Annotated in this window: 57 protein-coding genes, 3 tRNA genes and 1 pseudogene (1 of these 61 running past the window's edge); 14 read left to right on the top strand and 47 right to left on the bottom strand. The window is 30.9% G+C overall.

Features of this window, described 5'->3' with window-relative positions; translation table 11 throughout:
• On the top strand, positions 1-1,185 hold the 3' portion of the coding sequence (pepF, locus tag ACZYT4_RS09185; RefSeq protein WP_463784916.1) for an oligoendopeptidase F. It extends 591 nt beyond the left edge of the window; 1,185 of the gene's 1,776 nt are visible here — the last part of the coding sequence; the start codon falls outside the window, past its left edge; the stop codon is at positions 1,183-1,185.
• Positions 1,186-1,311: 126 nt separating this feature from the next.
• Positions 1,312-1,917, top strand: a complete 606-nt coding sequence (locus ACZYT4_RS09180) for a helix-turn-helix domain-containing protein (protein WP_463784915.1) — start codon at positions 1,312-1,314, stop codon at positions 1,915-1,917.
• Between the two features lie 160 nt (positions 1,918-2,077).
• Here ACZYT4_RS09180 and ACZYT4_RS09175 read toward each other — a convergent pair whose 3' ends face one another.
• On the bottom strand, positions 2,078-2,578 hold the full coding sequence (locus ACZYT4_RS09175; protein WP_463784911.1) for a DUF6512 family protein: 501 nt from the start codon (positions 2,576-2,578) through the stop codon (positions 2,078-2,080).
• A gap of 173 nt (positions 2,579-2,751) precedes the next feature.
• On the opposite strand from ACZYT4_RS09175, the gene ispG reads away from it, so the two are divergent.
• Positions 2,752-3,813, top strand: coding sequence for a flavodoxin-dependent (E)-4-hydroxy-3-methylbut-2-enyl-diphosphate synthase (gene ispG / locus ACZYT4_RS09170; protein ID WP_463784907.1), 1,062 nt, complete (start codon positions 2,752-2,754; stop codon positions 3,811-3,813).
• A gap of 502 nt (positions 3,814-4,315) precedes the next feature.
• Here ispG and ACZYT4_RS09165 read toward each other — a convergent pair.
• From ACZYT4_RS09165 to tig, 7 genes are all read right to left on the bottom strand, one after another.
• Positions 4,316-5,707: a 6-phospho-beta-glucosidase gene (locus tag ACZYT4_RS09165; protein ID WP_463784905.1), complete on the bottom strand. Its 1,392-nt coding sequence runs from the start codon at positions 5,705-5,707 to the stop codon at positions 4,316-4,318.
• Positions 5,708-5,709: 2 nt separating this feature from the next.
• Complete coding sequence (locus ACZYT4_RS09160) at positions 5,710-7,020, bottom strand: PTS sugar transporter subunit IIC (RefSeq protein WP_463784901.1); 1,311 nt, start codon at positions 7,018-7,020, stop codon at positions 5,710-5,712.
• Positions 7,004-7,330, bottom strand: a complete 327-nt coding sequence (locus tag ACZYT4_RS09155; RefSeq protein WP_227213896.1) for a PTS sugar transporter subunit IIB — start codon at positions 7,328-7,330, stop codon at positions 7,004-7,006. Before ACZYT4_RS09155 ends, ACZYT4_RS09160 begins: the two co-directional genes overlap by 17 nt.
• A complete protein-coding gene (locus tag ACZYT4_RS09150; protein WP_227213897.1) occupies positions 7,327-7,659 on the bottom strand; it encodes a PTS lactose/cellobiose transporter subunit IIA in 333 nt (110 codons plus the stop codon). Before ACZYT4_RS09150 ends, ACZYT4_RS09155 begins: the two co-directional genes overlap by 4 nt.
• Before the next feature lie 3 nt (positions 7,660-7,662).
• Complete coding sequence (locus ACZYT4_RS09145; RefSeq protein WP_463784896.1) at positions 7,663-9,255, bottom strand: BglG family transcription antiterminator; 1,593 nt, start codon at positions 9,253-9,255, stop codon at positions 7,663-7,665.
• Positions 9,256-9,302: 47 nt separating this feature from the next.
• Positions 9,303-9,551 (bottom strand): HTH domain-containing protein, encoded by a 249-nt coding sequence (locus tag ACZYT4_RS09140; protein WP_463784894.1) that lies wholly within the window; start codon positions 9,549-9,551, stop codon positions 9,303-9,305.
• Between the two features lie 289 nt (positions 9,552-9,840).
• Positions 9,841-10,794 carry a trigger factor gene (tig, locus tag ACZYT4_RS09135; protein WP_463784892.1) on the bottom strand — a complete coding sequence of 318 codons (954 nt, stop codon included), beginning with the start codon at positions 10,792-10,794 and terminating at the stop codon, positions 9,841-9,843.
• A 126-nt stretch (positions 10,795-10,920) separates the two neighbouring features.
• On the opposite strand from tig, the gene ACZYT4_RS09130 reads away from it, so the two are divergent.
• Complete coding sequence (locus ACZYT4_RS09130; protein ID WP_463784890.1) at positions 10,921-11,181, top strand: hypothetical protein; 261 nt, start codon at positions 10,921-10,923, stop codon at positions 11,179-11,181.
• On the opposite strand, the gene ACZYT4_RS09125 is transcribed toward ACZYT4_RS09130, so the two are convergent.
• The gene (locus tag ACZYT4_RS09125; protein ID WP_463784969.1) at positions 11,154-12,017 is read right to left on the bottom strand and encodes a deoxyribonuclease IV; all 864 of its coding nucleotides are present in this window, start codon (positions 12,015-12,017) and stop codon (positions 11,154-11,156) included. The two genes, ACZYT4_RS09130 and ACZYT4_RS09125, sit on opposite strands and share 28 nt — an antisense overlap.
• A gap of 2 nt (positions 12,018-12,019) precedes the next feature.
• Positions 12,020-13,390, bottom strand: a complete 1,371-nt coding sequence (locus ACZYT4_RS09120; protein ID WP_463784887.1) for a DEAD/DEAH box helicase — start codon at positions 13,388-13,390, stop codon at positions 12,020-12,022.
• Positions 13,391-13,688: 298 nt separating this feature from the next.
• Between ACZYT4_RS09120 and ACZYT4_RS09115 the strand changes: the two genes are divergently transcribed.
• Positions 13,689-14,312, top strand: coding sequence for a helix-turn-helix domain-containing protein (locus ACZYT4_RS09115; protein WP_463784885.1), 624 nt, complete (start codon positions 13,689-13,691; stop codon positions 14,310-14,312).
• A gap of 113 nt (positions 14,313-14,425) precedes the next feature.
• On the top strand, positions 14,426-14,779 hold the full coding sequence (locus tag ACZYT4_RS09110; protein ID WP_463784883.1) for a hypothetical protein: 354 nt from the start codon (positions 14,426-14,428) through the stop codon (positions 14,777-14,779).
• Here ACZYT4_RS09110 and ACZYT4_RS09105 read toward each other — a convergent pair.
• The 3 genes from ACZYT4_RS09105 to ACZYT4_RS09095 all read right to left on the bottom strand — a co-directional run bounded on the left by ACZYT4_RS09105 (position 14,772) and on the right by ACZYT4_RS09095 (position 16,956).
• Entirely contained in the window at positions 14,772-16,340 is a 1,569-nt protein-coding gene (locus ACZYT4_RS09105) for a MutS-related protein (RefSeq protein WP_463784881.1), read from the bottom strand. The two genes, ACZYT4_RS09110 and ACZYT4_RS09105, sit on opposite strands and share 8 nt — an antisense overlap.
• 230 nt (positions 16,341-16,570) lie before the next feature.
• Positions 16,571-16,831 carry a MerR family transcriptional regulator gene (locus ACZYT4_RS09100; protein WP_463784966.1) on the bottom strand — a complete coding sequence of 87 codons (261 nt, stop codon included), beginning with the start codon at positions 16,829-16,831 and terminating at the stop codon, positions 16,571-16,573.
• On the bottom strand, positions 16,810-16,956 hold the full coding sequence (locus tag ACZYT4_RS09095) for a hypothetical protein (RefSeq protein ID WP_463784878.1): 147 nt from the start codon (positions 16,954-16,956) through the stop codon (positions 16,810-16,812). The genes ACZYT4_RS09100 and ACZYT4_RS09095 overlap by 22 nt, the downstream gene beginning before the upstream one ends.
• 81 nt (positions 16,957-17,037) lie before the next feature.
• Between ACZYT4_RS09095 and ACZYT4_RS09090 the strand changes: the two genes are divergently transcribed.
• The gene (locus ACZYT4_RS09090) at positions 17,038-17,949 is read left to right on the top strand and encodes a 4-hydroxy-3-methylbut-2-enyl diphosphate reductase (RefSeq protein ID WP_463784875.1); all 912 of its coding nucleotides are present in this window, start codon (positions 17,038-17,040) and stop codon (positions 17,947-17,949) included.
• A 14-nt stretch (positions 17,950-17,963) separates the two neighbouring features.
• On the opposite strand, the gene ACZYT4_RS09085 is transcribed toward ACZYT4_RS09090, so the two are convergent.
• Entirely contained in the window at positions 17,964-19,319 is a 1,356-nt protein-coding gene (locus ACZYT4_RS09085) for an MATE family efflux transporter (protein ID WP_463784871.1), read from the bottom strand.
• Between the two features lie 223 nt (positions 19,320-19,542).
• On the opposite strand from ACZYT4_RS09085, the gene ACZYT4_RS09080 reads away from it, so the two are divergent.
• Positions 19,543-20,112, top strand: a complete 570-nt coding sequence (locus tag ACZYT4_RS09080) for a hypothetical protein (RefSeq protein WP_463784869.1) — start codon at positions 19,543-19,545, stop codon at positions 20,110-20,112.
• 34 nt (positions 20,113-20,146) lie between these two features.
• On the opposite strand, the gene ACZYT4_RS09075 is transcribed toward ACZYT4_RS09080, so the two are convergent.
• The 21 genes and pseudogenes from ACZYT4_RS09075 to ACZYT4_RS08975 form a co-directional block, all read right to left on the bottom strand.
• Positions 20,147-20,602, bottom strand: coding sequence for an NUDIX hydrolase (locus ACZYT4_RS09075; RefSeq protein ID WP_463784866.1), 456 nt, complete (start codon positions 20,600-20,602; stop codon positions 20,147-20,149).
• 16 nt (positions 20,603-20,618) lie between these two features.
• The gene (locus tag ACZYT4_RS09070; RefSeq protein WP_463784864.1) at positions 20,619-21,362 is read right to left on the bottom strand and encodes a Nif3-like dinuclear metal center hexameric protein; all 744 of its coding nucleotides are present in this window, start codon (positions 21,360-21,362) and stop codon (positions 20,619-20,621) included.
• Entirely contained in the window at positions 21,352-22,035 is a 684-nt protein-coding gene (locus ACZYT4_RS09065; RefSeq protein WP_463784861.1) for a tRNA (adenine(22)-N(1))-methyltransferase, read from the bottom strand. Before ACZYT4_RS09065 ends, ACZYT4_RS09070 begins: the two co-directional genes overlap by 11 nt.
• Before the next feature lies 1 nt (position 22,036).
• Positions 22,037-23,317, bottom strand: coding sequence for an RNA polymerase sigma factor RpoD (gene rpoD, locus ACZYT4_RS09060; RefSeq protein WP_463784859.1), 1,281 nt, complete (start codon positions 23,315-23,317; stop codon positions 22,037-22,039).
• A gap of 7 nt (positions 23,318-23,324) precedes the next feature.
• Complete coding sequence (dnaG, locus tag ACZYT4_RS09055) at positions 23,325-25,067, bottom strand: DNA primase (RefSeq protein WP_463784857.1); 1,743 nt, start codon at positions 25,065-25,067, stop codon at positions 23,325-23,327.
• Between the two features lie 15 nt (positions 25,068-25,082).
• Complete coding sequence (locus ACZYT4_RS09050) at positions 25,083-26,453, bottom strand: glycine--tRNA ligase (protein ID WP_463784855.1); 1,371 nt, start codon at positions 26,451-26,453, stop codon at positions 25,083-25,085.
• 135 nt (positions 26,454-26,588) lie between these two features.
• A complete protein-coding gene (locus tag ACZYT4_RS09045; RefSeq protein WP_463784853.1) occupies positions 26,589-27,503 on the bottom strand; it encodes an alpha/beta fold hydrolase in 915 nt (304 codons plus the stop codon).
• Position 27,504: 1 nt separating this feature from the next.
• A complete protein-coding gene (locus ACZYT4_RS09040; RefSeq protein ID WP_463784851.1) occupies positions 27,505-29,319 on the bottom strand; it encodes a YgiQ family radical SAM protein in 1,815 nt (604 codons plus the stop codon).
• A gap of 70 nt (positions 29,320-29,389) precedes the next feature.
• The gene (gene recO / locus ACZYT4_RS09035) at positions 29,390-30,130 is read right to left on the bottom strand and encodes a DNA repair protein RecO (RefSeq protein ID WP_463784850.1); all 741 of its coding nucleotides are present in this window, start codon (positions 30,128-30,130) and stop codon (positions 29,390-29,392) included.
• Entirely contained in the window at positions 30,108-31,004 is an 897-nt protein-coding gene (gene era, locus ACZYT4_RS09030; RefSeq protein WP_463784848.1) for a GTPase Era, read from the bottom strand. Before era ends, recO begins: the two co-directional genes overlap by 23 nt.
• Positions 31,001-31,396, bottom strand: a complete 396-nt coding sequence (gene cdd / locus ACZYT4_RS09025) for a cytidine deaminase (RefSeq protein WP_463784847.1) — start codon at positions 31,394-31,396, stop codon at positions 31,001-31,003. The genes era and cdd overlap by 4 nt, the downstream gene beginning before the upstream one ends.
• A gap of 4 nt (positions 31,397-31,400) precedes the next feature.
• Positions 31,401-31,862 (bottom strand): rRNA maturation RNase YbeY, encoded by a 462-nt coding sequence (gene ybeY / locus ACZYT4_RS09020; RefSeq protein ID WP_463784845.1) that lies wholly within the window; start codon positions 31,860-31,862, stop codon positions 31,401-31,403.
• Between the two features lie 4 nt (positions 31,863-31,866).
• The gene (locus tag ACZYT4_RS09015) at positions 31,867-33,900 is read right to left on the bottom strand and encodes a peptidase domain-containing ABC transporter (RefSeq protein WP_463784841.1); all 2,034 of its coding nucleotides are present in this window, start codon (positions 33,898-33,900) and stop codon (positions 31,867-31,869) included.
• A gap of 55 nt (positions 33,901-33,955) precedes the next feature.
• Positions 33,956-35,140, bottom strand: coding sequence for an aspartate aminotransferase family protein (locus ACZYT4_RS09010; RefSeq protein ID WP_463784840.1), 1,185 nt, complete (start codon positions 35,138-35,140; stop codon positions 33,956-33,958).
• A 3-nt stretch (positions 35,141-35,143) separates the two neighbouring features.
• Positions 35,144-36,265: a M20 metallopeptidase family protein gene (locus tag ACZYT4_RS09005; protein ID WP_463784838.1), complete on the bottom strand. Its 1,122-nt coding sequence runs from the start codon at positions 36,263-36,265 to the stop codon at positions 35,144-35,146.
• Positions 36,266-36,275: 10 nt separating this feature from the next.
• Positions 36,276-36,980, bottom strand: a complete 705-nt coding sequence (gene dapD / locus ACZYT4_RS09000) for a 2,3,4,5-tetrahydropyridine-2,6-dicarboxylate N-acetyltransferase (protein ID WP_463784836.1) — start codon at positions 36,978-36,980, stop codon at positions 36,276-36,278.
• Complete coding sequence (gene dapF, locus ACZYT4_RS08995; RefSeq protein ID WP_463784835.1) at positions 36,973-37,815, bottom strand: diaminopimelate epimerase; 843 nt, start codon at positions 37,813-37,815, stop codon at positions 36,973-36,975. Before dapF ends, dapD begins: the two co-directional genes overlap by 8 nt.
• A 209-nt stretch (positions 37,816-38,024) precedes the next feature.
• Entirely contained in the window at positions 38,025-38,837 is an 813-nt protein-coding gene (locus ACZYT4_RS08990; RefSeq protein WP_463784832.1) for an LppM family (lipo)protein, read from the bottom strand.
• A 109-nt stretch (positions 38,838-38,946) separates the two neighbouring features.
• Positions 38,947-39,822, bottom strand: a pseudogene (locus ACZYT4_RS08985) (KamA family radical SAM protein); the annotation flags it as partial.
• A gap of 18 nt (positions 39,823-39,840) precedes the next feature.
• Positions 39,841-40,056, bottom strand: coding sequence for a hypothetical protein (locus tag ACZYT4_RS08980; RefSeq protein ID WP_463784830.1), 216 nt, complete (start codon positions 40,054-40,056; stop codon positions 39,841-39,843).
• An 89-nt stretch (positions 40,057-40,145) separates the two neighbouring features.
• Positions 40,146-40,436, bottom strand: coding sequence for a hypothetical protein (locus tag ACZYT4_RS08975; RefSeq protein WP_463784828.1), 291 nt, complete (start codon positions 40,434-40,436; stop codon positions 40,146-40,148).
• 193 nt (positions 40,437-40,629) lie between these two features.
• Here ACZYT4_RS08975 and ACZYT4_RS08970 point away from each other — a divergent pair.
• Positions 40,630-40,706 (top strand) — tRNA-His (locus ACZYT4_RS08970).
• A gap of 6 nt (positions 40,707-40,712) precedes the next feature.
• A tRNA-Gly gene (locus tag ACZYT4_RS08965) sits at positions 40,713-40,786 on the top strand.
• 179 nt (positions 40,787-40,965) lie between these two features.
• Here ACZYT4_RS08965 and ACZYT4_RS08960 read toward each other — a convergent pair.
• The 5 genes from ACZYT4_RS08960 to ACZYT4_RS08940 all read right to left on the bottom strand — a co-directional run bounded on the left by ACZYT4_RS08960 (position 40,966) and on the right by ACZYT4_RS08940 (position 45,352).
• Positions 40,966-41,238, bottom strand: a complete 273-nt coding sequence (locus ACZYT4_RS08960) for a DUF6809 family protein (protein ID WP_463784826.1) — start codon at positions 41,236-41,238, stop codon at positions 40,966-40,968.
• A 37-nt stretch (positions 41,239-41,275) separates the two neighbouring features.
• On the bottom strand, positions 41,276-42,607 hold the full coding sequence (locus ACZYT4_RS08955) for a tyrosine-type recombinase/integrase (RefSeq protein ID WP_463784825.1): 1,332 nt from the start codon (positions 42,605-42,607) through the stop codon (positions 41,276-41,278).
• 1 nt (position 42,608) lies between these two features.
• Positions 42,609-43,856, bottom strand: a complete 1,248-nt coding sequence (gene mobV / locus ACZYT4_RS08950; protein WP_463784824.1) for a MobV family relaxase — start codon at positions 43,854-43,856, stop codon at positions 42,609-42,611.
• Positions 43,857-44,050: 194 nt separating this feature from the next.
• Positions 44,051-45,010, bottom strand: a complete 960-nt coding sequence (locus tag ACZYT4_RS08945) for an AAA family ATPase (RefSeq protein WP_463784823.1) — start codon at positions 45,008-45,010, stop codon at positions 44,051-44,053.
• 111 nt (positions 45,011-45,121) lie between these two features.
• A complete protein-coding gene (locus ACZYT4_RS08940; RefSeq protein WP_087358165.1) occupies positions 45,122-45,352 on the bottom strand; it encodes a hypothetical protein in 231 nt (76 codons plus the stop codon).
• Positions 45,353-45,551: 199 nt separating this feature from the next.
• Here ACZYT4_RS08940 and ACZYT4_RS08935 point away from each other — a divergent pair, with 199 nt between their 5' ends.
• Complete coding sequence (locus ACZYT4_RS08935; protein ID WP_463784820.1) at positions 45,552-46,205, top strand: helix-turn-helix domain-containing protein; 654 nt, start codon at positions 45,552-45,554, stop codon at positions 46,203-46,205.
• Between the two features lie 95 nt (positions 46,206-46,300).
• Here ACZYT4_RS08935 and ACZYT4_RS08930 read toward each other — a convergent pair whose 3' ends face one another.
• Positions 46,301-47,197, bottom strand: a complete 897-nt coding sequence (locus ACZYT4_RS08930) for a hypothetical protein (protein ID WP_463784817.1) — start codon at positions 47,195-47,197, stop codon at positions 46,301-46,303.
• Positions 47,198-47,341: 144 nt separating this feature from the next.
• On the opposite strand from ACZYT4_RS08930, the gene ACZYT4_RS08925 reads away from it, so the two are divergent.
• Positions 47,342-47,551 (top strand): hypothetical protein, encoded by a 210-nt coding sequence (locus ACZYT4_RS08925; protein ID WP_463784813.1) that lies wholly within the window; start codon positions 47,342-47,344, stop codon positions 47,549-47,551.
• A gap of 621 nt (positions 47,552-48,172) precedes the next feature.
• The gene (locus ACZYT4_RS08920) at positions 48,173-48,505 is read left to right on the top strand and encodes a hypothetical protein (RefSeq protein WP_463784811.1); all 333 of its coding nucleotides are present in this window, start codon (positions 48,173-48,175) and stop codon (positions 48,503-48,505) included.
• A gap of 200 nt (positions 48,506-48,705) precedes the next feature.
• Here ACZYT4_RS08920 and ACZYT4_RS08915 read toward each other — a convergent pair whose 3' ends face one another.
• Together ACZYT4_RS08915 and ACZYT4_RS08910 are read right to left on the bottom strand one after the other, a co-directional pair.
• Positions 48,706-49,461, bottom strand: a complete 756-nt coding sequence (locus ACZYT4_RS08915) for a hypothetical protein (RefSeq protein ID WP_463784809.1) — start codon at positions 49,459-49,461, stop codon at positions 48,706-48,708.
• Between the two features lie 12 nt (positions 49,462-49,473).
• Entirely contained in the window at positions 49,474-49,914 is a 441-nt protein-coding gene (locus ACZYT4_RS08910) for a hypothetical protein (protein ID WP_463784807.1), read from the bottom strand.
• 770 nt (positions 49,915-50,684) lie between these two features.
• Between ACZYT4_RS08910 and ACZYT4_RS08905 the strand changes: the two genes are divergently transcribed.
• Positions 50,685-50,758: transfer RNA gene (locus tag ACZYT4_RS08905), tRNA-Gly, on the top strand.
• Between the two features lie 344 nt (positions 50,759-51,102).
• Here ACZYT4_RS08905 and ACZYT4_RS08900 read toward each other — a convergent pair.
• The 4 genes from ACZYT4_RS08900 to ACZYT4_RS08885 form a co-directional block, all read right to left on the bottom strand.
• Positions 51,103-52,839, bottom strand: coding sequence for an ABC transporter ATP-binding protein/permease (locus ACZYT4_RS08900; protein WP_463784805.1), 1,737 nt, complete (start codon positions 52,837-52,839; stop codon positions 51,103-51,105).
• Positions 52,826-54,940: an ATP-binding cassette domain-containing protein gene (locus ACZYT4_RS08895; RefSeq protein ID WP_463784803.1), complete on the bottom strand. Its 2,115-nt coding sequence runs from the start codon at positions 54,938-54,940 to the stop codon at positions 52,826-52,828. The genes ACZYT4_RS08900 and ACZYT4_RS08895 overlap by 14 nt, the downstream gene beginning before the upstream one ends.
• 1,395 nt (positions 54,941-56,335) lie before the next feature.
• Entirely contained in the window at positions 56,336-56,692 is a 357-nt protein-coding gene (locus tag ACZYT4_RS08890; protein ID WP_463784800.1) for a hypothetical protein, read from the bottom strand.
• A 472-nt stretch (positions 56,693-57,164) separates the two neighbouring features.
• A partial coding sequence (locus ACZYT4_RS08885) for a hypothetical protein (RefSeq protein WP_463784796.1) occupies positions 57,165-57,671 on the bottom strand: 507 nt, incomplete at its 5' end.

Raw genomic sequence — 57,671 nt, 5'->3', positions numbered from 1 at the left:
ACAGATCCTCAAGTCAGAAAAGAAGCCTATCACAACTTTTTTAAAGAATATAAGAAATTTGAAAATGTTTATGCCGCAACATTATCAGGAGTTATGAAAAAAGATGCTTTCTATGCTGATGTCAAAAACTTTGAAGGACCATTAGAAGCTAGTCTTTTTGATGATAATGTCCCAACATCTTTATTCTTCAAAATTCTAGAAAAAGCCAATCAACAATATCGACCATTATTTCATCGTTATAATGCTTTAAAGAAAAAGATTTTAAATCTTGATACAATGTATAATTATGATTTAAATATTCCTTTAGTCAAATATCAAACCAAAAAATATACAATAGAAGAATGTTTTGATATTATTTTAGATGTTGTACAAATTTTTGGTGATGAATATGTTGATATTATCAAAAAAGCCAAAGATGAAAGATGGATTGATTATTATCCTCATGCTGGTAAACGTATTGGTGCTTATTCAAGTGGATGTTATGATACAAATCCATATATTTTAATGAACTTCATCGGTGATTATAATTCACTTTCTACAATGATTCATGAACTCGGACATAGTGCACACACATACTTATCTTGTCATTATCAATCACCAGTGAATTGTGATTATCGTATCTTTGTGGCTGAGGTCGCTTCAACAGTAAATGAAACATTACTCATTAATTACATGTTAGAACATGCTACCAGCAAAAAGGAAAAAGCCTATTTCTTATATGAGCTTTTAGAAAATTGTATTGGTCTTATTTTTAGACAACCTATGTATGCTGATTTTGAACATATTTTACACACATGGGCTCAAGAAGGAAAACCAATGTCATCACAAATGATTACAGATCTCTATTATACAAAAAATGCTGAATATTATGGTCCAGATATTACTATGGATAAATATGTTGGATATTCTTGTTATTATATTCCACATTTCTACTATAACTATTATGTTTATAAATACACTCTAGGAATGACTGTTGCATTAGCCATTGTTTCACGATTACTTAAAGGTGATGCAAAACAAAAAGAAGCTTATCTCAACTTCTTAAAATCAGGTGGCAGCAAAGATCCTGTTGACCTCTTAAAAGATGCTTTAGTCAATCCTTTAGAAGATCAATTATATGATGATGCTTTCCATTATTTTGAAACAATCTTAAATGAATTTGAAGACATCATCAAAGACATTTAAAGCACTTCAAGACGAAGTGCTTTTTGTTTCAAAGAATATTTCATGACAGGGAAACCAATAGTTGACAAGGGGTTGGTAGCTTCTTTTCTACAATTTGATATAATAAAATCAAAGGAGGACTACAATATGTCATTAGGCGAAAATATTAAAAATGAAAGACAGAAACTGAAACTATTACAAGAGTATATTGCTGAAAAACTTGGTGTAAGTAGACAGGCAGTTTCAAAATGGGAAAGAAATCAAAGTGAACCAACAACGAAGAATCTTATTGAACTAGCTGATTTATTTCAAATCAGTTTATCCGAATTAACTCATACAAAAGAAACGATTTCTAAGACTATTCCGATTACTAATCAGCATATCAAATGTAGTTATTGTGGACAAAAAGCTCAATATTTTCTAGATCAAACACAGTCAAAGGCTTATTGTTCTTTAAAATGTCAATTATCTCATGATATGGCTTTAGAAAAAATTCAAAAACAATTAAAATGGTTTTATCTTGGAATAGCTTTATCTGTTATCCTTTTATTTGTCAGCGCTTTTCCCAATTTACCATTTCAAAAAAACTATTTGACAGGAGCAGGAATGTTATGCCTAGGTATGACAATGATTTTATTTCCATTCTGTACACCAGAAACATATCAAAAACTAGGATATCTCAAAAGTAAGAAACTTGCTCGTGTTTTAGGTTATCTTATTGAAATCTATGCTCTTTTTATATTATTTTTTTGATAAATATCAAATCTTATTGATTCTATTTTTCAATTTTCAAGAAACATGAGTACTCCTCAACAATGATGATGAATATCCCTCAAATCGTAAAACAAAACTCATCTATTTTGAGATGACAGTCCTTCTGTTATCTCACTATTTTTATATAGTTTTCAAAATGTTATTGAAACAACCTCACTGTCACTTTTTCTTCTTGAAACAATGGAACTTGAGGAGGATATAATGTTCCAATGATCATAATCATCACAATCATGATAAGACATATCGTTTCTAATATAGGAAAAGATGATTTACTATAACAATAGAAATGTAAAGATATAGAATTTCCTATAAACAATGCCATCCATAACAAAACAATATCAAAAATCAAACTTTCTATACCTAGACCATAACGGACAAAATAATAGATAAACAATAAACTTAACAAACCACTGACAATTCCCCATAACATAGCTTGTCTATATTTTCTTATCTCTTTCTTTTTAATAAGATAAATGACAAGATATCCTATAAGCATAGGATAAACCAATAATTTTAAATGCTCAAAAACACTTTCATTTGTAGATGCAAAAAGAGATATGATGGGATAAGGGAAAAGATCATAAAGAAAATGTAAAGCTGTTCCCAGTAAAAATTCTAAACTGGATATAATCAATATCATACATATCACCATTTATATATATGACAATATGACGATTCTTATTCAATGACTAGGTGATTATAAATCTCTATATTGAATAGCATTTCTTTAATAGAATGATTTTTCTTTAGTATAGAATGGATTTCTTTTTTGAATGACTTCGTGTATAATGAAAACAGAAACGAGGTTATATTATGTTAAGAACACAAACAAGATCTTTCAAAATTGGAAATTTAACAATGGGTGGCAATAATCATGTCATCATTCAATCTATGTGTAATACCAAAACAAAAGATGTAAAAGCAACTGTGCAACAGATTCATGAATTGGAAAAAGCAGGTTGTGAAATGGTGAGAGTTGCTGTCTTTGATAAAGAAGATGCTTTTGCGATTGCAGATATCAAAAAGCAAATTCATATTCCTTTAATTGCTGATATTCATTTTGATTATCGCTTAGCTTTATTAGCTATTGAAAATGGTATTGATAAAATTCGTATTAATCCTGGAAACATTGGTTCTATGGATAAAGTCAAAGCTGTTGTAAAAGCATGTCAAGATAAACATATTCCCATTCGTATTGGTGTGAATGGTGGTTCATTAGAAAAAGATATCTTAGAAAAGTATGGGAAACCAACAGCCCAAGGTATGATAGAAAGCGCACAAAAACATGTTGATATTTTAGAATCTTTAGATTTTCATGATTATGCCATTTCATTAAAATCTTCTAATACATTATTAACAATTGAAGCCTATACTCTTGCCAGTCAGACTTTTGATTGCCCTTTACATATTGGTGTAACTGAAGCAGGAACAAAACTTGGTGGAACAATCAAATCAAGTTTAGGTATTGGTACATTATTATATCAGGGAATTGGGAATACAATTCGTGTCTCTTTAAGTGCTGATCCTGTTGAAGAAATCAAGGTTGCGAAAACATTATTAAAAGAATTGGAACTGATTGATGATGTCCCAACATTGGTCTCTTGTCCAACTTGTGGGCGTATTCAATATGATTTAATTCCTGTTGCTAGTGAAATCGAAGACTTCCTCAATACAATCCATGCCGATATTACAGTAGCCATTATGGGGTGTGCTGTTAATGGTCCTGGTGAAGCTAAACATGCTGACATTGGTATTGCTGGTGGTGTTAAAGAAGGTTTATTGATTAAAAAAGGTGAAGTCATTAAAAAGGTGAAACAGGAAGATATGGTTCAGGTTTTAAAAGAAGAAATATTAAAAATGGTTGAAAAGCAATGATCAAAAGTCATTGCTTTTTATAATATTATCACTTCTTTGAATGTGTAACTAATTTTTATCTTAAATCGCAAACAATATAACCTCTAATAACAAAAGTTTATATAAAAAATCTAGTATATCTATTTAGCCAATATTGCTTTCATATACAGAAATATTGATATTCTTCTAAAAAAAACATCTTATAAACAATACTATTTTTAATTAACTTATTATTTTCATCAAGATTATATTTATAAATTTTTCTCAGCAACTTATATGAAACATTTCCCACAATAGATAAATCCTTTATATGTTTTATTTATCTTTTCAAATACAAAAAATTAATATATTTCATTATATATCAATATAACCAATATCAAAGAGCAGTACTAATTTGTATTATTAATAGCACTGCTCTTTTTAAAATATATTATGTTTTATTGTAACTTCTACTCAATTAAAATGTTTATATTAAAACAACAACATATGGGTATATTACTTTGTATATATTTATTCATTTATATTATAAATTATTTTTCATTAAATCAACTACAACTGGATCTTTAGGATAAACACCTTGTGCTTTTAACTCTTGGATTTTATCTTTAAATTGTGGGAGATATTTTTCATGAGCAACTAACATTTCATCCAACATTTGTTTTGCATTATGACCACTAATGATGCATGGGTTCATCATAAAAGCTTGTAAAGCCATACCATAATTACCAGTTATTGCTGCCTCTATTGTACATTCTTCCATGGCTTTCATAAGTTGTAACCAACCTCTCTCAGCTGATTGAAATTCTCCCCAAGCTATAGGTTGAGCTCCCTGCCCAGTGATATAAGCTGATACTTCTACAATACTATCATTAGCTAAGCAACTTATTGCTCCATCATTTTGAGTAGAAACTACCATCATATGACGTTTATCATTGTATATTGCACTAACACACTCACATGCTGCATTTGAATAATTCTTTCCACCTCTTTTCTCCAGTAATTTTGGTTTTTCTTTTAAATTTGGATCTTTATATAATTCAAATAATTCATCCTCTGTTTTCTTTACCATCTCTGCTCTAGTTTCATTTCTCAAATATTCTTCATATCCATGTTGATATAAAACATCATAATTATAATAATAACGATGATAACCACAAGGTATACAGTCCATCACTTCTTGTTGCTCTCTTTCTGGTGGAATATCCAAAATATTAACTGGCACACCCATATCAACACCTTCATATGTTTTCTGGACTATTTTGTCTTTCAAATTATTTCCATATTTATCTGTAACTCTATGCCAATGAAAATGATTAAGCCCAGCAAAACGATAAATGCAATCTTCTTGAGACATTCCCAATGCTTCTGGTTCTCTTATCATTAAGTTAACTCCAACATTACAAAGACCAATACATTTCTTCCATTTCCCATGTTTAATTATAGCTTCAGTAACCATTCCAGATGGATTAGTAAAATTGATTAACCATGCATTCGGACACAGTTCTTTCATATCGTTAACAATGTCTAATATAACAGGTATAGTTCTAAAAGCTTTAAAAATACCTCCAGCACCATTTGTTTCTTGTCCTAACATTCCATAAGAAAATGGAATTCTTTCATCTTTAATACGTGCATATAATCTTCCAACTCTAAATTGCGTTGTTACAAAATCAGCATCTTTTAATGCTTCTCTTCGATCCAATGTCAAATGAACCTTTACTGGATAACCAGCAGCATCCCACATACGTTGTGCAAGATTTCCTACGATTTCCATTTTTTCTTTTCCTTCCTCAATATCCACCAACCAAATTTCTTTAATAGGAAGTTCATGATATCTTTTAATAAATCCCTCCATTAATTCAGGTGTATAACTGCTTCCTCCTCCAATTGTAACAATTTTTAACTTATCTCTCATAACTATTCTCCTTTCTTTTCTTTTTCATATAATTTATTTGAAATAAGTACAAATGGTAAATAAATCAAAAATGCAATAACAAAAACCATTAAACATATCCAAATAACATTTAAACTTTGGTAACCAACAAATGGTCGAATGAAAATTGGTAGACCAAATGGTTGATCAACTGTACTACATGCAAGTAAACCAAAGTAATGAACAGCATATCCAAACAAGCCAGTAACGATAGGCGCTAAAACAAATGGAATTAATAGAATTGGATCTAAAATAATTGGTAGACCAAACATAGCTGGTTCACTAATACTAAACAATGCAGGAATAAGGCATGCTTTAGAAATTTGTTTATGCTCATCTCTTTTCGAAAACAAAATCAAACAAACGAGTAACGAAATAACAATACCGCTTCCTCCAGCAGCTAAAAAGGTAACATTAAAAGCTTTTGTAAACCAATGTGTAGCAACCGCTCCACTATTAACCGCTTCAATGTTGGCTGCTAAACCTGCTATCATTAACCCTTCTGTCACTGAGCTCATTACCATACCACCATGTATTCCAAACCACCATAAAATTTGTGTCATAAATACAATAATAATAAGGCCAAGTGGTGTTTCAGTAATTGAATGAAATGGTGCTTGTAAAACATTATAGAACCATTCATTGATATAATAACCCGTTCCTGATTTAAACATTCCTCCTATAATAGCCATTAAAAATAATACAATTGCCGCAGGAATAATAGCATTAAATGAAGATGAAATACCTTCAGGAACCTCTTTAGGCATTTTAATTTTTATTTTTTCAAATTTCATTAAGAAACTAAATAGCTCTACAGAAATAATAGCTACAAAAATCGCTAAAAACAACCCTTGAGCATTTAAACTCGAAGCTGATAAAGTATTAGACACAATTGCTGATGCCTCATCAATTGTTGCTTGAACTTCTTGAGGGATTAACGAGATATAACAACAAAATGCAATTCCTGCTGCAGTATACGATTTCATCCCATTTTTCTTTCCTAATAATCCACCTAAAATGGCTACAATAATTAATGACATACATGATATCGTAGCAAAATTCAAAGCATTAAAGGCTGGTTGTAATAATGTTAACCATGAGAATATATCAATAGCTGCTAATCCAATCGTATCTGAACACAATAAACTAGAAAACAAACTTGCAAATGAACCAACCATAATAAATGGCATATAAAGCACAAATGTATCTCTAATAGTTGTTATATATTTATTTGTATTCATGAATTTAGCGAACGGCATTAATAATTTAGATATTTTGTCAACGAGCGCATTCATTTTCTTTCTCCTTTTCTAATAATTTTTCTGCGAATTTTACTACCGCCTCACCATTGCATCTTCCATAATCAATGGATGGAATAATTTCTACTGGCACACTATCCCCTACCATTTTTTTTACATCATCTTTTATAAAAGATACTTGTGGTCCTAATAATAAAACATCAAAATTTCCCAACTCTGATGATATGGCTGTTTGATCAACTGCCCATATCTGATAATCTTTATGTGCTGCTTGACAAGCTTCTCGCATAGATTTAACAAGTAAGCTTGTTGACATTCCTGCACAACACGCCAATAAAATTTTCATATCATATTACCTCTTTCCAATATTTGAATTTTTTTGTAAAGTTCCATAAACTCTAGACTATTTTCTTTTGCTAGCATAGCATTATTTATATGATCTTGTGCATGAATAAGAATTAAGTTTAAGCTAACTCCTTCTCCATTACATTCATTTTGAATTAATTCTGTTTGAATCTGATGAGCTATGGTCAATTCATTCATAGCTTCCTCCATATACTTTTTTGCCTGTTCAAAGTTATAATTTCTTGATTCTATATTTGCTTTCATGCACAAAGATTTTGCATTTCCTGCATGTAATATAATATTAAATGATATTTGTATATTTTGATTCATGATTTACTCCTCCAATAATTGTTCAATGAAAATAGAATATTGACGATGATTGATTATTGTTTTTATTTTTTTACGATTCATAAGTAAATCTGCTGTTTTTTCATAAAAATTTTGAATGATAGATTTATCAATTGGTTCTCTTCCTAATACAAGCATATAAATTAATTGTACTTTTTCTTCATTCCAGACAATTGGCTTATTTAAAATACCGATAGCCACAAACGTGACATCTGTGCACGGATGACAAGGATGAGGAAAAGCAACACCTTTACCAAATTCAGTAACAGATAGTTTTTCACGTTGCATGATTTCATCATATAAACACGAATCTACCTTTCTTACTTTTGATATATTGTCAATCATTTCCTTTATAACTGCTTCTTTATTTTCACTAGAAATATACGAAAAAAATAATTGTGAACTATAAAACATACATATATCTATTGATGAATAATTTAAAGTTTTCTGAATAGTTTTAATCTCTTCATCATTTAAAAACATATGAATATAAATCACTGGAACATCTAAATGTTGTAATATAGGTACTGTTGAAAAAATATAATGATATTGTTTTAAGTCTACATATTTAATTTGTGAAGAATTACATACATCCGCTTTTTCAATATAATCAGAGAACTTATTTACAAATTGATATTTTAAAAATTCTGAACTACCCAATCCTGTTGAACAAACCAAAAGAATATTTTTCTTTTTAATTTCTTTTTTTTCTAATGCCAAATTAAAATGTAATGCAATATATGCTATCTCATCATCATTGAGATGTCTCTTGAGGTGCTTAAAAATAACATGATCACTTGATAAAGCAATAATATATGCCAATTGACATTCATTTTTTATATTTTTTAACATTGGATTTTGTTGAAATAAATTATACTTTAAACGAACATTCAACGTTACAAAATGCAAACAAAGTGCTACATATAAATCAAAATTGTGACGAAAATCTATTTGATAAGTTTGATAAACATTATCCAAAATTTCTGTAACAAGATTATGTATTTCAGATGAAATAACAATATCATCTTTACTGTCAAGCATATTTTTTTCCAAAAGTCTTTTAGCTGCTAGATGTATTGTTACATAACAAATTTCTGTCTCTGTAACATCGACTGAGAACTCTTGGGAAATATCTTTCATTATTTTATCAGCATAAATATATTCAGGATATTCCTTTATTTTAGAAATCTCATTAATACTCAAGGGAGAAATATAAGTGTTTTGTTTCATACGTTGCAAAGCAACAAATAAATGGACTAATAAATTTTGAAAACAGAAATCGGATATTTGATATTTTTCGTTAATAATGCTGTTAACAATATTTCCTAATTTTTTTATTGTATCATTATGATTATCTAAAAAAGTATCATCCTTTTTTATGAGACTATTAACAAGACATAATCTGAAATTCATTTCTTCGCCTACAATTTTAATTCCATCTCTTGAAGAGCAATATTCTAATTGATAATCTGATAAAATGCCTTTTATGTCATCCAATAAGTTAATCAAAGTTGTGCGCGAAACATATATAAAGTCCGCTAAAAATTCCAAATGTGTATAATGATCATTATTAACCATTAAATACTGCAAAAGAATCTGTATTCTTTCTGATTTGCTCTCTAACGTTAATGTTCTATTTTTTGATTTATAAAGGTTTGATATAAAGAATTATCATCAATTTTTAAAAGATATCCCGAACCAATCTTAGACACAATCTGCGCACCATTGGATTCTAAGATTTGATTAATAATTTTTAGGTCATTATGGACTGTTTTTTGTGAACACCCTATCTGCTCAGATAAGCTTTTAGACGTCATATACTTATCTTGAGACAACAATTCAAGATACTTTAAATACCTTTTATTTATTTTCATAATTTCTATATCCTCCTTTACAAGCCTTATTATAAAAGAATTCAAATATCCAATAAATACCATTTAATACCATAATCATTATGGTAATTTCCAAATTGTATAATCATATTTTATAATATATTTTGACATATATATTTTCCTTATTATGTAAAATAACTATAAATTTCTATATTAAAAGTGCTAGAAAGATAACATCATTAAATCAAAAAATCATACAAATAAAGACTTCGTATACTACAAAATTTCACTTATACAATAAGCTATAAAAAAAGATTGCCTTTCGACAATCTTACTCTACTATAAATTTTGCACTATTTAAAATTAACTGACTTGCCTGAATACGATTTAAATCACGTCTTAAACCTTCCAAATCAATCTTTTCTAAAATATCCTTTTTATCCATTTGATATTGTTGTGACATCAATTCAACTTGACGATCAACTTCTTCATCAGTTGTCATTAAGTTTTCAACTTTCACAATCTCATCAATAATTGCTTCAAAAATAGCCTGTTGTTTTGCTGCTGGCATTAATTGAGCATGTAATGCTTCCATATCCATACCCATCATTTGAAGATATTGTTCTAAAGCCATACCTTGCTGTGCTAATTCATTTGTCACATATTGAACATGTTGCGCTAATGCTTTTTGAATATCTTCGTCATCAACTTCTACATCACTATTTTCAATCAAAACACCTAAAACTTTATTTTCTTTTTCAGCTCTTAATGTTTGTTCATTTTGACCTTCTAAACTTTTTCTGATTTGCTTTTTAAAATCTTCCACTGTTTCAACATCTGGTATTTGGAAAGACTTGACAAATTCTTCATTCAATTCAGATTTTACCTTTTGCGCAATATGATGAACAGTCACTTTAAAAATCACATCTGCGCCTGCTAAATCTTGAGCTCCATAGTTTTCTGGGAAAGTTAAATTTAATTCTCTTGTTTCTCCTTTTTCCATTCCTAACATTTGTTCTTCAAAACCAGGAATAAAAGAACCAGATCCAATTTCCAATTGATATCCTTCAGCTTTTCCACCATCAAAAGCCACACCATCTTTAAATCCTTCAAAATCAATTGTAGTGATATCACCATTTTCTACAAGTCCTTCTTTTTCAACAAGCTGACTTTTTTGAGATAATAAATTCTCTATTTCTCTTTCTACATCTTCGTCATGTACAGGACGTGAAGTGATTGTCACTTCAATACCTTTATAATTTCCTAATTGATTAACTTTACTCATATCTCTAATCCTTTCTTTTTGAAACGATAACATTCTAACATATTTCAGCTATTCTCATCAAGTTTATATGAATAGTTGTTCTTATTTTTATTTTCAGGCATATGTTATATAGATAAGGAGGAGATTATGTTAAATAAAAACAACGAATATATATCAACTTTACAACTCAATGATTTTCAGCTTCTTTTAGATGAATTTGGTATTGAACTTGATCAATACACTCAACAACAAATACTCAACATGATTAAAAATAATCAATATGCTTTAGCACACGAACAATATCATTTTATATTAGAAAACTATATTAAAAAATTGACAAGTGAAATCACTTGTCAAAAAATTCTTTTTTTATTAAATCATTATTTTAAACCACTATTAAATGTCTGATGAACAAACATATCTATTTCATCTTTATAAGGAGCTTTTCCATCAATATAAGGTGTTTCAAGAATTTTTGGAACATCTTTTAATTTAGGATGATGCACAATTTTATTTAAAGTTTCAAATCCAATATATCCATAACCAATATTTTCATGACGATCTTTATGTGCTCCTCTTTCATTTTTAGAATCATTCACATGAACTACCAGCAAACGATCTAAACCAATCTTTTGATCAAATTCTTCCAAAATATCATCAAAGTGAGTTAAATCATAACCTGCATCATGTAAATGACAAGTATCGAGACAAACACCTAACAATGAAGAATACTTTGTATTGTCAATTAAATAACGAAGCTGATCAAAATTTCTTCCTAGTTCACTACCTTTTCCAGCCATTGTTTCTAAAGCAATATGCACTTTCTGATCTTCTCTTAAGACTTCATTTAATCCTTTAACAATCTGTTCTAAACCTTTTTCGTCACCAGCTTTGACATGTGATCCAGGATGTAAGACTAAACGATGAACACCTATAGCTTCACAACGCTGAATTTCTTCTTTGAGGAAACGAACTGCCAAATCAAAAGTTTCAGGTTTCAATGTATTCGCTAAATTAATGATATAAGGGGCATGAATAACGACATCATCAATATCTATATGATTGGCTTCCATTAAAGCCTTGGCCTCATCAACTTTTAATTGACTTACCGGTTTTCTAGCTGTATTTTGAGGAGCTCCTGTATAAAACATAAATGTTGTCGCACCATAAGACAATGCTTCTTTAACAGAACCCAAAAGCATGTCTTTACCACTCATAGATACATGACTTCCAATTTTTAACATCATTATTGTGCCTCTCTTTCACGTTTTTCTCGTTGAGCCTGTTTTGCGCGTTCTTTCTTTTGACGTCTAATATCTTCTTTAATCATAGCACGTCTTTCTTTTTGTACCATAGCTTCAATTTGTCTTTTACGTTTCTTCTTATAACCAGGTTTGACTTTTGTTGGTTTACGTACAATGGCTGTAATTTTCTTTTCCAAATCACTTTGATGTTTAACACGTGATTTTCTCTTTTCACGTTCTTTTCCTTGAGTTAATGATTGTCCTTTTAACTCTTTAACTTCAAAATGAATACCTTTCTTTTCTAAAGCTTCTACCATCTTTTGATTATAAGTATCATACATACTATAACATTCACCTGTATATTTTCCACGGCCACAACGTCCACTACGATGAATATAAAAATCTAATTCAGTAGGAAATTCCATATTGATAATATGACTAACACCATCAATATCAATTCCTCTTGCTGCAATATCCGTCGCAACAATATATTGATATTCCATATTTTTAATACGACGCATCATCTGACGTCTTTCTCTTGGCTCTAAATTCCCATGAATTTCCCCTACTTTATATCCATCTTCTCGTAATTGATGACTCAGCTTTTCAACTTCTTCTCTTTTATTACAAAAGATAATACAGATATATGGATCAATAATTTGAATGATATGTTTCAGTACTCCATATCGATCACGATGTTTTGTAGGAATCAGATAATGAGAAATATTTCGTGATGTTGATAAATGCTGATCTATTTCAATCAGTTTAGGGTTATCCATATATTTCTTTAAGAAAGGTCTGAGCATCTGTGGGATAGTCGCTGAAAAGACAAGCATCTGTAAATTGTCTTTCATCTTTCCCAATACTGCATCTATATCTTCCAGATAACCATATTCCAATGTCATATCTGCTTCATCAATGACAAAAATATCAGCTGTTGTAATCTTTAAAGCCTGTTCATCTAAAGATAAATCTTTAATTCTTCCTGGTGTTCCAATAACCAAGTGTGGTTGAGTGCTTAATTTTGAAATTGTCTTTTGTTTATCTTTACCACCAATGATTAATGAAACTCTTAAATCCTTATTATAATTTGTAAAAACTTTTGCCTGATCATAAATTTGTTGAGCTAATTCTCTTGTAGGAGCCGTAATGACTGCCTGCACACAATCTGCTGATGTTTCTATCATATCCATAATTGGAATTAAAAAAGCATGCGTCTTTCCTGTTCCAGTCTGTGATATTCCAATAACATCGCGATGTTTATAAACAAGTGGAATGACTGATTTTTGAATTTCTGTTGGTGATTGAAAATTCAACTTTTGTAATGTTTCTTTCACAAATGGTTGAAATTGATATTGTTCAAATAATTTCATATAATCGCCTCCTTTTAGCCATATGATTATACACTAAAACTTTTAAAAAAGCAAAAAACTTTGATAAAATCTTATATTTTCTTTGATTATTTACCAAAGCAAAAAGATAAAAAGACATATTGAACAGACATCTTGATATGACAAACCATCCTAGATACAATCATAAAGTGCCTTTTATCAAGCAAAAACAAATAAGTGACAAAAAGAACGTAGAAGTTGTCAAAATGACCACATCAGTTGGTAGTATTGCTTCTACAATCTTTGTTATAATATAGGTGCCTAAGAAAGGAGACTATATATGAATATTGCTGATAGAATACAACATTTAAGAAAAGTAAAAGGGATATCACAAGAAGAACTTGCCAATCAAATTGGTGTTTCACGTCAATCAGTTTCTAAGTGGGAAAGCGAACAAACTTTACCAGACATTGAAAAGATTATTTTATTGAGTGACTTTTTTGAAGTGACAACAGACTATTTACTCAAAGGTATTGAACCCGCTCCTCATGAGTCTATATCAGTACACGAAAAACCTAATGGTGTCATTTTTACAATTGTTGCAACGACAATGAATGCCCTTGGATTGATTGTTGCTGCCATGATATGGAATGAAGAACAGACTGCCATAGCAACACTCACCGGACTCATTTTAATTATCTTTGGATGTATGATTTATGGTATTGGTATGGTCATAGCAGATCAATCTTCTCAGACAAAAGCTAAACAATTATTTTGGTCCATAAATATATGGATATTAGCATTCATTCCTTTATCTATGGCATATAATATCTTGACAGGTGGCTTAGAAACTGCTCCATACCCTCTTCTTGATGCTTCTTATGTGGGATTTATTCTTTTTTGGATTGTTTATATCATGCTTGGCAGTATTGTGAATCTTCTCATTTATAAACAAAGAACATAAAATATCTCATGACGATTTTGATGATTTCTCTTCAAAGTCGTTATTTTTCTTTATCCAAAACACAAGTATCATCTTTTTTATTTCCACATATCTTAACATAGGAGGTGTTAATCATGTATTCACAATATCCACAATATTCTCAATTTGACTTTTACCCCTATTATCCCCCAATGCCTATGTTCTATCAAAAACCATCACTTTTGCAGTCTATGAAGTATTCTTTACGCCAGATGAATCTTTCATCAACAATTCAAACAGCTCAAAAAACACTTTATACAGCCAATCAGCTAATTCCTATCATTCATCAGTTACGTCCTGTTTTGCATAATGCAAAAACTGCTTTTCGTGTTGTCAAAGCAGTTAAAAGTTTTGATTTAGATGATATTGATAAAGATATTGATCAAAATGTTCATGTTGAAGAACCCCAAACATTTGAACACATGTATCCAGAAAGAAAGCCTAGTTAGGCTTTCTTAATGTGTCCAAAATTTGGGGATCATAACCATATATTTGAAGTAACGCTATAGCATTTCCCACAGTACAGCGTCCATGATGTATTTTATAGTCACAAGAAAGCTGATTATCAACAATTGTATCACGGAAACAGTATTGATCAATCTGAGGAAATTTTTCAACCAGAGATAAATCATGTGTTGTGACGATAACCAATGATGAACTTTGAAAAAGATATGTTAAAATGGCTTGAGAAATCATCACACGTTCTTTTTCATTTGTTCCTCTTAAAATTTCATCAATAAAAATCAGACAATCTTCTTTTTTCGCATCATCAATCATTAATTTCAAAGTTTTAATTTCCTTCACATAATAACTATCTCCAGATGATAAATCATCTTTCATATGAATAGCACTATGAATGGTCAAATGATAATATTTCCACTCATCCGCAAAACATGTATGCAAAGTTTTTGCCATAATCATATTGATTCCTATCATCTTTAAAAAAGTGGATTTACCAGAGGCATTAGATCCTGTAATCATACAGGAATGTGTCGTTGAAAAACTATTTTTCACTGGATTTTGTATCAAAGGATGATAAGCTTCCACAAAAGACAGCTGTTTTTCTTGCGTTATTTCAGGCAAACAAGTTGCATAACGTTCTCTTAAGAGAAGAACACTTAAAGCCATATCTGCAGTTCCTATATACTCATAGAAGGTCAGCATATAGCTTTCCATTTCTTTTTGATGTTTTAATAAAATCAGATACTGATGTAATGACAACATAAAGAAACTTTGAATCGTTTGTGTGAGATAGAAAACATCTATTTGAGAAATCTTATATATGACACGTGCCAAAACAGTATATCTTTTGGCCTTTTTTAGCATTGGCTGTAATGTCTGAAGATCTTCTTTTGGAAAAACATGATGCTTAACCAAATGTGATAAAGCTTCAATCATAAAACAATAACTCATTGTTTCAGTAACAATTGTCTTGGTACGTTGACTCCAATAAGTATTTAAAAGAATCATTAAAGCTACATATATACAAAGCGGTAAAAAAATCAGACTTCCTAGGAAAAACCATAGCACAAGAAAGAGAATCGGACAAAAAGCCAAAAACATAATGATTCTTTTTTCCCACAACGAAAATACTTGAGAGTGCAGAAACAACCCTAAGCATGAATCATACTCATGACTTAATTGATATAAATGATAAAGTGTATCAGATAAAATTTGAGGATTCTGATATCGCTGAACCATTGTTTCCAAAAGCTGATAATCACACTTTTTTGATAACATACGCCCATACATATATTCTCTACCAATATTCGTATAGGTTAAATCACATTTCTGTAAAACTTTTAATAATTGAAAATCATCAATCTCCTGTTGAGATATTGCCTTTTCTTTTAATGTTTTAGCATATTCATAGTTCCATTCTATATCATCTTTTTCAAATTGATATGGAAACAGTCGAACTAAGCGTTGATGCATAAAGATATTCCATAATCCTTTTAAGACCATAACAGTTATAAGCATCAAGATAATAGCCATCCAAAATATCATCATAAAACCTCACCTCATCATAACTTTACATCTCTTCCCTTAGGGTAAGGCAATCCTTTTTTATTTTTAGATAGATTTTATATAAAAAACTCGAAATGTTGAAGAAAAATAAATAGCTAAAATAAGCAGCATAGCCAAAGAAGCCAAAATAGATAAAAAAGTATCTTCCCTCCATAAAAATAAAGCATATATAAAAACGGATAGACCCATTATCAATTTATCAAAGGGTAAAGTTATTTTGCCGATAATTGCACATTCTTTAACTGTTTTGTCTGTTCTAACTGTTCATTTAAATGAAGGCATTTCTGATTCTGTATAAAATTCCTTTTCACATCAATATATTGTAAGGACGTTTTAATATCAAAAATCTTTTTTTCGTATTCTTCTTTTTTCAAATCAAAAATATCATAGCGTTGATGCAAAAGTATATCTCTAATTTCAGAAATAGAAAAATCAAGTTGCCTTAAGCATTTTATTTGTAATAATCTCTCAATATCTTCTTTTTGATAAGTTCGGTATCCTCGTTGATCTTTTTGAGGATGAATAAGACTTTTTGTTCATAAACCATAATCGCTTTTCGAGATAAATGGAGTTGTTGAGAGACTTGTTGAATATGCATAATCAATCACCTATTTTCATTATATAAAGATTTCTTCACCATCGCAAGGAATTATGATACAATGTGGTCGAGGTGAAACACATGCAAGTCAAAGCTATTACACCAAGAGGATACTGCAAAGGTGTTGTCCGTGCTATTGAAATTGCCAAAAATGCACAAAATGAAAAACAACCTATTTATATTTTAGGAATGATTGTTCATAATCAATATATTGTTGATGCTTTAAAAGCAAGAGGAATTCAAACCATTGATATTCCCGGTCAGACACGATTAGAATTATTGGATCAAATCAATGAAGGAACTGTGATTATTACAGCTCATGGTGCCAGTGATCAGGTCTTTCAAAAGGCTAAAGAGAAAGGTTTAAATGTTATAGATGCTTCGTGTCTAGATGTTATTAAAACACATGATTTGATTAAAAAGAAATTAAGTGAAGGCTATGAAATTCTCTATATTGGAAAAATGGGTCATCCTGAAGCTGAAGGCGCCATATCTATTGATGAAAAGAAAGTTCATCTGATTACGAGTCAAAAAGATATTCAAGCTATGGATCCAAAGAAACATTATGTGATGACAAATCAGACAACCATGTCTTTATATGATGTTTATGATTTATGCGAATATGCAAAATCAATACTTCCACATGTTATGATTGAAAAAGAAACCTGTACTGCTACAAAAATTAGACAGGAAGCCATCAAAAACATGGAAGATGATATTGATATTGTTTTTATTGTGGGTGATCCTCATTCCAATAACACACAAAAACTGGCAGCTATTGCGAAAGAAAAAAAAGAAGTCCATATGATTGAAAGTCTTGACGATCTAGACATCCAATTATTAAAGGGAAAAAGAAAGGCTGCTGTTTCTTCAGGAGCCTCTACACCTACATATCTGACTAATCAGATTATTGACTTCTTAAAACAATTTGATGAAAATGATGAGCAGACATATCATAAACCTGTCATTGATACAAAAAAAATTCTTGATTAAAAAAGCTTCTTTTCTTATGAAGAAGCTTTTTCTATAGGTAACCATTGTACCTTATGATAATAAATAATAAACATAATGGCAGCTGTAATCCATGTAACTGGCCAACCAAAGAAGACAAATGAAACATCATTTGTAAATTGTGTAATAATCGCCAGATAAATTTGTCTTAAAATAACGAAATTGAAAACCATGATATACATAGGAACTGAAGATTTTCCAGCACCTCTTAAAACACCATTATAAATTTGGACAATCGGTAAAACAATATAAAATGTTGTAAAAGCAAATAACATTTTCCATCCTGCTTCAATAACAGCTGGATCGCTATTAAAGATACTGATAACCTGACGGCCAAAGAAGAATAAGAAGAGTGCCATCACAGCAATCACTGCAAAAGTCATCCACAAAGCTATCTTTGAGCCACGTTTCACACGATCATATTGTTTAGCACCGATATTTTGACCAACAAATGTTGTAATAGCCATATTAAAGCTCTGAAGTGGTAAGTTGACAAAACCATCAATACGTATCGTAACTGAATATCCTGCAACAACATCAGATCCAAATGCATTAACATAAGATTGGACAACAACATTAGATAAAGACACAATACTCTGTTGTAATGCGGTTGGCAACCCAATCGCAATAATCCTTTTTAAGATTGGCAGATGAAAACGAATCTTTTTAATATGTAATGCATAGACTTCCCCATTTTTGATTAATACCATACATACAAGCAGTGCACTTAATGCCTGAGAAATATCTGTCGCAATCGCTGCACCTGCCACACCCATATGGAAGACTCTGACGAAAAGTAAATCTAAAACAATATTCGTCAAACAGGCTGCAACTAAAAAATATAACGGCCTACGAGAATCACCAATCGCACGTAAAATTCCCGCCCCCATATTATAAATTAATGCAAAAGTAATACCACCAAAATAAATTCTTAAATATGTTGAAGATTCAGGAAAAACATCGGCTGGTATCCCAATCATATGCAATAGTGGATTTGTCATGAAAAGACCAACAATTGTTAAAAAGATAGCCATCACTAATGTTAAAGCGGCCGAACTATGCACAGCCTGATGAAGTTTTTTATGATCGTTAGCTCCATAATATTGGGCAATCACAACACCTGCTCCTGTTGCGAGTCCCATAAAGAAACCAATCAACATATTGATAATCGGCGATGAAGCTCCTACAGCTGCTAATGCCTGCTTAGAGACAAAGTTCCCTACAACATAAGCATCTACAGTATTATATAACTGCTGAAATAGATTTCCAATTAACAATGGAATTGAAAACCAGAATATTGATTTTGCGATACTTCCATAAATCAAATCAGTCGATTGACGACTTCGATCCATTATTTTCTCCCCCTCTCATTTCTACAACTTCTTATTGTAGTCTTGTTTTTTCTTTTTGACAATATTCTCTTTTATTATAAATGATTTTTTAATACGTATAGCTTATTTCCACGATTTGAAAATTTTCTTTACAAAAAGTTGACATAAACTTTAAACAAAAAGATACTTTTGTCATACCAATCCATATATAATAGGCACAGTACATTATAAAAAGGAGATATTTATGATATTATTTAATTTACAGCAATATTTACAATATAGTACTGAGGCTATTATTTTTCCTCAATATTTATTTATAATTATTCTAATTATAATTGGTCTTTTTCTTTATCTTTATAAAAAGAAATCATTTTTACAAAGTTTCTTGATTGGCACTTATATATCTTTTTTGATATGTACGCTATTTTTTCCTATAGCCATCAATGTTGACACTTCTTATTTTCAAGAAGATCTCTCATTTTTGGTAAGATCCACGTCACTCCTTGGTATTCTAAGTCATTTTCAACATCAATCACTTTTTTGTATTTTTCATCTTATCGCTTTTCTTCCATTAGGATATATCCTCACACAAGCCATAGGTTATCAAAGAAGTTTTTATTTAGGAGTTGCGATTATTCTTTCAGTTGAAGTCATACAGGTTCTAATCGACTTTATCACTCAATACCTTCAATTCACTTTTAGCATTGAAGAAATTATATTACATCTCCTTGGTTTCTGTATAGGTATGCTGATTTATAAACCTGTCAATACACTAAGCCTACATTTCAAAAATATGATTCAACAAAAAAGATGAGTCTAACCACAATATGGTTTTGAACTCATCTTTTTTAAATCTTTATTTCATAAACATCTTCTTGATATTCCACTAAGCAGTCATTTTCATAAACGATTTTAGCACTATGGAATTTCTGATCTTGAATCCATTCAAAGAAATGATAATCACCTTCCCACATAGGTAAAGATGAAATACGATCATTATCCACCCATTCTAAAACACCTTCATCACATTCATGAAGATCTCCACTAAATTCATGACAGGTATAAACAAACATGCCTTCATCCTGCCCGTGGTAAAGTTTTGGAAACACAACAAAACCATGAAGTCGAAGCTGTAATGGTGTCAAACCTGTTTCTTCATAAATTTCTCTTCGCATACATTCTTCAGCACTTTCACCCTCTTCGAATTTGCCACCAACACCAATCCATTTACCACCGTTAATATCATTTTCTTTTTTAATACGGTGTAGCATTAAAGTCTGATTTTCTTTTTGAATGTAGCACATTGTTGTTAAAATCATACTATCGATAGTGATAATAATCCGGAGAACTTCCTTCTATTATCTCTATATTCACTTCCTTTTCCAACAATTCTTTTAATTTTTTAACCATAATCTTTTCTGCATGATGATGAATATCAATTAATAGAATATGATGGTCAACAGCGTTTTTGGCATGACGATATTTTGTATCTCCAGTTAAATAGGCATCTGCTTTTCCATAAAACTGTGGCATGAAATCAGCACCACTTCCACCACAAATGGCCACTGTTCGAATTTCATCAACATGGCCAGCATATTGGAAATGTTGTAACTGATAAACATCCTGGACATAATCAATAAAATCGTTCATTTTCATAGGTGTATTCAATTTGGCAATACGTGTGATTCCATCTTCTCCACGTTCGATATTATGAACACCTAAAGCTTCAATGAGCCATTGATTCATCGATACATTGTCCAAGGCTGTATGCGAGCTATAAACCACAATATGATTTTCTATTGCTTTGAAAATAAATGCCCCCATAAAATCATCTTTATCAATATTATTGAATGGATCCAACAAAAATGGATGATGGGTTATCAACATTTGACAGCCTTGATCAATTGCTTCATCCAAAGTTTGAATATCAGCATTTAAGGCTATCATAACTTTTGAAACGTCTTGATGAATATCACCTATCTGTAATCCACATTTATCCCATTCTTCCTGTAAAGATAGTGGATAATGTTTTTCCATAATCTGAATGATATCTTTAGCTTTCATTGATTTCACCTTCTATCATTGATATGATATGACATACTTCCTGAAAACGTGGATGGTCTTCATCTAAGGATGTCAATATATTCTGATGGATTTGTAATTGTCTTTGCCATTTTTCATAAAACAAGGCATTCTTCTTTTGTCTTAAACAAGGTCCAAAATATAAATCTGCTTCCTGATATGTCAATGTTTGTGTTGTTTTTTGACAGACAATAATCTCATAGATGTGATGAGCATCTTTGACGATATCCTCATCAATAATTTCCAGCTGATGACGGTAAAGATATTCACGCAATATTTCTAAACCAACATTAGCCTGTAAAATAAGACGCTGATTTTGAATGTATTCTGGATATTCATCTAAAATATCCACTGTCAATTTTCCACCCATTCCACAAATACTGATCATATCCACTTTTTTATCTAAAAGAGGTTGTATGCCACTTCCTAAAAGTGGAATAACCTGTTCTTCTAAATGATAACTCTTAATCGTTTCTATAGATGCTTGTATTGGCCCCTTTGCAATATCGCAGGCATATGCTTTTTGAATAATCTGCTGATTGACTAAATAACAAGGTAAATAAGCATGATCCGTGCCAATATCCCCAAGGGTATCCCCATGTTTATATTTGATAATCAAGTCGGCAATCGCTTGTAATCTTTTTGATAGTTTCATATTAACGATCTAAGAAATCCTTTAAACGTTTAGAACGTGAAGGATGTTTTAACTTTCTTAAGGCTTTTGCTTCAATCTGACGAATACGTTCACGTGTGACATTAAACTCTTTTCCAACTTCTTCCAATGTTCTTGTACGTCCATCATCAAGACCAAAACGTAAACGTAAAACTTTTTCCTCACGATCAGTTAATTCTAATAAAACTTCATTTAATTCGTCTTTTAATAATTCATTGGCAGCATAGTCATCTGGTGACATAGCTCCTTCATCTTCAATGAAATCACCTAAATGAGAATCATCTTCTTCACCAATTGGTGTTTCTAATGAAACAGGTTCTAAAGATATTTTTTGGATTTCACGTACCTTATCAGGTGTCATACCATCCATCTTTTCAGCAATTTCTTCTGCTGATGGTTCACGACCCAATTCCTGAATCAATTGTCTTTGTACTCTTGTCAATTTATTGATTGTTTCAACCATATGTACAGGAATACGAATTGTTCTCGCTTGATCTGCAATCGCACGTGTAATCGCCTGACGAATCCACCATGTTGCATATGTTGAGAATTTAAATCCTTTTGTATAATCAAATTTTTCAACAGCCTTAATTAATCCCATATTTCCTTCCTGAATCAAATCAAGGAATAACATTCCTCTCCCTACATATCTTTTTGCAATAGAGACAACTAAACGCAAATTGGCAGCAGCCAATTTCTTCTTAGCTTCTTCATCTCCTTCAAGAATTCTTTTAGCAAGAGAGATTTCCTCATCATGACTCAGCAGTTCTACACGTCCAATTTCTTTTAAATACATTTTCACTGGATCGTTGATTTTGACATTACTTCCCAGCTGATTAGAATCATCTTCCTCGGCTGTATTATACATATTAACAGTATCACCTGTTAACATATCAAAATTTCCACCGAAATCTAAATCAGAAACATCATTATCAATATCTGAATCTAAATCATCTAAATCATTCAAATCGTCTAATGATTCTAATGCTTCCAAATCATCCAAGTCACTTGTCATTCCACTTAATAACTGATCATCATCAATATCATCTAAAGCATCCAGTCCATCTTCAATTAAAATATCCTGATCTGTGATAAATGACAATAATTCTTCAGCTGCTTCATCATCTAAATCATATTTTGTTAAAAAAGCATCTAGATCATCTTGAGATAATTTTCCACCCATGGCTTCAGCTGTTTCTTTAATCAGATTCTTTAAATCATCCAATGTAACAGGTGTTGCTTTCTTCTTTGTATCTTTTTTCATATTGTCTCTATTGACCTCCTAATTTGACAATTTCATCTAAAATCTGAGCTTTTTGCTTTGGATCTAAGATATAACGAAATTGTTCTAATAACTGTTCTTTCTTCATTCTTTTTGCATTTTTTCCAATCGTATCAATATAATCATCAATTGCTTGCTCTTCATATTTTTCAGGTAATGATGATTGAGCAATTTCTACCACAGTTTGTACCAAATCTTCTTTTTGTATACTATTAATCAAATCAGCAATTTCTAAATGATTATGATGACGATAATAGTCAATAATATAAGAAGCAATGATACGATATTGATCATTGTACATAAAACCAGCTTTGGCTTCATATTTCAATGCAACATTTTTATGATTTAACATATAAAATAATAAATCATGTTCGGCTTTTTGGTATTTATCCATCAAATGTGCTGGCTTCTTTTTAGGCCTCACAGTTTCCTGATGAAACTGTGGCTGCATTCCATGAATTTGCTGATGAATCAAATCAGTCGAGAAACCAGATTGCTTGGATAGAACCTGAATATAATAATCCTGATCGATAGAATCTTTGATTTTTGCAATTTCATAACACATCTTTTCAAGATAACTTTTGCGGTCATCATAATTATGTGCATCAATTTTCTGATATTCAAATTCCATTAAAAACTCAATAGGTTTTAATGTCTTTTTTAAAGCTTGTAGCAGCCCATCTTTTCCCTGCTGCTCATAGATTTCATCAGGATCATGATTATCCGGCAAAACAATGATAGAAACCTGAAATCCAGCTTTTTCTAGTTCTCTGGCTGCTTTCCCCATTGCCGCCTGTCCAGGGGCATCTCCATCCAGACATAAGTGAATGGAATGGGTAATACGTCTTAAAGCTTGAATATGTCCCTTAGTAAGTGACGTTCCCATAATTGCAACAGTATTTTCAATACCTGCTTTATACATGGCAATAACATCCATAAACCCTTCCAGCAAATAGACAAAACCAGCTGCTTTGACAGCTTCTTTACATTGATGGTAATGATAAAGTGTTTCACCTTTGATGAAAATATCAGATTCTGGTGAATTCATGTATTTACTATCCGTTTGCGTCGGTTTATAAATACGTCCACTAAATCCAACCACTTGGCCCTGCTGGTTATAAAGTGGGAACATAATACGATCTTGAAAGCGATCAAAATGCTGACGTGATTCAATCACCAAGCCAGATTTCACCATATCAATTTCACTAAATCCAAGTTTTGAAAAAGCTGGATATAAAGTCTGATTGAGCGGTGCATATCCAATCTGAAACTCTTTGATTAACTCATCTGAAAAATGACGTTTCATCAAATAAGTTTTGGCTTCCAGACCAAGCTTTGTATTTAAATAATAACTATATATTTTCTGTGCTTCTTCGTGCATCTGATAAAGCTCTGCATTTTTCTTAGAAACAGGTGCCGAAGCGACATCAAGATGATATTCGCTCAAATCAATATGACCAATTTCGGCAACTTTTTTCACTGCTTCTATGTATGATATCTTTAAATATTTTTGCAGGAATGTAAAAACATTTCCTCCTGTCCCACACACAAAACACATGAAAATCTGTTTATCTGGTGAAATTGACATTGATGGATGCGTATCATCATGAAAAGGACATAATGCCACATAATTTCTCCCTTTTTTTTCTAAAGGAAGATATTCGCCAATCACATCAACAATATCAACACTCTGTCTGATTTCATTAATCTTTTCTTGTGAGAGACGTGCCATATATGTCCACCTCCATTAAAAACGAATTTTCTTTGTCATATAATCTACCAATTCATCAATTGGTAAACGAATCTGTTCCATTGTATCGCGATCTCTTAAAGTGACAGATTGATCATTTTCGGTGTCGAAATCTACAGTAATACAATATGGTGTTCCAATAGCATCCTGACGACGATAACGTTTTCCAATCTGTCCAGCCACATCGTATTCAACATTGAATTCTTTCGCAAGCATCTGATAAATGTCCATTGCTTTTTCACTTTGTTTCTTTGTCAAAGGAAGAATAGCAGCCTTAACAGGTGCTAATGCTGGATGCAAATGCATCACAATACGTGTTTCTTTTTCTAATGCTTCTTCATCATAAGCATCCGCAATAACAGATAAGAATAAACGATCTGCACCTACTGATGGTTCGATAACATATGGTAAATATTTCTGATTTGTTTCAGGATCTAAATATTCCAGATTTTTCTTTGAATATTCCTGATGTCTACCTAAATCATAATCTGTACGATCTGCGATACCCCATAATTCTCCCCAACCAAATGGGTAAAGATATTCAATATCACTTGTTGCTTTTGAATAGAACGATAATTCTTCTTTTTCATGATCTCTAAATCTTAAATTTTCTTTCTTTAATCCCAAATCTAATAAGAACTGCATACATTGTTCTTTCCAGTAATGGAACCATTCTAAATCCGTATCAGGTTTTGTAAAGAACTCTAATTCCATTTGTTCAAATTCTCTTGTTCTAAAAATAAAGTTACCTGGTGTAATTTCATTTCTAAAAGATTTCCCAATCTGTCCAATTCCAAATGGTACTTTTTTACGTGAAGTTCTTTGAATATTTTTAAAATTAACAAAAATACCTTGTGCTGTCTCAGGACGTAAATAAACAACACTTTTCGCATCTTTGACAACACCCATATATGTTTTAAACATTAATTCAAATTCTCTAATATCTGTAAAATCTTCACTGCCACAATTTGGGCATTTAATATGATGTTCTCTAATAAAAGTCATCATTTTTTCTGGTTCCCATCCATCACTATGGATATCAGGATCATACTCTTCAATCAACTTATCAGCACGATGTCTTGTCTTACAATGCTTACAGTCAATTAATGGATCACTAAATCCTCCAACATGTCCACTTGCTTCCCAGACACGAGGATTCATAAAGATTGCTGAATCTAATCCTACATTATATGGTGATTCCTGAATAAAACGTTTCCACCATAATTTTTTAATATTATTTTTTAGTTCCACACCTAAAGGACCATAATCCCAGGTATTGGCTAACCCATCATAAATTTCAGAACCCTGATAAACAAATCCTGAATTTTTTGCATGAGCTATTAATTTATCCATATCTTTACTTGCCATACTTTTACCCCTTTATCTTAATTATCGCTATATAAAATAGCAAAGACCTAGCTAATGCCAAGTCTTTCAATTTATATATTTACTTCGTATTTATACCCTTATAGTAGTCATTTGTCAACCAACTATAAGTGTACCTTATAAATATGTTCTTTCATTTAACCACTTTAAAATATGATTATACACTATCTTTTTATCTTTTTCAAATAACAATGCATGTCGCTGATTTGGAAAAATTTCAAAAGTCAAATCACGAATAGGAACATTTTTATATTTTTCAACTAAACTTTTTATATTTTGAGACATCGGATCTGCTTCTCCTACTGCAATATATAACGAAAGATAAGACGGTATATTCATAATCACTTTTTCAGTATTCACTTCTTTAATCATATGAATAATGTCACGATATCCCTGAACAGTATAAACAAAATGTGTCATAGGATCATCCAGGAATTTTCTTTTTTCTTGTTCATCACTCGTTAACCAATCCATCTCCTTGGTCATATGAATCTGCTTATTTAAATGATGGCGAACATATCGTGAATACTGCTGAGCTTTATGAAGTGGTCCTTTCCATATTTTCAATAAACGTAAATAAGCTTTTTTTAGATAAAAGAAATCAATTTTTGATGGTGTTCCCAATAACAAAGCACCTTCTATAAAATCACCAAAAACGCTCATATATTGGCGAATCAAAACCGATCCCAAATCTACACCCAACATGAAATAAGGCGAATCAGGATAAGTTTCTCTGATAATCATTTGTAAATGATGCATATCTTCAATCAAATGCATCGGTCCATCATGTTCTCCAAAATATCCCTGTTCAAAATCAATTAAAGAACGTCCATGTCCTGCAAAATCACTGACCACAACCACAAATCCTCGAGCTGCCAAAAATGAAGCAAAATGTTCATAGCGATCCGCATGCTCTCCCAAACCATGATGAATCTGAACAATACCCTTGATACGCAATACCACTTCTGGTTCATAAACATAATATCGAATACTAATATGCATAGATGATGTATATGTGGCTGTACGTTTCATATTATGTCCTCCTTTTCAATGGTCGAGATTGTCCTTTAGGTTTAATGAGACATTTCTTATTAAAACCTATCAAATCTGTTCTTTTGGCAAGCACCAAAGCTTCATAAACCAAATGATAATTCTGTGGGCGACGATATTGCATCAAGGCACGTTGCATAGCTTTTTCTTTTGGTGTTTTCGCAACATAGACCTCACTCATATCTCGTGGGTCTAATCCTGTATAATACATCGCAGTTGACAAAGTTCCTGGTGTTGGATAAAAATCCTGTACCTGTTCAGGTTGATGATGAATATCTCTTAGATATTCTGCTAGTTCAATCGCACTATTTAAATCACTACCAGGATGGGATGACATTAAATAAGGAACAAGATACTGGTTTTTATGCATTTCCTGATTCAATTTGGTATATTTTTCAACAAATTCTTCATAAAGTTCACGATGTGGCTTCCCCATTTTATCTAAGACCTGATTACTGATATGTTCAGGTGCAACTTTAAGTTGTCCACTGATATGATGGGCTACGAGTTCTTTAAAGAAAGTATCATCCTGATCATACATCAGATAATCATAACGAATACCAGAGCGAACAAAAACTTTTTTCACACCCTCTAAATTTCTAAGTTTTTTAAGCAAAGAGAGATAATCGCTATGATCAACTCTTAATTGACGACATGGTTTTGGCCACAAACATTGTCTTGTTGGACAAGCGCCATGTTGACTTTGTTTTTCACAACTTGGAAATCTAAAATTCGCTGTTGGTCCACCAACATCATGAATATACCCTTTAAAATCAGGTTCTTGAATAATCTTCTTTGCTTCTTCTATCAAAGATTCATGTGAACGTGCCTGAATAATACGTCCCTGATGAAAGTTCAATGCGCAGAAATTACAAGCTCCAAAGCATCCTCGATTGCTAATCAATGAAAAACGCACCTCTTCAATAGCAGGAATATAGTCATAGGAAGGATGATATGTACGCTGATATGGTAATGCATATGTATCATCAAATTCCATTTGTGTCAATGGACGATTAGGACGATTTTGAACAACGTAAAAACCTTCATAAGGTTCTACAAGTGTTTTGGCATTATAATGATCCGTATTGCGATACTGAATACCAAATGATTTGGCATAGGCCTTTTTATCATGAGAAATATCTTCAAACGATGGCAACATGATATAATCTTCAGAAATAGCTGAAAGATCTTTTTGTTTAAAAACAGTTCCATCAAGATATGTCAAATACTGGACATCAATACCGGCATCCAATGCTTCAGCAATCTCTATAATGCTGTTTTCTCCCATACCATACATTAATAAATCAGCATTGGCATCCACCAGAATAGACTTTCTGACTTTATCATCCCAGTAATCATAATGAGCCAAACGTCTTAAGCTTGCCTCAATGCCTCCAATCAGAATTGTCGCATCATGATAAGCCTCTCTGACTTTTTGACTATAAACAATCACTGCACGATCTGGACGATGACCCATTTCTCCATTATTAGAATAGCTGTCTTTTTTACGTCTTTTTTTAGAAACACTATAGTGATTCACCATAGAATCAATATTGCCACTGGAAATCAAAAATCCCAGTCTTGGCTTTCCAAAACGCTTAAAATCATCTAAACTGCGCCAATTTGGCTGTGCCAGAAAACATACCTTATAGCCGCGACTTTCTAAAGTTCTTGTAATAATGGCAGCACCAAATGAAGGATGATCCACATAGGCATCACCACTGATATAAACAAAATCTGGTTGTTCCCAGCCTCTTTCTAACATTTCTTCTCGTGTTGTTGGTAAAAATTGTCCCATATCATTTCCCCTTTATATGCTCATATTATACACTAAATTGTTTGATATAAAAATAAAATGTGTAGAAATTCTACACAATTTGATGAATAAAACGTGATGTTTTTAATTGAATCCCGGTATATTCTTCAATAAATGCCTCCATTAAAGGAACCAGAACATGCATAGCTTCAGGTGATATATGCAAATGTTCAATCGAAGTTATAGGGATTTTATGAATATGGCGAAAAGCTTTTAAAACATCTTTTGAATAAGGTTGATGTTGATTTAAATGTTGCTGGCAAAGAAAGCCTCCATCTTCCAAAGAAATCGAAACAACCTGTGGAGAATGACAAAGAACACATCCTTCAACATCTAGTGATACACCATTATGTTCGAGGATGAAAACATCAAAAACAAGATATACAATCAAAGGTAAATAGCCTAAGTCCAAAGCATGCAAAGCTCCATAGAGCATCTGATATTCTTTTTCCAAAGGCTGATTTTCCTCCACATAGCGGTAATAATATTCCAAAACATAATTACCGACAATTTCACTTTCCAAATTTTCCTTAATATGACGAAAATAGTCTAGAGGTGTAGCCTTAATTAAAGTACTCAACCCTTTTTTTAAATGAATCGTCAATTCACTTAACATCATATCCTGACAAGCACGTGCATTTTTACTTGTCACTTTTCTAATGCCTCTTGCTAAAACACTCATCTTTCCATATTCATATGTATAGACATGTAAAATCATATCATTTTCTTTATAAGGTGTTTTCTTTAAAATAATTGCTTCAACAACTTCCTCATGAATAGTCGTTTTCATCATAACCGAACTCTCTTAGATATTTCTGTTTATTACGCCAGTTCTTTTCCACTTTCACAAACAGCTCCAATGTGACCGGTGTCTGTAAGAAACGTTTCATTTCACGACGAGCATTTTGTCTGATTTTTTTAATCATGCTTCCCTGCTTTCCAATCAGTATCGCTTTTTGACTTGGACGATCCACAACAATGGCAGCCATAATATGAACGCCATCTTCATCTTCTACCATACTTTCAATCACAATCGCGACACTATGTGGCACTTCTTCATGCGTAAAATATAAAATCTTTTCTCTGATAAATTCTGCCATAATAAAACGTTCGGGGTGATCAGTGATATGATCTTTAGGATAGTACATAACACCTTCTTTTAAATCTCCCTTAATCAATTTAATCAACTGATCAATATTATCGCCATTTAAAGCACTAATAGGTATGATTTCCTTGAAATCAAACATGTCTTTCCACTCACTTAACTTTTGAACCAATTCATCTTTAGAAAGCAAATCAATCTTATTCAATAGTAAATAAACAGGTCCATCAGCTTCTTTTAAACGATTGACGATGAAACGATCTCCTCTTCCAATCTTTTCATTAGCTGGCGCTATCAGTAAAACAATATCGACACCATAAATACTATTTAATGCATTGGTATTCATAAAAGACCCCAAACCATCCTGAGGCTTATGGATACCTGGTGTATCCATAAAAATAATCTGTGCTTCATCATCTGTATAAATACCTTGAATTGTATTACGTGTTGTTTGAGCTGTTGATGATGTAATGGCCAATTTTGTTTTTAAAATATGGTTTAATAATGTTGATTTTCCAACATTAGGACGACCAACAATGCTTACAAATCCTGATTTAAATGTCATAAACTCTCTCCTATAAATGCACGTGGCATTAATTCTTGCATATTTGTGACTTCATAATAATCTTTGCACCCTAAAATAATAGGTGTCAATGGATTTAATAATTCAGATAAAACCTGACGACAGGCTCCACAAGGTGAAATCAAAGGTGAACAATCTCCTACAATGGCTAAAGCCACAATATCATCCTGACGATAGCCCAAGCAATACGCCTGATACACAGCATTACGTTCAGCACACATCGTTGAACCGTAAGCCGCATTTTCAATATTTGTTCCATAAATTTTCTGTCCATTTTTAAGCAGCAGACATGCACCAACCTTAAAATGAGAATAAGGCACATAAGCATTCTGTGATGCTTCAAATGCTGCATCTACTAATTCCTGATAATTCATAATCCTACCCTCTCATTATTTCCAATTCATTTAAAATCTTTTTTTGTAAAGAAAACATTTCCTTTTCCTCTTCTTCATTCATATGATCATAACCCAATAAATGGAGAAGACCATGTGTCATTAAAAAGCACATTTCACGTTTTAAAGAATGTCCATATTCCTGAGCCTGCTGGCAGGCATGATCATAAGAAATAAAAATATCTCCTAAACTTCTTGGCATACCTTCCACATAATATTGTTCATTATCTTCTAACGCAAAGCTGATGACATCTGTAGCACGATCAATATGACGATATTCACGGTTGATCTGATGAATTCTTTCATCGTCCACAATCACACATGATAATTCAACATCATCCTCTATCTGTAAAAGACGTAATGTTGTTTCAATAATTTTTGTAAATATTTCTTCATAATTATCCTGACATAAATGATTGTCATCTTCATACATAAAATCAATACTCATCTTCTCACCCTTTATCCTTTATTTTTCCTTTTTCCATTATAACACAATCGATATTCTTGTTCACTAACTTTGTTTGATGACTGACCATAATATAAATCTTTCCCTGATCATTTTTGAAAAGATAACGCTGAATTTTATTTGCTAATCGATTATCCATATGGGAAAAAGCTTCATCTAAAATCAAAACATCGTAATCATGACATAACAGACGTATCAAGGCTACAACCTGTCTTTGTCCTAATGATAAAGGATAACCATCTTCAGATAAAACAACATGGAATAATTCCTGTAAATTCTCCTGACCAAAAGCTTTGAGATAATTCAGAATCTTTTTTTCATCATGGCATAAAAAATTATCTCTTAAACTCATATGTAAAAAAGTTGGTGTTTCCGTCAAATAACCTATATGCTGATGCAAAGATGTCTGGTCAATACTTCTTAACTCCTGCTGGTTAATATAAATATCACCCTGATAATTTTCGTCAACACCCATCAATAATTTTAAAAGCGTAGATTTCCCACTACCTGTTGCTCCTTTAATCATAAGATGCTGAGTAATTGTGAGATCAATACGTTCCAATATTGGCATTTGATATCCATAGGCATAACTGACATGATCAAAACATAGAGATGTTATAGGCTGAATAAGTTCCTCTTTGGATGCTGATTCATGGACTTCAAAATTCTTATATTTCTCATAAAGAATTCCCAGTTGCTTATATTGACTTATCAAAGTGACAATATTTAAAACGGGCTGAATACAATAAGATACCAGCATATAAAACATAATTAACTGTCCCATTGTCAATTGTTGATGAGAAAAGAAATAAAACCCTAAAATCAAAACAATCCCATAACATCCATAAATCAAATACTGAATAGAAGCCTGAAACTGATTCAAATACAAATCCTGCTTTTCTTTTTGCAAAGCTTCATCCAAATAAATATGATAACTTCTTTCACGCTGTTTTTGAAACAATCCAAAACAGCGAATCAAAAAATGATTATCAATCAATTCTAATAAATGATGCTGTAAGGTAAAATGAGCTTCCAAATAATTCTTATGAATAAACTGAAATTTTTTTAAACGACAATAACTCATAATGCCGACAACCAGTAATGCAATGATCACAATCATCGTCATCCAAATATTAAATATCAGCATTCCCACTAGCAAAACCACAACAAATAAACCATCGAGAAAAAATCTTTCAAAGCACTCAAGACTCATTTGAACCAAATCAAAAAGACTCATTAATTGACTTTGAATCACACCATGTTCCTGATGAAAAAAATGATCTGATTGCTTTAACATATTCATGAATGATTGGAAGACATAATCTTCATCCATCGCTCTTTGAAGATGAATCATTTCCGTCATCTTGAGCTTTGATAAATAAGTACGCATACATTCAATCACACAATAAGCTACTGAAAGAGTCACCATATAGAAAAACGAAGTCTCCGTATTCATATAATCAATAAAAACCTGAAAGAAATAACTGCTACCATAACCAATAATTGCTATCCACAATCCTTTCAAAATAAGTGATATCATATACTTTTGATAAGCCAAAAACATGTCTTTTAAAAACTGTAAATAACTTTTATATTGTAATTGTGGAACACGACCGACATGCTTAATTACAATTACCCTTTGTCCATAATGTTCTGCTACTTCTTCCTGATACATGGTGACAAGCCCTTTGGCAGGATCTCCAATCGTATATTCATCATCTTTGATTTCATACAAAACAACAAAATGTCCCAAACCATCATAAACCATAAATAAAATACATGGGCACTGTACCTCTTTAGCAATATCTTCCAAAGTAGCTTCATAGGCTTTGGCCTCAATCTGATAACTTTTCAAACACTCAATCATTCCTTTAATGGTTATACCATTTTGACTTAATCTGGCCTTCTTCTTAATATTTTTTATTTCATCATGAAAATGATAATACTTTAAAATCATATCAATACAATAGGCCCCACACGCTTTTTCTTCATCCTGTAATTCTATTGGATATTTATGCATAGAAAAACCTCCTTACTTCTATATACGCAAAAAGTCAAGAGGTTTTCTTTTTTTATTATGATTTTTTCAAAACTTTTCTTAATTTTGTCATCAATTCATCCACATGTTCTTTTTCAATAATCAATGGTGGTAACATACGTACAACATTGCTTCCTGCAGTGACGACAATAACACCTTCATTTAACAATTCTTTAACAACAGGTTTTGCTTCTGTTTTTAAAACAAGTCCCTGCATTAAACCTAAACCACGATGTTCTACAACATTGTCAAACTCATCTACAAGTTCATCAAGACATTGAATCAAATATTGTGAAACATCCTGAACATGAGCTAATATATGATCTTTCTCTAAAATATCAAAAACTGTTTTCACTGCTGCACAAGCTAATGGATTTCCACCATAGGTACTTCCATGATCTCCTGGTTGCATCGCTGCTGCCCATTTTTCATTAGCAACAAATGCTCCTACGGGAATCCCACAACCAATGCCTTTAGCCAGACAGACAATATCAGGTAAGATATCGTATTGGAAATAAGTCATAATAGTTCCTGTACGACCCATACCACATTGCACTTCATCTAAAATCAAGCAGATATCATGTTCATCACAAAGTGCTCTTAACTGCTTCATGAAAGTTTTATCACATGGATAAACACCGCCTTCTCCTTGAACAGGTTCAACAATAATAGCAGCTGTTCTTTCATTGATTAAGCTTTTGACACTTTCAATATCATTCAAATCAGCATAGCGAACACCTTCAATCAATGGACCAAAAGCTTCCTGATAAGCAGGATTTCCTGTTAATTTCACAGAACCAGTAGAACGTCCGTGAAAAGAATGACGGAAAGAAATAATTTCACTATCAGCTTTTCCATGTTTTAAATAATAGTATTTTCTTGCTAATTTTAAAGCACCTTCTGTCGCTTCCGTTCCTGAATTACAGAAGAAAACACCCTCCAGCTGTGTGGCTTTTTTCACCGCTTCAGCAGCCTCAATTGCTACTGGAGTATAAAAATAATTAGACACGTGCATCAAAGTTGCAACCTGTTGTTGGAGAGCCTTGACATAATCTGGATAACCATATCCTAAAGAATTGACACCAATTCCTGAATAAAAATCCAGATATGCACGTCCTTGTGTATCATATAAATAAACACCTTCACCTTTTTCTAAGACAACATCATAACGTCCATAAGCCTTTAAAAAAGCTTTTTCCCCTCTTGCATACCAATCTTCCATATTTTATACCCCCTTTATATGCATTGCTATCTGTTCATACAAATCCACTGCAACTTGTAGAACCTCTTCATGAAAATTAAAAGTTTCCGTATGTAATCCACTCTGATATTCATCACAGCCCGTTCCTAGGAAAAAGAAAATTCCTGGTAGAGCTTTCTGATAAAAAGCAAAATCTTCAGCCAACATCAATGGCTCTTGCAGTTCAATAAAACGTGTTTGAGCTGCTAGCTCTTTCCACTGTAAATAAAGTTCAGGATGATTGATGACAGGTGGATACATTGGTGGACAACTCCACTCAATTTGACAGTCATAAGTTTTCATCAATCCATCATGAATAGCCTGAATTTCATTAGTTATTTGATGAAAAAGAGCCTCATCATAACAACGTAGTGTCCCATGCATTTGAGTTTGCGTTGCAACACTATTACGTGCCGTTCCACCTTGAATTTGTCCAATATTGAAAACAACAGGCGCAAATGGTGAAATATGCCTTGAAATCATTGTCTGATATTGCATATAGGCATGATGAGCAATCATAATACTATCGACACCATCCTGTGGCAATCCAGCATGCGCTCCACGTCCTTGAATCGTGACATCCATTTCACCACACATGGCCATTAAAGGACCACTTTTACAGGCAATGTAACCTTCTGGAATCTGTGGCATCAAATGCATCCCAAAAATCGCTTTAACATGATATTTTTCAAAAATACCTGATTCCACAACGAGTTTGGCAGCACCAGGTGATTCCTCAGCAGGTTGAAAAAGTAAAAGAATATTATAACGAAAAGCATATGTCGATTCTTTTAAACGTTTCGCCAATCCCAACAAAGCACTCATATGACCATCATGCCCACAGGCATGCATATAGCCAGGATGACGAGACACAAAATCAACCTGATTATGTTCTTCTATAGGCAAAGCATCAATATCACTACGAAATGCAATTGTAGATGGACAACCATAATCAATATAGACATATGTTCCTGTTTCCACAACACTTTCCCATTGATAACCCATCTTTTCTAATTCATGACGTAAATACTGTGCTGTTTGATATTCTTTTAAGCCTAATTCAGGAATTTGATGTAAATTCCTTCTCCATTTTTTGAGTTCATCCATAACTCTCACCTTAAATTTTTCTTAAATCATCCATTAACTGTGTTTTTTCTTTTGTTTCTTCAGTTTTTTCTTCTTTGATAATACGTGCAGGGTTTCCAGCTACAACAGCACCAGCAGGAACATCATTTAAGACAATACTTCCTGCCCCAACAACAGCACCTTTACCAATGCGCACACCTTCCACAACAACAGCATTGGCACCAATTAAAACATCATCTTCTAAAACAACAGGTTTAGCACTAGGTGGTTCAATAACCCCTGCTAAGACTGCTCCTGCTCCAACATGACAATGTTTTCCAACTTCAGCACGTCCACCTAAAACGGCACCCATATCAATCATAGATCCTTCACCAATTTTGGCTCCAATATTAATGACAGCACCCATCATAATAACTGCATTATCTTCAATTGTGACATTTTCACGAATAAAAGCACCTGGTTCAATACGTGCATTGATGTTACGCATATCTAACATTGGAATCGCACTGTTACGACGATCCTGTTCTAAATAAGTTTCTGTAATTTTATCTTGATGAGCTTCTAAATATTTTTGAACATCATCTAAATCACCAATTAAAACACGACTTGTTTCTGTCCCAAAGACTTTGATAGACTCATCTGTTGGCAAATCATGTCCATTGACATAAACCTTTACAGGTGTCTGTTTCTTCGCATCTCTAATATATTGAATAATTTCTTGTGCGGTACTATACATTTTCAAAATCCTCCTCATTGATTATTCCTTCAAAAACAGTTCTAGCTGGTCCTTCCATAAAAATACGACCATCTTCAAAACAAATATCCAAAGTTCCTCCCAGCAGTTCAACTTGTACTTTGGCATCACACAAATTATTAATATAACTTGCATACATCACTGCACAGGCACCTGTGCCACATGCCATCGTTTCCCCTGAACCTCTTTCCCAGACACGCATTTTCAAATGCTGACGGTCAATCACCTGAACAAATTCTGTATTCACAGATTCAGGAAACAAATCACTTTTTTCAAAATGAGGACCAATCTCTTCAATCGCAAAATCAAGATGATCCACATATGTGACGACATGGGGATTTCCCATAGAAACTGCTGTACAATCATAAATGTGACCAGCTATCTTTAATGGTTCATTCACCATCTGTTCTTTCGAAAAAAGACAAGGTATCTGTAAAACATCTAAAATAGGCTCTCCCATATCGACTTTTACAGATTGGACCTGCCCATTGTCAACACGAAGCCATACTTTTTTTAAACCACCTAATGTTTCAATTTCCAGATAAGTTTTATCAGTCAAAGCATGATCGTATACAAATTTAGCAAAACAGCGAATGCCATTTCCACACATCTTTCCCTCACTGCCATCTCGATTAAACATACGCATTTGAAAATCATGATGCTGTGAAGGTAAAATCACAATCATACCATCACTACCAATACCAAAATGTCGATCACTGATATGAGAAATAAAATCCGGTGTCATTGGAACCTGTTGATGAATTCCGTCAACATAAATGTAATCATTTCCCAGACCTTCCATTTTTGTAAATTTCATTATTTCCCCACCTCATCTTTTTGAAATATATTAACATTTTTTTGATATAATGAAAAGTCTTTTCATCGAATTGCATATATTAAAAAAGGTGAGACTATGAAATACATGTTCAAAAAAATCAATCAGACTTTATCTATATTAATTATTATTCTTCTTTTAATGATCATTCACTATCATATGTCTTATTAAAACATGTAAAAATAACGGCCTTAGCCGTTATTTTCATCTGAATGATCTTCTGTTTCTGTGTTTTCGTTATTATCTATTGTTGATGTTTCTTGTTGAGGTGTTGCATGTTCTTCGATTTGATCATGAGAAATATTTGAATCAGTTTTCTTTTTATTTTTCAACATAATAGCAATCACAGCAATGATAGCCAAAACAGCGATACCAATATAAACAAATGTCATATCCATACCTACTGATTTTGGTGACGAGATCACCAACTCATCAACATTGCTTCCATTGGCTGATAAATCCAAAAGATCAATTGTGACATTCTGTCCATCAACAGTTCCTACATTAGATGTTGCATTACCTGGCATTTTAATAGTCATTGTCATTTCAATACCTAAATTTTTAAGTTTATCAACGGAATATCCAGCCATTGTTGCTGATTCTGTATCCATCTGTTGTTTCAAATCATCTAGTGGCAAACGTAAAACAAGGCAATCTTTTCCATCTACCGTTTCTTCAGTGATGGAAGCCTGCATTTCCTCAGCCGTTGAATTCAACCCATCAACCTGAACACCAACCCATGTCGCATTATCAATACTTTCTTCAACGCCTGTAATCTTCGCATTCTCCATACCTTCAGTTGCTTGCAGCTGTTCTGTCAGCTGACTAACCATATCATCTTTTGTTGTCCCAGTTGCAGTTAGCATTGACTCTTCCATCAACAGCTTCATAGACCCTGTCATGCTTTTATCAGCATGAATTTCCAGATTGACATTCATTTTCATGCAGCCTGTCAAAACTATAACAGCCAATAGTATTGACAATCCTCTCAATACCTTTTTCATAAATAATGTCTCCTTTCCCTTATATACTTTATTGTATCATATTTCATTTATGATAGACATTGATTTATCAAAAAAACAAAAAATCGACAAACTTCATTGTTTGTCAATCTTAGAATCCTTGTAGTTCATCATCAAGCCAAGTATCCGTTTCAGAAAGCTTTCTTATAAAAATTCTAGCACTGTCATCAGCATATTTATTTTGATGAAATTTAAAAATCACTTCCTGTGAATTCAATTCACCAATAATCTCTATCTTTCCTAAAGGATGACTCATTGCATAACGTACAGCCTTACCAAATCCATTCTGATAAGATTTTGCTTCATCCACAATGCGAATACCTTCGCAAATAGGCACCTGAAAATGCCCTTTGACTCCTGTCACAGGACGACATTGGAAAATATAATAAGGAATCACACCAATACGTGTCAATCCTGATAACAGTTCACCTAAGACTTTTCCCTGATCATTAACACCTCGCATTAAAACAGTCTGATTACGAACTTGAATGCCACGTTTTTGTAATTCCAAAATAGCACGTATAGATTCAGATGTAATTTCACGCGGATGATTAAACTGTGTCACAACATAAATCATTTTCTTTGAAGTGTATTTTGTTAGTAAATCTAATAACTCCACATCATCATATATACGCTTAGGAAAAGTCACAGGAACACGTGTTCCAAAACGAATAAAATCCAAATGATCAATTGCTGTCAATTCCTCAAGATAACGCTGAATAATATGATTTGGATTCATAAATGCATCACCACCAGAAATCAAAACATTTGTGACTTCATGATGTGTTTTCACATAATCCACTGCCTCATCAACACGTTTATTCAATTCCTTTTCAGAATATCCAACCATACGTTTTCTAAAACAGTGGCGACAATACATAGCACATTGATTCGTTGGAAGCAAAAGAATTGTCTGCTGATACTTATGTTGAAGACCATCCATTTTGGTATTTGTTGCTTCACCACTCGTATCAAAAGAACCTTCCTAATTAAACTCATCTAAAGAAGGAATACACATTTTTCCAATCGGATCATGGGGATTGTTCGTATCTACAAGGGATAGATAATACGGTGTAATCATCATTGGAAAACGTTCAATCACAGCTTCATATTGTTCTTTTTGTTCATTTGATAAATGAAGAATTTCTGCTAATTGATCTATATTTGTTATACTCTTTTTAAGTTCTTCTTGCCAAGTCATTTTATCATCTTCTTCTCTCACAATCTCAACAAAAAGAAAGCGTATACAATTATTCTAAAATGAAAATATTTCTTCAATTTGAACAATTTTTATTCTTTTTTATCTTTGATAATCTGTTGTCCACAACATTGACAATAGAGTTCAGACTCAAAGAAAGTCATACGCCCTAACATGGCTCCACAATATGGACAACGCCAAAGCAAAAACAACGATATCAAAATAACTGCATTCATCGTTAATAGAATATAAATAATCCAATGTACCAATCCATCATAAAATTCAAAATCACCAGTTGCAACAATAGCACTTAAAATAATCATCAATATGCCTATAATGACAAATAAAATTCTCATCACTTTTCGATAAACTCTTAAATTCATCATACCACTCCCATTACAAATTTAAACAAAAGATAAGAACATGCTGTGGATATTATGTTAAAATTGTGTAAATACCAAAATACTTATCAATATAGCTATAACTATGATTATTTATAAAAAATAAAAAAAGGACTTTACAAATGATTGAAAATCTTATATAATCGTATTTGCCTAATCGAGGTATACCGATATGGCGGTCGTGGCGAAGTGGTTAACGCACCGGATTGTGGCTCCGGCATTTCGTGGGTTCGATTCCCATCGACCGCCCCAGAGTATGCGGGTGTAGTTCAATGGTAGAACTTCAGCCTTCCAAGCTGACTACGTGGGTTCGATTCCCATCACCCGCTCCATTGAAACAGTAAAGTCCTTATTTTAAGGGCTTTTTTTGTGTTTTCAAACACAAAATTTATATCAATATTTTTTGTTTTATTAGTCCATTTGGTTTCAAAATTGTTTCTATACTTTCCTCAAGAGTATAGATTTTTTTATATTTTTAAATATAAAACCACCAAAAAACCACCAAATAATTTTATTTTATCAATCTTCCTAATTCTAATCCAAGTTTTATACCATCTTCAAAAGCATTAAGAACAGCAAAGTTATCAACATCTATCCACGAATTTATAATGTCATCAATTATCTTTTCAGCATTGCTAATATGTTTTTCATTCATGATCTGTAATGCTCGATTGATGACATCCTCATTATGCTTTAATGTTTTCTGATATTCTTTTGTATAAGGTAATTCTTTTTCACTAGGTATAAATCTTCCAAAAAATAAATCTTTTATAAAATCATTCATCATATATTTCCTCCCATCTTTATAATCAACCTCTATCCTAATGGGTAGAGGTTGATTGATATTCAATGATCTGATCAAACTCCTGAATAAGAGCCTGCTCGGTTTCAGTAAATAAATGAGAGTATGTGTTCAGCATGGTTTCAACACTGTGTCCAAAATGATAAGCCATTGCAACTAGAGATTGTTGAGTTTTGACATTATTAACCATTAAAGATACACAACTATGTCTTAAATCATGTATACGTAAATACGGTAAAGCAATTTCTACAATATAATTCAATCCATATGGATTATCAATAATGTCTTTAATTCTAACATGTATTTTCCATTCCTTATATCCACCCTTTTTTTCTTCATTATAATAAACCTTTCCATCCAACATCACAGTTGCACCAATTTCAATTTTTCCACTTAAACAAGAAGCATACGTATATCCATATCCTTTAGAACCAATTCTTAAATGTTTTCTAAATTGATTATGAACTGTATTTCGAGCAAGCGGATAAATAAAACCAAAAACATAGGATTCTTGACTAAAACCGATTTTTTGGCTTTCCGTCTGATACCATTTCTTTAATATATTAATAAGAATTTGAGGTATACAAATTAATCGTGTTGAATTTTTTGTCTTTGGTGGTGTTAAGACTTCTTCTTTGACGGAATGAATATTAGATAGAGTCTGTTTAATATCAATTGTTCCCTTATTCAAATCAATATGTTTCCATTGTAATGATAAAGCTTCACCACGTCGCATACCTGTATAATAAAGCAAGGAGAATAATGTATAGTATAAAGGCTCTTTCACATTGTAGATAAACTCTTGAAACTCTGAAAGTTTCCATATATTATAATTGTTTTTATCTAACTCATCAGGCTTTTTAATTCTTCGTACTTTTCTTAAGGGATTTGTTTGAATATATTCATTTTCTAAAGCATATTTAAAGACAAGGTTAAGTTTATAATATATTTTATCAATTGTACCAACACTTAAATTTTTCCTTTCTAATGAAAGAATAATCTGTCTTAAATCTTGTGGAGTAATACTCACAATAGGTTTATCAAACAAACTTTTAGCGTGTTGTAATGCCTGTTTGGTTGTTTTTATAGAAGTTTCTTTCATATAATACTGACAATCTAAAATAACCTCATCAATAACCTCTCCCAGTGTTTTTTGATTATTTTTTTGTTGAGGTTTTAACAGTTTTCTTTCCATATCATATTTGACTTCTATTTCTTTTTCTAACGCTTCTTTTTTTGTTCCAAAACCACTTTTTCCTCCATATGCGTTTTTCTGTTGCCATTTATTATCATTATCTTTATATTTAAATCTTATCGACCATAAACCATATTTATTTTTATATACTGCCATTTTAAAGCTCCATATCACGATACTGTCGATCATTCTTTGGCTGTATTGTTATATCTAATGATTCATGTGGATGTTTTTCTTCAAAATAATGTATCTTTTCCTTTAACGAAGATAAGACTCTTGTCATGGCATTTTGAGCTTTTTGACATAACTCTTTTAAATCATAGGCATTAATAGTATTATGTTCTTTTTGGAACATTTGCTTGAAACGTCTAAATATTTTATCCAATCCTAACAAAGAAATAAATTGTTTATATAGATTTACATTTTCTTTAAGACAATCGTTTTTCTTTTCTAGTTCATCATAATTTTCTCTCAATCTTTGAAATTGATTTTCTTCATAAGATATTCTCTGTTCAAGATGATGAATTGATGAATGCAAATTATGAATCACTTCTTCCTTTTGTTTAAGTTGTTTTGCTAAAGGCATAGATCTATACATGTCTAGTTCTTCTTTTTGAGTTGTTACAAGATGTGTTAAACCTAAAACCTCTTTTTGGTATTGATTTAGGCTATGCTTAAGTCCATCAATAATCTGATTACATTTCTTAAGTGTTCTTGTCTTTTCCAACAGTCCGGATGGATTGTAATCAATATGATTAGCTTCATCAATGATTTTTTGAGTTGCTTCTTTGTGCTTGTGAATATTTTCTAAACTCTTTTTAAAACTTAAATCTTCTTGTTGTTTTAGTTCCTTTATTGTGCGATTTCCGTTGATTGTAGCGTTATTTTGGATGGAAGGCATATAACCTAAGGCTTGTTCAAGATATGCTCCTAAATCTGGGTGAAATCGCTTGAGTTCTTTCTTTGTTAGAATATCCTTGCATTTCAATCTTTCAACTCCATCTATTTCTACAACTGGTATAAATGAGAAATGTATATGTGGTGTTGTTTCATCATTATGCACCCAAGCACTGACAACATTCTTTTGATTATATTTTTGGGTGAGAAATTGAAAAGTCAATTCAAAAAACTTCTCTTGATCTTCTTGTGGAACATCTTTAGGAAGTGTCACAATCCAATCCACCATATAAATAATATCATCTCTTTTCAGGTGTTTGACTTCACTTATTCTTTTCTTTAAAAACTGTTCAGGTTTCATCGGTTGAATATCACATGCCAAATTATAATTAAGATGGGTTCTACTTTTATCTATATCCTGATTAGACAATTCACAGCCCTCTCGTCTTTCACAATGGATAACCAATCCAATGACACCTTGCTTCTTTATCTTTTGGGCATGAGCCATATGATTTCATCCTTTCCAAAAGCCCCCGGCAGGGCAAGTTTCCAAAAAGCTTTAGCATTTTGGTATAGCTTGCTAGACCAAAGTTTTGGTCTTTCTTTTCAAAGATTGCCGATAGGCTTCATATTTTATTTTCAATGTTCTTGTTTTGTGACACAATGACACTTTACTGTACGCACCATAAAGTGTCATAAGTGTCATTTTTCAGGGGAAAATTCTAATTTTATTAATCTTTCATGTCCATTTCTTTCTTTTGAAAAATAGATATGATTTTCATCAAGTATCGTCTTGTTTTTCACAAGAAATCTATAAAGACCTTTAGGATTAATAGTTAAATTCATTTTAGCAGTTAGTGTCTGACAGTTATCTTTCATACAATGAGATTCATTGATAGCTAAAGCTTTAATAATCAGCAATACATTTGGATCAATAAATTCATCACCATCATCACTATCATTAAAAACCCAATTAATATTATGCTCATCCTTTTTGATAGGTATTTTTTCTTTGCGTGAACGTAAGATAAAATTTAATGTACCTGTCGTACTAAATTCATTTTCCGTTTCAATGATGATAGTTCCTGTCGTTGCTGAAGTTAACGATTTTGAACCTAAAACACTATCTTGCAATTTGGCTTTTCCCTTTTTTGTGTGGTGAGTTAAAACACAACATAAATTCTTATTAACAATAAAATCTCTAAATTCTTTAATCATTGCATAATTCTCACTAAAATTATCAACATCACTAAATTCATAGAGATTCGCTAAGCAATCTATGATAATCAAACTCACTTCGTTGATTCTTGGAAAATGCATGATAAATTCTTTGATGTCATATAAACTACCGGAATCATCAAAATTATAGAGAACATTATCATTTTCTTTAAATCGTTGTGCTTTAATCCTTGATTTTGCTTCAAAATCATAATTATCATTATCAAAATATAAAACAAGTCCTTTCTTGGTTTTCTTGCTTAAAAATGGTTCTCCATTGGCAACAGCATTAGCTAAACTGGTAGTTAATAGAGATTTTCCAATTTTACTTGTACCGGCAAATATATACAGTCCTACTTTAAGCAATCCTTCAAGAATATCGTCTTGTTTATTTTCAAAATGAGTATTTAATAATTCACTTTGCGAGTAAAGTTTATGATTCATATCTGACTTTATTCCTTTCAAATTTGTTTGAAAAGAAACATATTCTTTGATATACTTTAAGAGAAAAGAGCATATAAAAATATGTTTCTTTAATAGGAATCATTCATATTCTTACTTGGCGGTTGGAATGAATGATTCTTTTCTTTTCTCAATAGGATGAGTCACATCAAAGTATTGTTCACATGCTTCAATAGGAAGTAATCCTGCTTTAGGAAGTCTATTTTTATCAATGCCAAACAATTCAATGATGCGTTTTGCATGAACTTTAGCAATCTGTTGATAACTACACCCAACGGCATCTGCGAGTTCCTGATACGTACAAAATTTTTGTCTAATTTCCATATGTTTTCACCTGCCTTTCGTTGTTGGTACATAAAATATATATTTTTTATAACATCAAATACATATAATACTTACCACGACTTTATTATACCATTATATATGATTATTGCAACAGATATTTATATAAATTTTAGTATATTATGAATTTCGCAATACTTATTTATAAAAATAATGTATAATATTTACGAGGTGAACATTCATGTCAATAACAACATATATACATAAATTAAGAGAAGAAAAGGATATATCTTTTCGTCAGTTATCCATAGATTCAAAAATCAGTTATGGAAATATCATGGATATTAAAAATGGACGAATAGCTTATCCAACTGATTCTATTCTAAGCAAATTATCAAAATATCTTAATCAACCAAAAGAAGATATTCTTTTTGATATTTTGAAAGATGATGTTGATGAAGATTATTCTTTGACATCACTTCGTTACTTATGTTATTTAAACACACATAATTATACAATAGCAATTAAACCCAATGTTCCAAATCATTTGAGAACGGGAGTCATGATTTTTGATGGATATGCGTATAAAAAACGCTCTGGAAATACTTTTACAATTGTAGATTCATGGTCACGTATAAAAAAAGAGCATTGGTCAATGCTCAGGGTTCATTTTCATACAAAACTAGATAGAGATTCATGGACTGAAGTATTTATTAATGAAGATATGTACATAACTAATGTTTTGTATTTTGAAATATTCAGAATAGAAACCAGTGGATTTGAAAACGTTAAAGAAGTTGTCATTACATATGATGAAAAAGATCACGATGTTAAATATGTTGAAAAATATATTCCTCAAAGAATGAGTTATAAAATGTATTTTAAGAAGAACTGAATTATTAATATTTTTAAATTTATAATTAATATAAAAAACCAGTGTGAGTTTTAAACACTGGTTTCTGTCTGGGAAATAATATACAATTTAAAATGTTAAATGTAAGAGGATTGTGGATATATATGTTTCCACTCTAAATCATGTGAATACTTGATGGTAAAACTTATACCAATGCTTGCACCAGATCCACTTACACCTACACTAACACCAGTAGGTGAAAACGTTTCCTTGAAATGAGCGTAAACTGCACCATAATCCATTAATGTGTTTTTTCCATCAGCGGCAGCAGTATAAGTCATAGTAAAGCTTTTTATGATTTTTCCATTTATATTTGCTATACCAAATTTGTAAGATTGACCGGCTGATGAATGATACTCACTCTTTGTATTACGAACAACACTACCATCAGCGTGTGTAATAGCATTTGATGAACTTTGTTTTACAAAACGGGATAAAGAACCAATCATTCCAATTGCAGTAGTATCTTGCATTTTATATAATGGTGTACCTACCCATTTTCCAGAAAAAGTAGCAGAGGCATTCGTTCTATTAGTACTTGATGTATAATTAAATTTTGTTAATTTTAGAGTAGCAGATACATATGCCGATGCTAATAAAGCTTTTTCATCTGAACCATCAAAATTTTTTATAGCATTAATCTGTGTATTATTGAAATTCATTTCAAGTAATTCATCTGTAGTTTTTTCTTTTAATTCATAAATATAATTGTGATAATTTTCTCGTTCCTGAAAGATATTTCTTAGTTCATTACTATTATATTTTTTTCTTGCAATTTGTTGGCTTTCTATTGATTTTAGTTTAGCTAGAATAGCCCCATATTCACTTGTTTCATAATGTTGCTCAGTGTTAGGGATTGAATTCAACATATTTTCGTCTTCTAAAGCGTAGATAGGACAAATAGGTATTAAAAACATGCATAAAAACATAGATATTATTATTTTCCCAAACTTTTCAATAGATTTTCTTTTCATGATCTCCCTTCTTTCTGTTATATTCTATTGCTAAAATTATTATACAACATAATTTGATAAATGATTAGTCTATATCTTATTTTATAAATATGTTATAATTTAAATATACAGTATTTTTATAAAAAATAAAAAGGAGGGTCGCCAATGAAAAAAATATTTGAAAATATAATCGTTAAGATTATTTTGTCTATTTTCATAGTTTTTTCAATTGCTATTCCAATAGCTAAAAGTTTTGTAAGCATAATGCTTGGAGATAACTATAACTATGTAATTGGTTATATTTTAAGTGGACAAATTCTTATTATCTTTTTGATTATTCTTTTCGGCTTCTTGATTTTATCTAAATTAAAATAGATACAAATAATTATGTCACCAAAATAACACCAAAAACGATAAAAAAGTATATCTTAGTATAAAATTATACTTTGATATACTTTTAAAATGGCTTGAATACAGTGTTTTTTATTATCTTTTATGCATTGACATGCTCCCATCGACCGCCCCATTGAAACAGTAAAGTCCTTATTTTAAGGGCTTTTTTTGTTTAATATACTAAATTTATAATATTTTAAATGGATAATTGGTCAAATCAAGTGCAACATCTTATGTAAGTAATATTTCAAACATGACTTCTTTAGATGTTTTATATTGAATGAATTTTCTGGTTCAATTATTCATTAAAGTTAAATTAAGAGAAGAAAAGGATATATCTTTCCGTCAATTGTCTATAGATTCAAAGATTGGTTATGGAAATGTCATAGATAACAAAATGGGAGAATAGCTTACCCAATAGAATCAATCCTTAACAAATTATCAAAATATCTTAATCAATCAAAAGAAGGTATTCTTTTTAACATTCTGAAAGATGATGTTGATGAAGATTATTCTCTGACAACACTTCGTTATTTATGTTATTTAAATACACATAATTATACTATTATTTTTAATGTTCCTAATCCATTAATAATAAGCGTAATGACATCTGATGGATATACATATAAAAAATGTTTTGGAAATACTTTTACATTTGTAGATTTTTTGATATACATAAAAAAGAACATTGGAAAATATTCAAGGTTCATTTATAATACAGAATTAAATAGAGATTCATGGACTGAAGTATTTATTAATGAAGATATGTACATAACCAATGTTTTATATTTTGAAATATTCAGAATAGAAGCCAGTGGATTTGAAAACGTTAAAGAAGTCGTCATTACATATGATGAAAAAGATCACGATATTAAGTATGTTGAAAAGTTTATTCCTAAAAAAATAACTTATAAAATAAAATTTGTATCTTTATAAATATAAAGCCAATTTAAGATTTTGCTTAAATTGGCTTTGTTTTATATGCTGAATTTAAAAATTAGTTCAATACTAAAATAATAGCAATACTACACTACATACTAATTTAACTATCTAAGAACAAATCATTCTAAAACTATCGCATAAGAAAATCTAATATAATTAGTTTTTCTTATGCGAGATAAAGCTATTATTAGCTATCAATCATTCGAACAAGTAATTTTTGTATAAAAAGGTTTAATTGTACCGTATAATTGAGCATTATACATTGCATTAACAGCTATATTTGCAATACCACTATAGTCACCTGGTGCAAAGTCATATCTATCTGTAATTCTTACAATATTACTTGAAGAGCTAGATTTAGTATAATTAAATTTATGTATTGCATAATAACAGTCAGCTATTTTAGTATTACTTGAACTATTAGGAAAAGTCGCTGAACCTTTAGTACTTGTTCCATTAGCTATTTTTCGAAATACTGGTGATGCCTGAACATGATATCCATAGTACGGTGTATATGAAGAATCGACAGTTTTATTATTTCGAGCATGTGTAAGTAATTCAGAAGATAATTTATATCCTTTTGCATTAAAATAAGCTATAACCGCACCAACTTCAGCTGCAAAAGGAACTTGAATTACAGTTCTTGCTTTATCTGATTGAGATTCATTAAAATCTTGAATTATAATTTCCGTATTTAATATCAATTCTTTTAATTGTAGTTTTCTTTCCTCATTTTTTTCTGAATTTAATAAATATTTATAATTTTGTAGCTGTTCATTTAATTGATCTAAAATAGTTGTATTTTGCTTTTCTAAATCTTCTTGAACCAATTCAACGATATTATATGAGCTATCCATATCTTTTGATTCCAACGCATATACCTGATTAAGCGACAAAGTTAAAATCATAGTTAAAGTTAAAATCAATACTGATTTAAGTCTGGTTTTCATCAATTTTCTCCTTTATTCTGTATTTTGTATCAAAAACAAATTTTTCGTATTTAAAGAATAAATAATTAATAAACTATCTTGTTCTTGCTTCAAATATTTCCAACAATATGATGAATTGAAATCAATTTTTTGTTTCTCCGAAATATCATAACTTGCCATTAGACTAATAATAGAACTTTCTAATTTATTGTTTTTTGTACAACTATAATCAGTAAATATACTTGAATTATTTTCTAATATTTGATATTTGGAATATCTTATACCTTCTCCATGAAAAGAATCTTGATTATTCCATTTATAAATGCATTCATATTTTGATGGCAACTTAATACCCCAAAAATTTTCATACATTTTTATTTCATTATTAAATGATATATTTTGTACAACTACTACTAATGCAAAGATAATAGATAATATCATAAAAACAGATTTCATAATTCCCTTTGGTTGCATGAATATCCTTTCGCCCCTTAAAATAGTTTATTTTTCAAAAATAGTAAGCTTACCTATTATGAGTATAGGCGATAATAAAATTTTTTTCTTTCTAATATAGTTAAGTAAAAATTAATTTTAAGTAAATTTCTATTTGAAATATTGATTAATCAAATAATCTTATAAAGCATAGGTTAAACATTATAGTTGAAAGAAACATTTAAAAGTTTTTCTAATCATTACAATCTAATTTATTAATTCTATTTTTGTATTTCGAAAAAACTTGAAATCATTCTATCATAATCAGTTTCTTGCTATCACTTTTTAGTATCTTCAAGAAATTTGAGTTTTTGATGAATTCTAAACATCTCTTTGCTATCTCTTTTATCAATTCAAAGAGGGTACTGTCACATAACAAAAAGACAAATCTTAAAAAAATCAAAAGTAATAGTAAATAATTCAAGAGCTAATATGAAACCTGTAACATATAGTACAGATATATATTTTTTTAAAATTCGAAAAAGAAATTACATTCTTTCGCATCAAAGATATGAAAAATATAATAGATATTACCTATCTATCGTCACCATTAAAATGAGACTAAATAAATATAAATTCAATCAGAAAATATAAGGATATCTGTAAAATCACCAAAATAACACCAAAAATGATAAAAAAGTATATCTTGGTATATAAAATTATACTTTGATATACTTTTAAAATGGCTTAAATACAGTATTTTTTATTATCTTTTATGCATTGACATGCTCCCATCGACCGCCCCAGAGTATGCGGGTGTAGTTCAATGGTAGAACTTCAGCCTTCCAAGCTGACTACGTGGGTTCGATTCCCATCACCCGCTCCATTGAAACAGTAAAGTCCTTATTTTAAGGGCTTTTTTTTGTATTTTCAAACACAAAATTTATATAAATATTTTTTGTTTTATTAGTCCATTTGGTTTCAAAATTGTTTCTATACTTTCCTCAAGAGTATAGATTTTTTTATATTTTAAATATAAAACCACCAAATTATTTTATTTTATCAATCTTCCTAATTCTAATCTAGGCTTATACTATTTTTAAAGCGTTAAGAATAGCAAATTAATATCTTGTTCCAAAATAGAATTTAACGAATTCAGTTCAATATTTTTAAGATGTCCTACAATTATTTGAATTACAAAAATATATCCTATATATAATTGATATCTATTTAATTTCTAAATACCTTGATTGGCTGCATTCTCTTTATCATAAAGATAATGAGCAAGATATTAACAAGCAAAATAGCTGTTTCAACGAAAAAGATATATTGATAAAAGTCTTGAATAAACAGATTTGCCAAGATAAATACAATAAACAATCCAACAATATTCATCAAAATCAATTCAGAACATACTAACGTAACAATATTAAGTGTAGTCAATCCCATGCATTTAAGTAGTGATAATTCCTTCTCTCTACTTTGAATATACGAACAATACATAAGCATAAGAATAATGCAGCCTAAAACAAGAATTCCAATAATAAGATTCTGTTGAATATCGTTCAATCTTTCTACATACTCTGTTATGCTGTCAAATTGATGATATGTGATAATTTTATAACCTGACTTCTCCAAGTTTTCTTTTGTTTGGACATAGTTCTGATATGAATTACAAAACACAACATATCCATTAATTTGCTGAGGATTCAATTGATTTTCAATTAATTCTTGAGGCATATAAATAAACTTCTTAGAATCAATCAGCTCACTCTCAACTCCCTGCAGCAATATTCCTTTATAAAAAAGAGAAACTTCTTTTCCATTTGATATATTCAAAAAAGACATTTCGCTTGTTGGTGCTACAAGATATTTAATACTTGTATATAGCGAGTTACTAAAATAAAATCCGTCATTATCAGTAATATCCATTCTAAACCAAATCTTATTTGTGATATTTTCCTCAGGATAATATGGAATAACCGGATACAAATCGTTCAGTACAAACAATGACACATCATAAAATGGATAAGATGCCATGATTGCCTTAGATGATAGTTCATCTTTCTTAATCCCTTCAACATACATCCATCCTGGATCCTTTGAAGAAATCATATTCTGGTTCTCCTGAATAGATTGGTTCGTGACATAGACTGTCCCAAAACAAAACAGCAGAATAACCAAGTGAGCTAATATCAATAAATACTTCATCCTTCTTGAAAAATGAAATTGTCTTTTTATATAAAAACGATATGTCTGCCATGAAATATGTGATGAATTCTTTTGATGAATAATACTTTCTCGCTTTTTATCTTGAGTTTCTTTTATTTTATGAATGTTTCCATTTTTAATTTCAATGATTTCATCACAATAGTCATAAGCTATCTGATTATGACTTGTCACAATAACAGTTTTTTCTTGGCTTATTTCCTTAAGAACCTGAAATATTGAAACAGCATTTTTCTCGTCCAATGCACTCGTTGGTTCATCTAATATTAAGATAGGTGCATCTTTGATAAGCGCACACGCTATTGCTAAGCGCTGTTTTTGTCCACCGGATAGTGTATAGAGTGGTTTATCCAGCAAGATATCCAGATGAACCTTATTTAAATATTCTCTAGCTGCTTCTTTATTCAATGATTTGTTTGACAATGCTGCATAATAGCATAAGTTTTCATATACATTAAAATGCTCATATAACATATAGTTTTGAAAAACAAAAGCGATATTATATCTTCTAAAAAGTGTTTTCTTATGCATAGAAAATGATGTTATATCTATACCATCAATCCAATATTTAGCATTCTTTCCTGAGTAATTAATAAGCCCTATCTGATAAAGAAGCGTTGTCTTACCACAACCACTTTCACCAGCTATCAATGTCAAACAATGATCTTTGATTTCTATATTTTGATGAACAAATAATGGCTTATCAAAGACAATATTGATATCTTCAAGTCTCATCATTTGACAACACCTCCCATGACATTGGTAGTACTAACTGTATAATGAATGTAACTGTAAAGATGACCAGCAATGAATTGAAATCTATAATATATGGCTGATAATAAACATATGTAGATATAAGTACAACTACCCAAAGCATAATATAAGAAATTATCACTAACAAAAGAGCATTAATGAAATATTTTTGGATTTTAATCTTTAATATATCTTTCTTTTGAATATACCATATGCTCCTTAACCATTGATTGAGATTTTTTTCATCCTTTCCTTTAATAAAATGAATAATTCCATAAATAAAGGTTACAAAAATAACCGAAGCTATACTTATAAAATAAAGTGTCGTTTGAGTATTCTTCATAGATTCAGCTATCAGTTTATAATCATTGTATCTCCAGTCAACTGTCAGCCCTTTTGACTCCAGTTCATCTACAACAGCTTCAACATGTTCAGTTTTATCAACCTCAACAATGTATGCATTTGGTTGCCATGGTGTATAGACTTCAACCAAGTCAGCATCTTCCAATGAATGAGTTTCTACATACTCATCTTCGCTGTCCTTCAAATAGACAGATTTTCCTTCTGTAGGTATACATGACTGGGCTATCTTTTCTAACTGTTTTTCATCCATATAGAAAGTTGCATCCTGTTGTGTCAAAGCTCCTTCCAAATCACGTTCGACTACTCCTAATATAGGTAAAACGAATTCTCTAGAAGTACATTCAATATAATTTGCCGGAAGAAATTCATCCTCACTTATTTCTTCACCACTTGCAACACTTCCAATCATTTGCATCTTGCCAGAAACATCATACATGGGTAATGCAATATTCATTTTAATAGATGCATCTTTTAAATCTTCTATCGTCAAGCCACATCTTATCATGAATTGTTTCGTTAAATAAATGCCATTTTCTTCATAATCTTGAAGAGATTCAGATACATATTTTCCTTTTTCTTGATTACTCATCCCATCAATAACTAGTGTAAAAAAATTCAGATTATTTTCCTTCAATTCTTTATCAATGGTATCCTGATAATCATAAATGATTTGATCATCCTTAATAATTTGCATGTATGGATAACTTTCTGATACTCCCTCATCAATATGACTATGCAAAATAATTTTTGGTGACAATGACACAATATTTGATATATCCTGAATCATAGCGAGTTCTGATGATGTTATCGGAAAATATGTTGCATTTTCCATATTTCCATCAAATCCTGGACTGTTTTGATCCAATCCTTTGTAAACCAATATGTTTCTGTTTTCAAGTGTTTCCAAATTTGTTTCAAAAGAGCGAAAGAATCCATTATCTACATTGACAGAAAAAGCACAAAGCGTTACGGCAAATGACATCAAGAAAAGTGTTATGGTCTCCTTAAAAATATGGTGTTTTTTCATTTTTATAAAAATATTAAGCCAATTTTTCTTGAATAAAATCTCTCTATTTTTAATTTGGGAAATCGCATTATTATCTACTATTTTATCTTGTAGGACTAAATTATGATTGTCTATTGTATATAGCACATCAGCATGATCAATAATATATGAGTCATGTGTTGCTATAATGATATGACAATCTTTTTTTAGACTTTGAAGTAATTCTAATAATTTTATTTTGTATTCAATATTCAATGATGCAGTTGGCTCATCCATCAAGACAATTTGAGGTTTGATAATAAAGATTTGAATAAGTGCAGCTCTCAGTTTTTCACCTCCTGAAAGCTGAGCAGGATATAAATTTTGAATATCATCTAAACCAAGTGAAGAAATATAATGGCTTAATTGAGAATCATGCCCATAGTTTTTAATTAATATGTCCCATTGTTCTTTCATCTTTAAAGAATCACAAAATAGGGGTTCTTGAGTCATATAATATAATTGACTGAGATAGTCATCATCTTGAATAGGGGCATCATTATAATAAGTATTGAAAACATTTCCATGTTTTAATGCAATAATATCTAATAATGTTGTTTTTCCACTTCCACTCTCACCTTTAATAACTGTCAAACAACCTATATTGGCTTGAAAAAAAGTATTATCAAATATAATATGATTCTTATAGCTGAAGCTCAATTCTTCAATTCGTATCATTATATCAAACTCCTTTTTCTTAGTATGTATTATAAAGAAAAGTAACTTTCTTATAAGATGTTGATAGTGTAAGGGTAAACCAGTTTATTTAATATTTTTAAAAGTAAAGTGATAAGAATGTGTTTTCATTTGCGATTGTATTGTTTAGATTGAGTTAATAAAGTTGTCTTTTTCCATTTAAAATAGCTTTTATGATAATTGATAGACCATAAAATAACAATATGAGTTTGATTTGATAATGTACTGACATCAATATTTAACAATCTAATATATAACCTTTTTCTGTATTTATTTTAACAGTTATATGTGGAATCGAAGTGGAATAGGCACAAGTATGATTGCTAAAATGGTTATATTGATAAATGAATATAAGACTATGTCACCAAAATAACACCAAAAATAATGAAAAAGTATCTTGATATATTACTTACAAAAAAACGAAAATAGTAGCATATACTCAACAATGAGCTTTTGCTACTATTTTCATAAGAAACATTTTTTAAATCTATTAAACATATTAAATATGTTCTAAAATACATGCCAACAATTCACTTTCTTTTTACGTGTATGACAAACCAGTAAGCGGCAAATAAAACTACGGCTACTAATTGTGTATAGGTATTATATACCAATCAATGTAGAATTATCCAATTCCCAAGACAAACCAGCATGATTACTTACAAAATACTCTATAACCAACAAAAGAACCCATAAAGCCAATAATACATTTATGACACGAGAAAACAATCTATTTTCTTTTCTCGTGTAAAGTATTTTTATTATAACCAAAATAAGAATTAACAATATAACTTCTAATAGAATATATAAAATCATTAAAATCAATCTTTCTATACACTGACACTGTAATATTTTATTGTTTCTTTTATTTTTAGATAAGTCACATATACTTTTATTTAGCTATACACTCAGTCAACTAAAAAAACTACAGTAGTTAAAATATATGAATATTCCTTCTTCACATTTTGTAAATAAAGCAACCAATACAACAACAAGATTGTTTTGTTGTATTTCTTTTTCATTTAAATTCTTCAATTTTTCTTAGTAAAACCAATGTTATAGGTAGAACTATGACTATATAAACCAACAAGGAACAAATGGAAACTATATTTCCCATAGCAATTGTAGGAACAAAATCGTTGATTATAATCCTGACAAATCCAAAATAAAGTAAAAAGATAAAAACAAAGAGTATTAATTTTAATAATAATTTCATATTTTTTTATTCAATGAAAGTCAAAGACATCAATACATTGAATTAAATATCCTCCTTTTTTAGACACTGTACTTCCTTTTGACTGTTAATATTTTAAATAATTGATTTCGTTACTTAGAAAACAGATTTAAAAATTTCTCTTTTGTAGAAAAGATAAAATATTATTTATTCTTTATTTTCCCAATGTAATAACCAGATGCTACACCAATAATAGAAAAGAAGATATAAAAATAGAAAGAACCTGAATATATCATAATAACTTCTTCATATTGGAATATTAACATCGTTAATATAAACAAAAGTGATGTTGCAGGAACAGCCATCCAAGTTACATGATGTTTATAACCAAGGTAAAATGGACATATCAAACAATAAAGAAGATTAACAAACCACAAATCCAAAAAAAGTAAAAATGACCAACTCTCTCCGCCAATAATATTAATAATAGGTGGAATGTTAAATAAGGCAAGAGACAACAGACATGTCTTTAAAATAATTTCTTTTTTCATAATGTTCACTTTTCCTTCTATATTAAATAAATGCATTATTGAAAACCATATTTATTTCCTACCTCATATTTTAACGATTCACAATCATATATAATCAATCAAACAATTTTTTTTATTTACCATACTATATCTTTACTTAATTATACCATATAAATATTTTATGCTTTAAAATTTTAACACATCCAATATAAATATTTATGAACATGATACAAAGTCTACATATTTAATAATATATAACGATATATTTGCATAATTTGACTTATGAATTAAATTCATAAAGACTTCTCATGATTGACATAACAACTTCAATGCTCCCATCAGGTAGGTTAGAAAGTCAAGTTACATCAAGAAAATTTATGACAATAAACACTTAAAATGAGTGATATACCTACCTTATAATAGATAAAATATGATTTCTTATTTCAAAAATAATAACATTAGAAAAGATTTGAATATTTTCTAATGTTAAATCAATAGTATTTTATTGTTGTTGAGTTATATACTCTTCATATTGCTGTTTACCTTCTTCAGCAATTTCAATTCTATATCTATCTCCTGTCCATAATATACGACTCCATGTATTGATAGGAAAATTCTTTAATAATGATGTTTGATATTGATCACCATCTTCAGGAACCCAAACTTTATCCAATGTGTACTTATCATTTTCTTTCTTTAATGTGACTTTCATATAATCAAAATAACCACTTTCTGGAAATTCATTATCATTTTTATACTGTTCAATATAAAACATTCCATATATATCCGCTTTATTTTTAGATTCATTGATTTGAAATAATCTATAAGATACTGTCGCAAAATCATATTCGACATATTCATCATCCATATGTGCCAATTCATACCTTAAACTTTCATCAAGTTCTTGTGTTGGTGTTACAACCTGATGGTCCCAATAAAACAATAAGCCACTCACTGCTATAACAGTTCCTACAATAATTAACACGATTCTTTTCTTCTTACTCATTTT

Source organism: Massilimicrobiota sp. mt181, assembly GCF_055420065.1.
Note: the sequence above shows the minus strand (reverse complement) of the source record. Positions and strands in the feature narration are given on the sequence as shown.

Excerpts from the sequence above, each read along its gene's own strand:
- ACZYT4_RS09180 (WP_463784915.1), top strand. The coding sequence starts at position 1,312 with ATGTCATTAGGCGAAAATATTAAAAATGAAAGACAGAAACTGAAACTA.
- ACZYT4_RS09175 (WP_463784911.1), bottom strand. The coding sequence starts at position 2,578 with ATGATATTGATTATATCCAGTTTAGAATTTTTACTGGGAACAGCTTTA.
- ispG (WP_463784907.1), top strand. The coding sequence starts at position 2,752 with ATGTTAAGAACACAAACAAGATCTTTCAAAATTGGAAATTTAACAATG.
- ACZYT4_RS09165 (WP_463784905.1), bottom strand. The coding sequence starts at position 5,707 with ATGAGAGATAAGTTAAAAATTGTTACAATTGGAGGAGGAAGCAGTTAT.
- ACZYT4_RS09160 (WP_463784901.1), bottom strand. The coding sequence starts at position 7,020 with ATGAATGCGCTCGTTGACAAAATATCTAAATTATTAATGCCGTTCGCT.
- ACZYT4_RS09155 (WP_227213896.1), bottom strand. The coding sequence starts at position 7,330 with ATGAAAATTTTATTGGCGTGTTGTGCAGGAATGTCAACAAGCTTACTT.
- ACZYT4_RS09150 (WP_227213897.1), bottom strand. The coding sequence starts at position 7,659 with ATGAATCAAAATATACAAATATCATTTAATATTATATTACATGCAGGA.
- ACZYT4_RS09145 (WP_463784896.1), bottom strand. The coding sequence starts at position 9,255 with ATGGTTAATAATGATCATTATACACATTTGGAATTTTTAGCGGACTTT.
- ACZYT4_RS09140 (WP_463784894.1), bottom strand. The coding sequence starts at position 9,551 with ATGAAAATAAATAAAAGGTATTTAAAGTATCTTGAATTGTTGTCTCAA.
- tig (WP_463784892.1), bottom strand. The coding sequence starts at position 10,794 with ATGAGTAAAGTTAATCAATTAGGAAATTATAAAGGTATTGAAGTGACA.
- ACZYT4_RS09130 (WP_463784890.1), top strand. The coding sequence starts at position 10,921 with ATGTTAAATAAAAACAACGAATATATATCAACTTTACAACTCAATGAT.
- ACZYT4_RS09125 (WP_463784969.1), bottom strand. The coding sequence starts at position 12,017 with ATGTTAAAAATTGGAAGTCATGTATCTATGAGTGGTAAAGACATGCTT.
- ACZYT4_RS09120 (WP_463784887.1), bottom strand. The coding sequence starts at position 13,390 with ATGAAATTATTTGAACAATATCAATTTCAACCATTTGTGAAAGAAACA.
- ACZYT4_RS09115 (WP_463784885.1), top strand. The coding sequence starts at position 13,689 with ATGAATATTGCTGATAGAATACAACATTTAAGAAAAGTAAAAGGGATA.
- ACZYT4_RS09110 (WP_463784883.1), top strand. The coding sequence starts at position 14,426 with ATGTATTCACAATATCCACAATATTCTCAATTTGACTTTTACCCCTAT.
- ACZYT4_RS09105 (WP_463784881.1), bottom strand. The coding sequence starts at position 16,340 with ATGATGATATTTTGGATGGCTATTATCTTGATGCTTATAACTGTTATG.
- ACZYT4_RS09095 (WP_463784878.1), bottom strand. The coding sequence starts at position 16,956 with ATGCATATTCAACAAGTCTCTCAACAACTCCATTTATCTCGAAAAGCG.
- ACZYT4_RS09090 (WP_463784875.1), top strand. The coding sequence starts at position 17,038 with ATGCAAGTCAAAGCTATTACACCAAGAGGATACTGCAAAGGTGTTGTC.
- ACZYT4_RS09085 (WP_463784871.1), bottom strand. The coding sequence starts at position 19,319 with ATGGATCGAAGTCGTCAATCGACTGATTTGATTTATGGAAGTATCGCA.
- ACZYT4_RS09080 (WP_463784869.1), top strand. The coding sequence starts at position 19,543 with ATGATATTATTTAATTTACAGCAATATTTACAATATAGTACTGAGGCT.
- ACZYT4_RS09075 (WP_463784866.1), bottom strand. The coding sequence starts at position 20,602 with ATGTGCTACATTCAAAAAGAAAATCAGACTTTAATGCTACACCGTATT.
- ACZYT4_RS09070 (WP_463784864.1), bottom strand. The coding sequence starts at position 21,362 with ATGAAAGCTAAAGATATCATTCAGATTATGGAAAAACATTATCCACTA.
- ACZYT4_RS09065 (WP_463784861.1), bottom strand. The coding sequence starts at position 22,035 with ATGAAACTATCAAAAAGATTACAAGCGATTGCCGACTTGATTATCAAA.
- rpoD (WP_463784859.1), bottom strand. The coding sequence starts at position 23,317 with ATGAAAAAAGATACAAAGAAGAAAGCAACACCTGTTACATTGGATGAT.
- dnaG (WP_463784857.1), bottom strand. The coding sequence starts at position 25,067 with ATGGCACGTCTCTCACAAGAAAAGATTAATGAAATCAGACAGAGTGTT.
- ACZYT4_RS09050 (WP_463784855.1), bottom strand. The coding sequence starts at position 26,453 with ATGGCAAGTAAAGATATGGATAAATTAATAGCTCATGCAAAAAATTCA.
- ACZYT4_RS09045 (WP_463784853.1), bottom strand. The coding sequence starts at position 27,503 with ATGAAACGTACAGCCACATATACATCATCTATGCATATTAGTATTCGA.
- ACZYT4_RS09040 (WP_463784851.1), bottom strand. The coding sequence starts at position 29,319 with ATGGGACAATTTTTACCAACAACACGAGAAGAAATGTTAGAAAGAGGC.
- recO (WP_463784850.1), bottom strand. The coding sequence starts at position 30,130 with ATGATGAAAACGACTATTCATGAGGAAGTTGTTGAAGCAATTATTTTA.
- era (WP_463784848.1), bottom strand. The coding sequence starts at position 31,004 with ATGACATTTAAATCAGGATTTGTAAGCATTGTTGGTCGTCCTAATGTT.
- cdd (WP_463784847.1), bottom strand. The coding sequence starts at position 31,396 with ATGAATTATCAGGAATTAGTAGATGCAGCATTTGAAGCATCACAGAAT.
- ybeY (WP_463784845.1), bottom strand. The coding sequence starts at position 31,862 with ATGAGTATTGATTTTATGTATGAAGATGACAATCATTTATGTCAGGAT.
- ACZYT4_RS09015 (WP_463784841.1), bottom strand. The coding sequence starts at position 33,900 with ATGCATAAATATCCAATAGAATTACAGGATGAAGAAAAAGCGTGTGGG.
- ACZYT4_RS09010 (WP_463784840.1), bottom strand. The coding sequence starts at position 35,140 with ATGGAAGATTGGTATGCAAGAGGGGAAAAAGCTTTTTTAAAGGCTTAT.
- ACZYT4_RS09005 (WP_463784838.1), bottom strand. The coding sequence starts at position 36,265 with ATGGATGAACTCAAAAAATGGAGAAGGAATTTACATCAAATTCCTGAA.
- dapD (WP_463784836.1), bottom strand. The coding sequence starts at position 36,980 with ATGTATAGTACCGCACAAGAAATTATTCAATATATTAGAGATGCGAAG.
- dapF (WP_463784835.1), bottom strand. The coding sequence starts at position 37,815 with ATGAAATTTACAAAAATGGAAGGTCTGGGAAATGATTACATTTATGTT.
- ACZYT4_RS08990 (WP_463784832.1), bottom strand. The coding sequence starts at position 38,837 with ATGAAAAAGGTATTGAGAGGATTGTCAATACTATTGGCTGTTATAGTT.
- ACZYT4_RS08980 (WP_463784830.1), bottom strand. The coding sequence starts at position 40,056 with ATGACTTGGCAAGAAGAACTTAAAAAGAGTATAACAAATATAGATCAA.
- ACZYT4_RS08975 (WP_463784828.1), bottom strand. The coding sequence starts at position 40,436 with ATGAATTTAAGAGTTTATCGAAAAGTGATGAGAATTTTATTTGTCATT.
- ACZYT4_RS08960 (WP_463784826.1), bottom strand. The coding sequence starts at position 41,238 with ATGAATGATTTTATAAAAGATTTATTTTTTGGAAGATTTATACCTAGT.
- ACZYT4_RS08955 (WP_463784825.1), bottom strand. The coding sequence starts at position 42,607 with ATGGCAGTATATAAAAATAAATATGGTTTATGGTCGATAAGATTTAAA.
- mobV (WP_463784824.1), bottom strand. The coding sequence starts at position 43,856 with ATGGCTCATGCCCAAAAGATAAAGAAGCAAGGTGTCATTGGATTGGTT.
- ACZYT4_RS08945 (WP_463784823.1), bottom strand. The coding sequence starts at position 45,010 with ATGAATCATAAACTTTACTCGCAAAGTGAATTATTAAATACTCATTTT.
- ACZYT4_RS08940 (WP_087358165.1), bottom strand. The coding sequence starts at position 45,352 with ATGGAAATTAGACAAAAATTTTGTACGTATCAGGAACTCGCAGATGCC.
- ACZYT4_RS08935 (WP_463784820.1), top strand. The coding sequence starts at position 45,552 with ATGTCAATAACAACATATATACATAAATTAAGAGAAGAAAAGGATATA.
- ACZYT4_RS08930 (WP_463784817.1), bottom strand. The coding sequence starts at position 47,197 with ATGAAAAGAAAATCTATTGAAAAGTTTGGGAAAATAATAATATCTATG.
- ACZYT4_RS08925 (WP_463784813.1), top strand. The coding sequence starts at position 47,342 with ATGAAAAAAATATTTGAAAATATAATCGTTAAGATTATTTTGTCTATT.
- ACZYT4_RS08920 (WP_463784811.1), top strand. The coding sequence starts at position 48,173 with ATGACATCTGATGGATATACATATAAAAAATGTTTTGGAAATACTTTT.
- ACZYT4_RS08915 (WP_463784809.1), bottom strand. The coding sequence starts at position 49,461 with ATGAAAACCAGACTTAAATCAGTATTGATTTTAACTTTAACTATGATT.
- ACZYT4_RS08910 (WP_463784807.1), bottom strand. The coding sequence starts at position 49,914 with ATGCAACCAAAGGGAATTATGAAATCTGTTTTTATGATATTATCTATT.
- ACZYT4_RS08900 (WP_463784805.1), bottom strand. The coding sequence starts at position 52,839 with ATGATGAGACTTGAAGATATCAATATTGTCTTTGATAAGCCATTATTT.
- ACZYT4_RS08895 (WP_463784803.1), bottom strand. The coding sequence starts at position 54,940 with ATGATACGAATTGAAGAATTGAGCTTCAGCTATAAGAATCATATTATA.